This is a genomic window from Pectinatus frisingensis (assembly GCF_015732285.1).
In the GTDB taxonomy this organism is placed as follows: domain Bacteria; phylum Bacillota; class Negativicutes; order Selenomonadales; family Selenomonadaceae; genus Pectinatus; species Pectinatus frisingensis.
Window position 1 is genome coordinate 1 of record NZ_WIQU01000002.1, and the last position, 46,811, is coordinate 46,811.

Here is a 46,811-nt window from a genome sequence, read left to right on the forward strand (position 1 = left end):
ACTTTTTATAGTTGGTCTTTCAATATAAGCTTTACATTTTATCTGTATCATACCGTACTTGTATTTTATTTTTTTAGTGTACTTCTTTAAAAATTGTTTGTCAACGTTTGGTTATTTTACTTATCTTATTTGTTTTTCATAAGTAATAATAAATAATTAAATGTAACCATAAAACATATATTTGAACTTAACGACATAAAAATTTCTACTGATTATAAATAATAACATTGAAAACTGTTGTTCATGAGGAATTTCCCCATTATTACCGTCAATACATATAATGAGATTATTCTTAATATCTCATTGTATTTTTCATTAACAGGTGTTCTTGAAGTTTTATTCGAATTATTTATTGACAAGAGATGTAATATAATATTATGCGAAAATTAATAATTTACGAAAGTATCTTCTTGATAGTACTTATTGCCCTGGCAGCATTTGCCGCCGTCGGATCATACAATACAGCTGACAGGGAAAATCTGTGCCATGAATATGATCTCATTAAGCAGCCATCTCAAGCTCAGCAAATCACCTGCACGATCCTGCGGCAAAATCAAAATTACTGGATAAACAGTGATTATGTATATCCACAAATGAAAAGCAATGATATTATACGCTATTATGACAATTATTTGACGCAAAACGGCTGGCTGCGCATAAAATACAATGTTGGTTATGGTATGCCCTTTTTCGCTTATACTAAAAACAATTTTATTTTGGTCTTAGGAGTTCATCGTAATGAACATTGGACTATTACTCTGCATTACCGGAATCCAGAAAAAATATATGAACCGCAAAACTTTCTTCATCTTATTCAATAAAACAATGGCAGATAAAAATAATTGATATTTTTATCTGCCATTGTTTTATTGGTTCAATTATTTAATTTTTTATTACTCTGCTTCTCCGGTGCGATACATTTTTATTAGTTCCGGATTAGCCGTCATTTCCCAAATACCGCAAGGGCACACGCCAGCACAAATACCACAGCCAATACATTTATCAGGATCAGAGATATATTCTACTATTCCCATGCCATGGTCAATACGATCAATCGCCTTTTCGGGACAAGATTCAAGACAAGTCTTACAGTCACGACAGGTACCGCAGCTGACACAACGATTGACATCGCCAATCGGTTCAGGTAAATCACAGTGATGACACTTGGTAAAGTATTCTCTATCCAATGATTTTTCCGGTACTTTTTGCTTTTCAGGAAAAGCCGGTACTGTTTTATCCATAACATAAGCATCGGCATAGTAGGCTGTCTTATTACCGGAGCCTATAGCATCAACCAAACGTCCTGGTTTTATTACATCACCGGCAATAAATATACCTTCTAAAATGGAATTATCTGCCTGTGGTACAAGCCAGTCTCGGAATTTCTTAATATTTTCGTTCTGCGGTAAATAATCAAGAATAGGGGCTTCACCAATAGAAACAATTACCATATCGCCCTTTACAAAACGTCCCTTATTATCATAAATACCATCATCAGTTATTTTTGTTGTCATGAACGGCCATACAAGTTTGCCGCCTAATTGTTCAATATATTCTATTTCATCTTGGAATGCCGCCGGCTTCTGCACATCAATGCAGGTAACTGTCTCAGCTCCCATATCATAGGCACCGCGAGCCGTATCCATACCGGAATTGCCACAGCCGATAACGATAACATTTTTCCCCACAGCCGGATGTTCTCCACGATTTACCGCTTTCAAGAAATCCAGTCCCATGGTCAATTTTTCAACACCTTCCCAAGGGAAAAACCTTGATTTATGTCCACCTGTAGCTAAAATTACCGCATCATTTGTTTTTCTTAACTCAATGAATTTATCAGCGTCGACTTTACATCTGGGGACAAATTTGACACCAGCCGTTTCGATACGTTTGAGTTCAGCTTGCAGTAACTCATGCGGCAGGCGGGCGCGAGGAATCACTTGTTCCAACTTTCCGCCAATATCAGCATCATCGTAAACAGTTACCGCATGTCCTAATCTAATTAGCTGCCATGCGGCACTGAGTCCTGCCACACCACCGCCGATAACAGCTATCTTTTTCCCGGTTTTTTTCGTTGGCATATCTAATTCAGCATACACTGACTGAAAACCAAGTGGTCCAATCTGAACTGCCTGATCAATTTTTGCACGAGTACATGCATCCATACATGGATTCGGACATACCGATGCACATACAGACCCCGGAAAAGGTGTATATTCAAGCACCAGTTTAACAGCTTCTTCCTGTTTATCTTTACGCAGCATATTATAACGCAATTGTGTAGGAATATTTGCCGGACAAGCAAATTCACATGGTGCCGCATATTTGGCATTATTCCATTGCGGTACCCGCTGACGATATATTCCCTTTTCCACAAGATTCTTAACTGCGAAATCATCCACCGCCACATCACTGAACAACCCGCCCTTTATCCATTCATTCAGGCGGAATGATTTCATATCGGTATGTTTTATATTTGTCTTTTGTTTTTCCTCAAAACTTAATGGACGCAATTTATGCCATTGTTTCCAATCAGTAAGTTCTGTATGAAGATCTTCTTTTTCTATTGCCCGTAAAAATTCGTCCATACCACCTGACAAAAAAGCCTTATCATCATCATTAAGTTCTTCCAGTAATATATCCGCCGGATGATCATGCGAATGGCCGCGAAAATAAACGATACCCCCGACCATTCCGACACAAGGTCGTTCCCCAAGTACAGAATCAAATTCTTCACTATCGATCCCACAAACCACAGCGCGGCCGCCACCCATAAATTCAAAAGAAAAACTGCCAACATTTTTCAATATCCAAAGCTGCGGTTCTTCATAAAGCGGATCATGTTTCATCAAAGAACCTGTGCGAGTTCCGCCTCGCCCGCCGATATAAATTTTACCACCGGCTGAACAATGCCCTGCCGTATCACCGGCATCACCTTTTACCGTTATTTTACCGCCGGCATTAAGCCAGCCTACATCTGCTGAAACAGAACCATCAGCAATTATTTCTGTATTGGCCAAACACATTGAACCCAAACGCTGTCCTGCATTAGCAACATGAAAATACAGCGTCTTCCCTTCAGGATGCCATAAAGGTCCGCCAATATCATGCTGACCGGAAGCCGCTATTTCAAAATTAGTTTCACCATTTGCCACTGCTTCACTGATAGCCAGCAGCAAATCCTGTGTGGACATACGATCATGTCCCTTTATTGTATCTATAGTAAACATAAATCACACTTCCTCCTTTATCAGCATACGTATTGAATACCTAATTGTTCAGCAATCGCCTTGTCTGTTGAAACCAAGGCATCGCTGCGGCCTACAGGAAGTGAGCTGTTACCAATAGGAGCCATCAGCTTACGCAATTCCTTATCAAAAGTAAGCACATAATCAACAATTTTTTGAGCACCGCGATCAATATCAAGCCGTTTTACCAGACGCGGGTCTTGTGTACAAATACCGGTTGGGCATTTACCGGTATTGCAGGCGTTGCAATGACCTTCTTCATTACCTACACATCCTAGCAGCTGAATAAGCATTTTACCAACAAATACACCATTTGCTCCCAGACATATCATTTTAAAAGCATCGGCTGCAGCGTTACCGGTCATGCCCATACCACCGCCGCCATAAAGTGGAATTTGTCCCTGCAGGCCTTGTTTTACTGCGGCCAAATAGCAGTCACGTATTTTAGATACAATTGGATGACCTGTATGATCTAAAGAAATTTCATTAGCAGCACCAGTACCGCCTTGTATCCCATCAATAAAAAATCCACCGCATATCTGATAAGGATCCCGTAACAAATTATTATAAACAGATACTGATGTAGCAGAAGCCGCACATTTTATAGCCACCGGCACTCTGAAACCAAAAGCGGCATTTAACGACAAATGCATTTTTTGCACAGATTCTTCGATTGAATATAGTCCCTGATGATTTGGTGGAGAAGAAAGTGTTGCTTTTGGCACACCCCGTATTGCCTGTACATGTTCAGCGACTTTAGCCGCCTGTAAAAGCCCACCGTCACCGGGTTTTGCCCCTTGCCCAATTTTAATCAATACACCTGCCGGATCAACTTTCATCCGTGGCATTGCCTTTATAATTCTATTCCAGCCAAAATGACCTGATGCTATTTGCAAAATCATATACTTCAGCTGTTCTGATTCCAACAGCTTACTTGGCATACCGCCCTCACCTGAACTCATACGTACCGGCAGTCCACACTTTTCATTCAAATAAGCTACTGCCATTGACACTGCTTCCCATGCCCGTGTAGATAATGCACCGATTGACATATCAGAAAAGATCAACGGATAAATCCACCGTACTGGGGGAGCCTTATGTGCCATAACCAATTTACCATCTTTTAAAACAAACGGTAATTTTTCAGCCGGCAATACCCGTCCAAATGGTGCGCGGATATCAAATGTATGTCTTATTGAATCAAGTGATGGATCTGTCATTTGGCTGATTCGTCCGACGATTATATGATCCAAGGTACGCTGTGCATTCAAGTTTGTCCGCCCGCCGCGCTTTATGGGTCCTGCATCACGTGACAATAAAGTCTGGCGATTATCACGGTTTCTCACAGGATGAATAGCATTATTAGGGCAGACTTTTTCACACATACCGCAGCCGACGCAGGCATTGGCGATAGATTTAACTTGTTTTATAACAGGAATAGTTCTATGTGTACGCAATGGTGTCGGCTGAAAATCTTCTGAATAAGTCTTATCCACACGAACCACACCGGCTTCAATGGCCCCCAGTGTACATGTTGCTATACAGCTGCCACACATTGTACAACGTTCCGGCAAGTATTCTATATTCCATTTTAAATCGGCCTTACCAATATCCTGTGATTTTATTGCTTCCATCTTTGTACCTCCAAGTCATTGTCGATAACCACGACCTCACGTTCATTGGGATAAATATCCTTTGTCATATCCCTCTCAGGCATTATTTCATTAAGGCCGCATACTTCTGAAGCAATAGCAACCGTATCTTCAGTCTGTCCCACTACTACCGGACGCAGTTTTTTGGAATCACAGCAAGTAATCATTCTACCATCAGGTAAACTGGCAATAATCGTATTAGGTCCATTTATTTCCAAATTAGCTAATGATTGGCGAATTGCCTTCAAAACTTCCTTGTCCTCACGCTGTTCAATTTCTCCAAACGGCAGTGGTGTTATCACATGTTTATAATATTTAATCGGCCACTTCAATTCATGCAGAACATAATGCAATGTATAAAGAAAATTTTGCGAATCAGATTCAAAACCTACATATCCTCTATGTAAAGACTTTTGAAATTCTTTATTTTTTGTATAAAAGGTATTTTCACCGTTGGCACAAAGTGTATATCCCTGCAAAAAAAATGGATGAGCCGCATAGCGGACTATATCATAGTTAGTATTTTGCCGGCATTGCACTACTATACTTTTAGCCATGAGACAGCCATTATCGTCCCAAAGTCTGAAATATGTCGCAATATCACGCGGATCGCCTATTTCCTTAAGTGTCAGCACATCCGGCCAAAATGAATAAACGTAACCTTCATCGGCATCTTCCAATATTTTTCGCAATTTAAGACGAATATCCAGTAATAATTCCTCTTTTTCTGCCATTGGTTTATCGCGATAATATTCCGGGTAATCATAATTACGAAATATATAATATGGCATTGCCTTTATATCAAGACCCGGCTGATTATTAGGCACAGGAATCCATTCCGCCAATTGTTCGAAATTATGACTGTCCATAAAATCTTCAACCATCTGTGCCCCACGTTGTGTGCAGGCCAATGATAATAACGGTTTATCCTTATACGGTGTAAAAATACCGTACAGGTCCTGCATGACCATGGCAAATCCCGAATTATCATGCCCCTCCTGCTGCGGCAACATAAGATATAACGCCTTTGACGGGCTAAAAGCTACTTTACTTTTTATTGAACCAATTCTACACATATAGTCTGCCCCCAATAATACACAATATCAGCACAGCAAAAACATTAATTTATAGACTAAAAAATCATATATTGGTTTGCTACCAATATATGATGCTCCAGCAACAATGCTGATTAATCTTACATAAGTGATAGTTCGCAATTCCACCATCACTAAACATCTATGACGATATAATTACATACAATAACTGCAGTCAAGAAATAGATGCATATATAATTATATAAATGTATTCTTATACTGTCAACAAAAATTTCTTTTTTAAATTAGAAAAATATTGTATTCTTTGTAAAGAATAACTAATAATTGATTCTTTACAATAGATTTATCATTGCATAATATTACTTAAGTGTATTTTTATTCATATTAAAAACAGATTATCATTTACTATTTATGTTGTACATTTGTAATCATAATAGCAATTTATAGGGAACACTTATATCATTGTTTTTAAGTATGTATTGAATTGTATTGCAGTATACAAAATACTACTACCTTTACAAGATATACAATTTCGCTGCAAATAAATTTTCTTTTTTTCCGGTTATTATTACTTTTTGAGCTTGAAAATTTTATAAAAAAACAGCCGGTGATTATATTAAACCACTGACTGTTTTTTCAGCCTTATAAATAACCTGCCGGATCCACCGGACGACCGTTGATCCGCACTTCATAATGAACATGTGGCCCTGTACTAAATCCAGTACTGCCCATATACGCTATTACTTGTCCGCGTTTGACATGCTGCCCCACAGCCACTATAACACTTGATGCATGTCCATAGCGAGTCATAATCCCATTACCATGATCAATATCAACCATATTGCCATACCCACCGGAATTCCACCCAGCCGTGGTTACAACACCATCAGCTGTAGCACGAATTGGCGTACCATAGTCAGCCGCAATATCTATCCCCGGATGAAAATCAGTGCCATTCCATCTAAAACCGTACGGTGAACTTATCGACCCTTGTGCCGGCCAGCCCATAGGAGTGGTAATAGATTTTTGCGTAATCATTTCCTGTTGTTTTCTCTGAGATATGAGTGCCTGCCGCAAGACTTCCATGTTTTCCTGATGGATCGCCACTCGTTTTTCCAAATCATCCATTACCTCGGAAAGATTTTGGACATCCGGTGCTATCAAAGGCCCGCCCTGACCCCCAGTTCCGTCTGAAGAATGATTTGCCGAAGAATCATCTGTTGTTTGTACATCTATATTGGACAAAGATTTTAACTCTTTTTCTGTAGCATTCAATTTATCCAAATCACTTTGCAGCTGACTGGCCTTCTGTGCTAATTCCGTCAGTTTTTCTTGCTGAATAGTATTAGCCTTTTGCAAATTTTCAACTGTCTGCTGATCAACCCTATTAGAAAAAAAGCTGTATCCGGCAAAACAAACCCCCACTATCAACAATAACGCCCCACCTATAAGTGAAGCCAGTCCATACTTTACCAGCTTACTTGTTAAGCGAATACTATGTATAGTACCCCCATCACTGGGAATAAGCTTTATCATATATTCACGAGATTGCTTTTTATCGCTTGGCATCAAAAATCCCCCATGCATCAATCCGTCTCATCCACATCAATAATAACGTTCATAAGTATAACATAAAAACACCTATACGACAAATAATACTGTCATTCGAACCTACAACCTTATCAATCATCATAAATTCCTTTTAAAAGTGTCTCTTTACGCAAAGATTCACATTCACAAGTCCGTTCTTCACTCAGTGAACGAATCGTATCTAAAATAATACTGCCAATCATTGGTGCATCATCATAAAATATATCTTCAAGATCCTCGTGCGACCATGATTTTCGAATGCCTTCCCCATAATTAACAACATAGTAAAGACCGGCATAACAAGCCCCAATTTCACGAGCTAAATAAACTTCAGGACAAATACTTTGCCCAACAATATCAGCATGTCCGTTCATCATGGCTATTTCGGCAGGACTTTCAAAATGTCGTCCGTCTGTATTGGCATAAGTGCCGCGTGTAAATATACGTCCGCTAAAATATTTTCTGGTCGATTCAATGAGCACCTTGCGTATTTGCGCGCAAAGCGCATCACGCATTATAAGCAGATACTTTCCTTCCAGACCGACATCTTTTCTGACAGAAAGATCAAGATAATCATCAGGAATCAAAAAATCACGGATATCAAGCAATTTATTTACCGTACCGACACCGCCTTCTGATATGATTCTTTTAACACCTGCTTCACGAAAAGTCCAAAAAAGCTGTCTTGATGCATCGGCACGACTTACACCACTGCGCCAGGAATGCATTTTACAGGTTATTACTTTCTTTCCGGCTACCTCAAACAAGCGTAATTCAGCCGTTTTACCATAAGGTGTATCAAAGACCAGATGATCAGCCAATATTTTTACATCACTATCTGTCACCCTTGTGGGAAAATTGCTCGACAACGTACCTGAACCGCCTATTACGGCAAACTCAGCTTTGGGAATATTTTGTTCAGTCAATCAAATTCCTCCATTCAACATCATACACATAACAACAGCTTCATATTTAATTTAAAAGTAACTATCTAGTCGCAGCAGTTATCAATTACAATACCGCAGAATGTTGTAAGCAGTATCCCGTTGAGCCGGTATTTTATCTGCTTTTTTTATTATATCGGACATAGTATTTACGGACATTTGGTGTGAAGTTCCGGCAGCTCTTACGACATTTTCTTCCAGCATTATACTGCCTAGATCATCGGCACCGAAAGCCAATGTCATTTGTCCGATGTTTTTTCCCTGTGTAACCCATGAGCCTTGGATATGACTGATATTGTCAAGATACAATCGAGAAACAGCCAATGTTTTCAGATAGTCCCATGAAGATAGTTTTTTACCGCCAAGTTTTGTATTACCGGGCTGAAAAGTCCACATAATAAAGGCACGGAATCCACCTGTTTCTTCTTGTAGTGAGCGAATCAGATTCATATGTTCTATGCGTTCCTGAATAGTTTCTCCGAGTCCTAAAACCATGGTAGCTGTTGTTTTCATACCTATATTATGGGCACAGCGCATAATGTTGAGCCAATCCGAGGTCATAATTTTTTTAGGACTCACTATTTTGCGCACTCTGTCAACAAGAATTTCCGCACCACCACCAGGCAATGAAGATAATCCCGCTGCCTGCAGTCTTTTTAAAACTTCAGTTACCGAATAACCGGTGATTTTGCTGAAATGAAGTATTTCAGTTGCAGTGAAGGAATGAATTGTAATATCATATTTTTTCTTTATGGCGGTGAGCATATCAATATAATATTGAAAATCAACGTCTGGGTGCAGTCCTCCCTGCAGCATTATCTGAGTTCCTCCAGCGGCAACCGTTTCATCTACTTTTTTCAAGACGTCATCTATGGATAAAAGGTAAGCACCCTTTTCTGATGAGCGGCGGTAAAAAGCACAAAAATTGCATTCATTTACACATATATTAGTATAATTTATATTTCGATCAATTATAAAAGTTACTATATTACCAGGATGCATTTGCTGCCGTACTTTGTCTGCCTGCTGAGCCATGTCAATAATGTCACCGTCTTTCAGCAAAGAGACAGCCTGGCTGTCTGTCAATCGTTCCATATATTGTACTCCTTGATTTTATATATAAATAACAGCCTATAAATGTTTTTGATTCTGAAAATTATCTACAGAATGATACAATGAATCACGCTCTACAGGTATATAACCAGCTTGTGTTATCATCTCAGACAAACGTGTTCTAGTCATCAGACTGCCCGCTTTAGCACCGGCAGCATGGATTATTTTTTCTTCACCCACTGTACCATCTAAATCATCAGCTCCGAATGCCAATGACAGTTGGGCAATTTCCTCACTAAGCATTATCCAAAATGACTTTAGATGGGCAATATTGTCTAAAATCAACCTGGCTATTGCGATAAATTTTAGATTTTCCCACGCTGTCAGTGGTTTTATTTTATATTTTTGGGCAAGTTTTGTATTATGTGGATAAAATGGAAAGGGAATAAATGCATTAAAACCTCCCGTTTCATCTTGAATATCCCGCAGTGTAAATAAATGCTGCAAACGTTGTTCTATAGTTTCAATATGCCCATACAAAATTGAAGCATTTGTGGGTATTTTCAATAAATGTGCTGTTCTTACCACATCTATCCACTCTGCAGATGTTGCCTTATCAGGACAAATTATCTTACGTACCGCATCATCAAGAATCTCCGCCCCACCACCCGGTAAAGCTGATAAACCGGCTTCTATTAACAGCTGCAGTACTTTTTTTATACTCAGTCCGCTTATTTTAGCAAAATGAACAATTTCTACGGGTGTAAATGCTTGTATATTAACTTGTGGTAATATACTTTTTACCGTTTTCACAACATCAATATAATAAGAAAATTCGACATTGGGGCATAATGAACTAACTATATGTATTTCAGTTATTCCAGGCACTTCCCTAGCTGCTTTTCTCACTATATCAGCGACATTAGCCAAGGATAATATATAACCGTTTTTATCACCCTCTTCCACGGAAAAAGCACACAATGGACAATTAGCTGTACAGGTATTACTCAAATTTATATGACGGTTGATATTATAATATACTTCATTTTTACTATGGCGTTTCTTTGCTGCTCTGGCCCATTCAGCCAAAAACAAAATAGGTGCTTTTTCATACAGCAGCAGCGCTTCATCAAAAGATAGCCTCCGCCCTGCCCGGGCTTTTTGCTGTGCATTCAAAAATTCATTCATAATATTACCTCGCAACATCTTAGAATGTACGAACGACATTAAAATTACAATCACATTCGGCTGGTATGCGTCCTGCTTCTTTTATTGCCGCAATCAGGCTGTTTTTGGTAAGCGATTTTTGTGAACTTACTCCGGCAGCATGCATTATTTTTTCGCCGCCAACTGTTCCATCGATATCATTAGCTCCGAAACCTAAGGCCAGCATTGCAATTGGCAGAGTCAGCATTACCCAGTATGCCTTGATATTATGCACATTGTCCAATATCAAACGGCTAATTGCCATGGTCTTTAAATCATCCCAAACACTTGTCCTGATTATACAGCTTTCCAATTGTGTATTTTTAGGTTCAAAAGGAAAACAAATAAATGTCTGCAAGCCGCCCGTCTCATCCTGAAGATTTCGCAGTGTCAGTAAATGATCAATACGCTGTTCCACTGTCTCAATGTGCCCATAAAGCATACTGGCATTGGTTTTCATTCCTAATTTATGGGCAGTACGTGCCACTTCCAGCCATTCTGCACTGGTGGCCTTATTGGGACAAAGTTTTTTCCTTAAATCATCATCAAGAATCTCCGCCCCGCCCCCCGGCATCGTTTCCAAGCCAGCTTCCATCAATTCACTTAAAACTTCCCGTATCGATTTGCCGCTGATCTTGACAAAATGCATTATTTCCACACCGGTAAATCCTTTTAAATGCATATCCGGGAATGTATGTTTTATCGTTTTTATAATATCAAGATAATATTCATATGGCCAGTCCGGGTGCAGTCCACTGACAATATGCAGATTTTTCATATCCGGGTCTGACGCCGCCTTGGCAATGCGGTCCAAAACACTTTGTTTAGTCAGACTATACGCTCTATCACTAGTTGCCTTGCAACCAAAAGCACAAAATTTACATTGCCCTATACAGACATTAGTAAGATTTATATGCAGATTGACATCATAATAAACATAATCCCCACTAATTCTCCTGCGTACTGTATCAGCAAGATAACCAATTCTCGCTAAATCATTCGAGTCATATAAGGCTATCCCGTCTTCCCTGGTAAGGCGTTGGCCAGAAAGCACCTTTGCTTCTATCATATCTAATGCGTTATTCAAAATTTCTTACTCCTTCGGGAACATATTTACTTTCCATATGTCCTTCGCTTTATCAATCAATTATCACGATTGTGATCCAATCATTACAAATGATATATAAATTATACTACAAAGTACATTAGGAAAAAATATATAAAGTTTATACCATATTAACTTTCATACTTTATAGAAAAACATGTTTATGGAAAATAGCATCTTCATCAACGGCATAACCGTATCATAATATCTTCCAGCATAGCTGGATTATCCCGTCCTGTTTTAAGTTTATAATCCGCCTCAGCAAAATCGACAATTGCCTGGCGCAAGGCCTGCAATTTAAAATGACGGGCTTGCTTTATTAATTTTTCTGCAACAAACGGAACTAAACCAACCGTTTTGGCAATAGTTCGACCGGACTGACCTTGCATCAGATAAAATTTTATCTTCCACAGCTGACGAATATGACGTGTTAATATTGCCAGCATACTGAGCGGATGAACACCGTCTTTTTTTTGTTGCTCCAATAATGACAAAGCCCTTTTTATATCTTTTTCACCCACTGCCTCAGCCATAGCAAAGACCGATATTTCGGGTAAGCCTGACAGTACTGCAATCAAATCAGCTTTATTTATATCACGCCGATCAGTGTATAAGGCTAATTTATCAAGCTCTTTATCAAGAAATCCCAATGACACCTTTTGCATCACATTTATCGTTGACAATAAATAAGCATAGGCTTCAGCATCAGGTGCTTTTCCTATTTCATGGAATTTCCCTTTTAGCCAGCCACCGATGTTATAAGCTCTGACTATATCTGTTTCTACTACCAAACCATACTTATCTATAATCTTATATAATTTACGCCGCTTATCCGGCTTCTCGTCCGTTTCTATGATGAGTACAGTAAAATCCGGCATATCAGCTATTAATTCGGCAAACTGCCGTTCCGCCTGCTGTGCCGTTTTGCCCTTTTTTTCTTTTAGAAAATTATTATTTCGTACATAAACAACATTTTTTTTGCTAAAAAAAGGCAGTGTCGTGCAAGCTTCAATGATGTCATTGAATGAGATCTGCTCATCCATCTTTATTAGGGCTGTATCATCACCATCCGGTAATAGCCTTTTCAATAACAGCCGAATAAATTTTTCCGCTAAATATTTTTCCTCACCGGCAACAAAATACAGTTTTCTTAAATTATTATTATGTAATTCTGCCACAGCTTCACTGTACTGCAAACCGCTGCCTCCTTATTCAATATAGGGTTCAATACGACATTTTTTACCATCTGTATAAAATACTATCGCCCCGTTTTTATCAGTTCTATATACTTTTGTTCCAATAGTCTCAAAACGCTTTAATACATCTTCTGCCGGATGTCCATAGCTGTTATTGGCTCCAACTGATATAACCGCCCAACGCGGTGCACTTTTTCGCAAAAATGCCTCTGTAGATGATGTTTTAGAACCGTGATGGGCAACTTTTAATAATGTACATTTCAATTTATTCGCATCATTTTTTTGTATCATTTCTTGTTCTTCCTGAGCTGGTAAGTCCCCGGTAAACATTGCAGTAAAATCCTGGTAACTGACCTTGATAACTGCCGATGTCTCATTAGCTCCGCTGCCTTTTCCCAAATAAATCACGCTAAACTTAACCCCGTCAAGATCAAAGCTTTCACTTTCGTCTAGTGAGATTACTTTATCCATTATATCGCTTTGCTGTGAAATATGCCACACAGAGGCATATTCGCTGCGTTTTTCCCTGCCGACAAAAATATTATCTACTGGTATCCGTTTTACAATACCACTGACCCCACCGGCATGATCATCGTGAGCATGACTTAAAAAAATATAGTTCAAATGAGTAACACCATAATGGTATAAATAAGGCACGTCAACCTGCCTGCCAATATCATAATCACTATCACGAATTCCGCCAGTATCAATCATCGCCGATTTACCATGCGACGTTATAATGAGCGCAGCATCCCCTTGTCCGACATCAATAAAATGCACTGATAAATCTTGCGTTCTAAACATATTCCAGCCCAAGATCAGTACCGATATGCAAAAAAGCTTACAAAAAAACTGTTGATGCCGCCTGATTTCGGTTAAACAATAAATGCGGCAGCTTTTTTGCAAGATCATCAACCAGATTATATAGTAAAAAATACTGCCGATAAATGAAAAATACGGTACATATACCATACTAGCCGGCAGTAATGCCAGCAAACGTGTTATTTCAGATACACAACCAAGCAGCAAACTGCACAAGACAAAGACCAGTGAAGAAATAAAAGGAAACAATGTATTTGCAAGCACAGCCGTCAAAGCCATCATTATAATAACATCGATAATCGGAACGGCAATAACATTAGTTATAAGTGAACTTAATGATACTGTATGAAAATACCATGCCAAAAACGGCAAACAAAACAACTGGGCCGATATTGTTATTGATAATGGCACCGTTAAAACCTGCGGCAAAAAATACAATATTCTGCGAAAATATGGTGCAGCATATAAAAGTCCGGCTGTAGCTGCAAAGGATAATTGAAAACTTATATTAAAAATCAGTCCCGGTGAAATAATTATCATTATCATACCTACTAACGACAATAAATAACAAGACTGATTTTCTTTATTATAGGCCAGCGCAGCATAGGAAAGCAGTCCCATTGATGCTGAACGAACAACCGGCGGAACCAATCCGGACAAAATTGCATACATTATTATGGTAACATTCAAAATCAAAAATATCAGCCATTGCCGCAGCCGCAGCGCTTTGCCCAAGGCAACAATGCTGCCGGCTAATAATGTTATATGGGAACCAGAAACGGACAGTATATGTACTATCCCCGTAGTCGTAAAGTTATCTAAAAGCTCAGGATCAATATCAGCATATCCACCGAACAGCATGGCAAAAACTGCCCCTGCATCTGTCTTGGGCATTACTTTTTCCATCGCTGTTCTTATAGATGTCCGCAATGCATTAATTCTTTTAGCAAAAAGCTTGTCATTTGGCCGTTCTTCTATCTTTAAACTAGATTTTTCCGCAGATATGTAAGCTGATACCCCCTGCTGCTTTGCCTGGAGCACATTGTCAATACGGCCAGGGTTTTTATATGAATTGATTTTTTTTATTGTACCAACAACAGTTATCCTGTCACCTGTCTGCACTTTCCGATAATTATCCTGCCGAATATTGATATAGTAACCACCTGTAATTTTCTGATTTCTGGATGTCACAGCTTTCATTTCATAACGTATATGAAAAATTCCCTGAGCATCCTCGTGAACAAGCGGTTCATTTTGTAATATTCCTGTCACAGTTCTTTGCTGTCCGATAAAATTGACTATATCATCATCTGCAACTGTATTGACCATTGTATAACGATAAATCCCCAGAACAAAAAGCAGTGCAGCTATAAACAAAAATGCATAGCGGGACTTTTTTATCACTGATCCAACAGAAAATAGCAACAGAAATATCAGCACACAACCGGCATAATTTAAATCGAACACTATTTTATCTGCTACATATATTCCCGCCAAACAGCACAACAAAATACCGTTGATAAAAGTAAGCGGCTGTTGTCCATAACTCATATGGTTATTTTATCCTTTAATTTTATATACTTGGCCTCACCGATACCACGCACTTTTTTTAAATCATCAATGCTTTGAAAATTCCCTTGGTTTTGCCGATACTCAACAATGCGTTTAGCCATAGCCGGTCCTATTCCTGGTAATGTATCAAGTACAGATTCATCAGCTGTGTTAATATTTACCCTGTTATTATCAATTGAACTCGACTTGCCATCCGATAAGCTTACTGTATTGGTATTTTCACTTCTTATCGGTATTTTTATCTGAGCAGCATCAGTTATTTTTTGTGCTAAATTAATATTTTCAGTATCGGCCGATTCATTCATACCGCCGCATTTGTTCACAGCATCAACTATCCGTGAGCCTTCTGGCAGCTCTATTACACCTGGACTATTTACTGCTCCTGTAACATACACTACCAATTTATTCCCGTTTTCTACTGTCATTGGCGATACTGTCATATTTTCATTGGTCGATGCAGCCTCTAATTCAACGCTTTTTCCAGATTCATCCACATAATACGTAATTGCTGCTACAATAGCAATTATCGTTAACAAAACTATCAGCTGTTTTCTATACATAGGCATAGGCAAACTCCTTACATAATTTATATAATATTCTGAATTTTAAATAAAAGTTAAACAGCTGAAAAACTGTCTAACTTTTATTAAAATACAATTTTTGCATTTCATCTACTATAATATTAAGATTATTAGGACGCAACCGTAAATTGTAACCAATGAATAATGGAGATGTCGGAAAACGCGGCATGACTTTTACTGCAATCAATCCATCAATACGATAAAAAAATATATTATAACTCTTGCATCGTTTATTAAAATACTTCATTATATAATCAACGGTAATCTGAATAAAATCGGCTATTGTATCCAGTTCATTGTTATTTTTAGTCAGTATATTAAGCTCGCAAAACCCCAGGCGAGGCATCGTTGACACATTTAACTCAACATTTTTTGTCTGGCTGATTGTCATACCTATAAAATCACTTTTATCATACATCAGTGAACTGTCAACATGTCTTAATCCAACTATCTGCATATGCGGATGAAGGATAGTTCCGCCTGACAAAGGTCCATAATTCTTAAAAAACAGGACTGATTTATATCTGCCAGAGTCGAGAAGACTAAACCAATATTCAACGCCGAAATGGATAAGCTCATGCATATGTGCTTTACTGTAATCGGGTATGTCACTGCCACAGTAGCGAGTTTCAATCAATACTGTCTGAAATGAGTCTTCCAAAACATTATATTTATTTTCCAGTAATGTCATCTCGCCGCGTCTGGCAATAATATTTTCTAAGTGATCATACTCACAAAATGGACAAGCCGCATCTTTGTTAACTATGGTTTCTGGTTTTTTCCTACCTACCGTAATATTGAATCCTATAATATTTTTTCTCATACTAAAACCTTCGATAATTAATTTGTAATATCACAGCATTAAAGCTTGCCCTTAAATTATACTGGCATAGTTTAAAGATAAATGCTATAATTTTTTAAGTCAATATTTAATTGATAATACTGTTCCCCATCAGATATATTATATATAATCCCAGCAAAAAAGAAAATACAAGTTTGTTCAAAATAAAGCAGGTGCTAACTATAACTACTCAAACTATTCCTGAGAAAAAGGCTGATAAAAGTGCTTCCTTTCTAAAAGGTACACTGATATTGACGATAGCCGGTATCGTTGTTAAAGTAATCGGTTCACTTAATTGGATATTTGTATCCCGTATTCTCGGTGGTGAAGGAATCGGCCTTTATCAAATGGCTTTTCCTATATATTTTCTGGCTTTTAATATTTCCACTGCCGGTGTTCCCATTGCCATATCTATTATAACAGCCGAGCATGTAGCCTTAAAAGACATATGGGGTGCCAAACGTGTCTTTCACATATCAATGACATTAATGTTTTTTACTGGTATTTTATGCAGTCTTCTCACTTATTTTGGTGCCCAATGGCTTATCGACTGGCAGTTTATTCGTGATCCGCGAGCCTATTATGCCGTGGTTGCATTAGCTCCGGCTATATTTTTTGTGACCATTTTAGCCAGTTCACGCGGCTATTTACAAGGCTGGCAGCGAATGACTCCAACCGGTGTATCGCAAATTGTTGAACAGATTTTTCGTGTCATAACAATGATTCTTTTTGCCCAGCTGCTGCTACCTTATGGCCTAGAATTTGCTGCAGCCGGGGCAAGTCTTGGCGCTCTGGCTGGTGCTGTAGCAGGGCTGCTTGTACTGGTCTATTTCCACTGGCGTCTCAATAAGGATATTGATGCGACTTATGGCACGCATCTTGAACCGCCGGCTAATGTTCCGCGACAGTCTGTTGCCCACATAATGAAACGAATTTTTAAACTGTCCCTGCCTGTATCGGCCACCAGTATAATGTTACCAATCGTAGCTAATCTTGATCTTATGATAGTTCCGCAGCGACTGGAAGTAGCCGGTTATTCAGTAAACGAAGCCACTAAATTATTCGGCTATTTAACCGGGATGGCTGTTCCCTTGGTAAATTTATCCACTATATTAACTGCAGCACTCGCCGTCAGCATCGTTCCTGCCATATCAGAAGCCCGTATTCTAAAAAACCACGACAGCTACCTGAGACAGACTGCCGGAGCCATACGTATTTCTAACTTTATATGCTTTCCGGCATTTGTCGTTGTCCTCATTTTAGCAGTGCCCATTTCTACTCTTATTTATAATGCCCCTGGTGCCGGCCCGGCAGTGTGGGTATCGGCTTTTTCCATTGTACTATTAGGACTGCATCAGATAACTACGGCTGTTTTACAGGGATTAGGGCATCCCACTGTTCCAATGATAAATATGATTATTGCCGCTATTGCCAAGGTGATTTTAAATTGGATTCTTACGGCTCAGCCATCACTCGGTATTATGGGAGCCGCATGGGCAACTGCTGCCGATATAGGAATAGCTGCTTTTATTAATTTATACTTTCTTTACAGATACATCGGCTATAAAATGGAATTAACACAGGTAATGAAAAATATAATCGCTGCATTGATAATGGCAGCTGCACTTTATCTGTCATACCATCTTATATTAACAAGATTTGGCAGTAATGCTATTGCCACTTTAAGTTCAGTATTGATTGGTGCCATTATTTATATAATTGTTCTCATCGCCGTGAAAGGTTTACTAGAAGATGATTTAGCTGCTGTCCCGGTAATCGGTAAAATTACTATCAGGGGACTGCGCAAATTAGGCGTATTTAAAGAAATTTCTCAGGAGCTATAAAAATGAAAAAATTCGTCCTTGCTTATAATCCTGTATCCGGGAACAATATGTTTAAGAAAAAACTCGATCTTCTAGTGGCAATGTTTCAGGCTAGATACTGCATACTAATTCCTTACCGAACCAGTCCGCAAAATACTGATTTTGTGGAATTTATCCGTACTATCAAACCATGTGGCATAATTATAGCAGGCGGCGATGGAACTTTAAACGAAATAGTAAACATACTGCTAAAAAACAAAATAACCCTTCCCATAGCTATATTACCCAGTGGAACTTCAAATGACTTTGCCTCCTGCCTAACCTTAAACGCCCATACCATTGAATCTTATATCGACTCAATAGTTAATGGTAAAACTGCACCTGTCGATATTGGTTACACCGGCAATAATTATTTCATAAATGTCGCCAGCGCCGGCATGCTGACCTGTGTTGCCCACAATGTTGACCGAAGATTAAAAAGCACCTTTGGTAAGTTAGCCTATTATCTCAGAGGAATTGGTGAACTGCCAAAATTCCGAGCTTTAGATATGACTATAGGGGCTGATGGAAAAACAGAAAGAGTCAGCGCCTTTTTTGTGTTGATTGTTAACAGCAGTGTTGTTGCTGGTTTAAAAAATGTTTCAGTAAATGCCCGGTTAAATGACGGTAAACTCGATTTAATTTTGCTTAAACAATGTAGCATCCCGGAGCTCGTTACTTTCGCCGCTGAAACAGTAGCCGGCAAACCGGCCTGTAACAATAAAAATATTGCCTATATTCAGGCATCATCTTTTGAAATAAATTGCAGTGAAACAGTCCAAAGTGATATTGACGGAGAACCCGGTCCGAAATTACCATTAAAAATAGAAACTATTCCCGCAGCAATTGATGTATATATCCGATGAACAATTTATAATTAACTGCAAAAAAGGCCTGTGATTTTGATATATTTATTCAACCAAATATATCATCAATCATAGGTCTTTTTATTATATCGATATCACCTGTCACATATAATACAATCCTGACAATATTGCCACACGCATATCTTCATCAACCTTTTCCTGTGACCATTCCTGATCATTCTTTTTCTCTTCTTCCTTAATCTGATGCATCGGTATAAATCTTTCATTAGGCTTTGAAGAATCAGCAGCGGTTGGTTTTGTATAATGATATCTGGAGAAATGATCTTTTATGAAACGTGTGTCAATATTACCCGTTCTAAAATATTCATCACGCAATATTTTTTTGTGCAATGGAATAGTTGTCTTAATCCCTTCAATAGTAAACTCTTCAAGAGCCCGCTGCATAATTTTTATTGCCTCACCACGTGTTTTCCCATGTACAATAATCTTGGCAATCATTGAATCATAATATGGTGAAATATTGAGGCCGGCACATACTCCGGTATCAACCCGAACACGCGGTCCACCAGGTTCGATAAAAAATTCTACTTTACCTGGTGAAGGCAGAAAATTATTTTCCGGATCTTCAGCATTTATCCGGCATTCAATCGCATGTCCGCTAAATTTTATATCTTCCTGTTTTATATCAAGCGGTTCATCTGCCGCAATACGAATCTGTGTTTTTACTAAATCAATACCAGTAACAGCTTCTGTTATGCCATGTTCAACCTGTACACGCGGATTTATTTCCATAAAATAAAAATCATTATCATGAAGATTCAATAAAAATTCCACCGTGCCAATATTACTATAGTGCACACTTTTAGCAGCTTTTATTGCCAAATCTCCGACCCGCTTGCGCATATCTGGTGTAAGAGCTATAGATGGAGATTCCTCCAACAATTTTTGATTACGTCTTTGCAGTGAACATTCTCTTTCTCCCAACTGAAGTACAGTCCCATAATTATCCGCAACAATTTGAACTTCAATATGACGTGAATGATCAATATAATGTTCAAAGTAATAGGCAATATTTTTTATGTCAACAATATGCAGTATTTTTTTCAGTTCATCTTCTGATTTGACGACAATCATGCCCTTGCCGCCTCCGCCGGAAACCGGTTTTAAAATAACCGGATACCCTACCTCACCAGCCTTTTTTACGGCATCATCTTCATCGACAAGGGGGTCACTGCCTTTCGCCATAGGAATACCTGATGGTATCATCGCTGCACGGGCAATATCTTTGTCGCCAACCTGACGAATAGTTTCCGGATGAGGTCCAATCCATGTCATCCCGGCTTTAGTAACACGTTCTGCGAAATTTGCATCTTCTGATAAAAAGCCGTAACCAGGATGTACTGCATCAGCTTCTGTATCAAGTGCTGCCTGCATTAATGCATTATAGTTGAGATATGACAATGCTGCATCAGCCGGGCCTATATTGTACGCTAAATCAGCTAATTTAACATGCATTGCTTCTTTATCCTCATCAGAATATACAGCAACCGACTGTATTCCCATTTCTTTACAGGCTCTGATAATACGAACGGCAATTTCACCGCGGTTAGCTATTAAAATACGCTTAAACAAAAATATCACTCCTAATTTGCAACATCTAAAAGTTTGTGAAAAACAAAACTTAATCAAATACACATGTCCTTCATTTACGGACTGCTGTGACCATCTCCTCTGATATTGCCCCGAAATGCCTTTTACATTCTGACACAATGACTAATATTAGCCAGATTTGATACCCATAAGGTTTATTTTCTATTTTGTATTAGTACAATAATAAGTATGAGAATAAAATTTTGTCATACCATAGAATAATTTTCTGTATTGATGGTAAATTAAATCTTTATCGAATAAACCTAATTCTATACCACATAATTTCATAAGTCAAGTTAATAATATCATTAACATTATTAACACCAATATTAGTAAAGATAAACACATCCGTTGATTATTCACCAAGATATTATACCATAATATGTCTCATCAGCAGTAATAATTTGTATCATGATGCATAACAATAATCATTTAGTGCTTTTTTTAGCGGAGATACATGCTTATATAAAATATATTCCCCGCATTATTTAAATTTTATTCCTGCACTATGACGCAGCTGTGTCAGCACGTCCATAACGTTATGCGAATGTTCCAGCAGCTTATAACATGCACTCAGATTATTTTCCCGGTATAATTTTTCAAAAGCAATAAATTCATCCACCATGCGATTTTCATATTGCTCACCAGCATATTTTATTAGTTTATCCTCTTTTTTCAATGTGACACTGCCACAGACATTAGGAGAACCCTGTAGTTGAATATAACCCTTTTCTCCTATAAAAACAGCCCCACTGGTGCTTTCAGAATCTTTGGCCGCGCTGCAAGTTGCCACACTGCCATTATATACTAAAACAGCTGCCCCTGATGTATCAATTCCATTGGCTGCAATATTAGCATAATATTGAACTGCCTGCGGCATACCCAAAAGTCCCATTACCAAATGAATGTTATATACATTCAAATCATACAGGCAGCCACCTGAAAAAGCAGGATCAAACACTGGTAAAACAATTCCTTGCAAAAATTTATCATAACGACTGGAATACTGAAAATAGTTTGCCTGAATCATACGTAAGCGGCCAATATCAGGTAAATGCTGGCGCATAAAAGCAAAATTGGGGGAGTGTAAAAGTGTTATTGCTTCAAAAAAGAATAGCTTAGCTTTTTGGGCAAGAATTTCCAATTCAACAAATTCATCAATATTTGAAGTCACCGGTTTTTCACAAATTACATTTTTACCATGTTCAAGTGCCATTTTAGCATATTCATAATGCATATTATTAACAATGCCAATATAAACGAAATCAATAGTTTGATCATTAAGCAATTGTTCATAATCAGTATAGACCGTTGTAATATTATATTTTCGTGCCAGTGCATGCGCCTTTGTTTCGCTTTTAGGCCGTGCACAAATAGCTGCCGGCGTCACGAAATCAGCCTTCGTCAAAGCATCAAGACATGTTTCCACAATACCGCCTGTTCCAATTATTGCCAATTTCACAAAAATCACCTTCCATTCAATAATATACCTAATATATTCCAGACACTTATAGTAAAACGTTTTACATATAAAAATTATATATAAATTTAAGATTATTTACAATAAGAGCTGATAAAAAGTACAAAAATAATACAACGTTTTATTTCTATGTTGTTATTAATACCTGACATTAATAGATATTCTAAAAATATTCTCTGGGTGATATAATTGATATTAATAAATTAATATTTTGCAGTTTTGTTTTATAGCTTCATTCTACTGCTTATCCCGCTAATATCGATACAGTTATTTAAATTTTACAAAGAGGTACTATTATGTCCTGGTCAAAAGAGCAAGAAACAGCAATTCACACCCATGGAAAAAATATTTTGGTTGCAGCAGCTGCCGGTTCAGGAAAAACAGCCGTACTTGTTGAACGTATAATACAGCTCATCTTGAATAATAATGTTGATATCAGTGAAATATTAGTCGTAACTTTTACTAATGCCGCAGCATCTGAAATGCGCGAACGTATCGGCCGACAATTGGAAGGTCATCTCTCACAAGCAGCTCAGCATAATTACGCAGATATGATGAAAAAACTTGAACGCCAGCTTGTCCTGCTTAATGCTGCGTCAATATCAACACTGCACGCTTTTTGCCAGAATATTCTTCGTCGTCATTTTCACGAAATAGACATTGATCCCAAATTCCGCCTCGCCGGTGAACAGGAAACAACTTTATTAAAACAAGATGTTCTGACTGATTTAATAAAAACTCAATATGAACAGGAAAATAATGATCTTTTTTTACAATTTGCTGATTCTTACGGCAACGAACGCGGTGATGAAGCAGTCTGCCAAACAATTTTAAATATTTACGAATATGCTATGAGTCAACCTTTTCCCTATCAGTGGTTAAACAGTCTGCCTGATTTTTTCACTATCCCACAGGATAAAACCATTGATGATACCAAATGGATAACTATTATTCGCTCAGAAATACAAAGCAGTATTGATGAATGTATCCGACTCAATTTGGAAATGCAAAAAACGGCTGGTCAAACTGACTACGTCATAAAAGCAATTACTGCTGATGAAGTTTTATTAGAGACAATCCGTACTGCTGTAACAGCAAACTGGCATACTTTATATACTGTCATGAATACCTTTAACTTTTCAACAATGCGCCTTCCCGCCGACATGGATGAAACAACAAAAAATCATCTTAAAGAAACACGGCAAACAATAAAAACTATTATAAATACACTTCGTGATGATTTTTTTCTAATGCCACCGGATAAAATGCTGGATGATATACGAAATCAAAAAAATATTATCTCCTTTATTGCTGATTTCACAATAAAATTCATGGCTGCCTACGGTAAAGCTAAGCATGAACACATAATTGTCGATTTCAATGACTTAGAACATTTTACTTTGCAAATATTAGCAGCGGCCGGTTCAACAGAAAAACACCTGATTCCTACCAATACAGCAATTAACATAAGCAAAAAATACAGGGAAGTGATGGTGGATGAATATCAAGATACCAATGGTGTCCAAGAAGCTATAATTAATTTAGTCTCCGGTAAAAATTTCAATAAATTCCTCGTTGGTGATGTAAAACAGAGCATTTATCGTTTCAGGATGGCTGATCCTGGTCTATTCATGGAAAAATATCTTACTTATCCCCAAAAGTCAGATCAGTGTATACGCATTGATTTATCACAAAACTTCCGCAGTCGTTCCAATATATTGCAATCGATAAATTTTATCTTTGCCCAAACCATGACACAGCAGGCTACTGAACTGGACTATGGAAAAAAAGAAGCTTTTTCCCCGGGTATAGAATATCCGGTTGACAAAAATTCATTGGATGAAAAAGTCGAACTACTGTTGATTGATAATGGCAGTTCAGTACCTGATGAAAAAGCCATAACCGATAATGATGTCATCAATAATAAAGAAACTCTTACCGGTTTTGCCGCTGAGGCTGACTGTATTGCCAAGCGGATTAAACAGCTCATGCAACAAAATCATACTATATACGATAAGCAAAGTAATCTTTACCGACCGCTTATTTATCGTGATATTGTTATTCTCCTGCGTTCAATGACCGGCAAAGCTGATGTCATGCTTGAAGCACTGCGTAATAATGATATTCCCTCATATGCATCAGCAAATGGTGGTTATTTTGCCGAAACGGAAATAAAAATAATGCTTGCCTTACTGCAAATACTCGATAATCCACGTCAGGATATCCCTCTTGCAGCCGTATTATACTCACCAATAGTTAATTTCAGCACACAAGAGCTGGCCCAAATAAGACTATGCCAGCCGACCGGCAATCTTTTTGAGGCTTTAATGCTATCCTGCAATCCGCAAAGCGGCCTTGACGAACCGCTCAAAGAAAAAACAATTTCCTTTCTGAGTAAGTTAACACATTGGCGATCCTTATCCAGGCAGCGCAGTGTTCCTGAACTTATCTGGCAGCTATATGATGAAACCGGTTATTATGATTATTGTGGTGGTATGCCCGGTGGCCTTTTAAGACAGGCCAACCTACGAATGTTATATGACCGTGCGGCAGCTTATGAAAAAACAGATTACCGCGGTCTATTCCGTTTTCTGCAATTTATTGGAAAAATGAAAAAAAGCGGTAACGATCTGTCAGTGGCCCGCACACTTGGTGAAAACGAAAATGTTGTCCGCATTATGAGTATTCACAAAAGCAAAGGCCTGGAATTTCCCGTTGTCATTATTGCAGATCTCGGTAAAAAAATGAATCTCACCGACAGCAGGCAAGCTTTATTGATACACAAAAATTATGGATTAGGACCATATATTTATAACCTGCAATACAACTCCCGCTATCCGACTCTTGCCCGACAGGCTATTGCCAGGCAAATAATGAAAGAAAGCAAGGCTGAAGAACTGCGCATTCTTTATGTTGCAATGACCCGTGCCCGGGAAAAACTAATTTTAACTGGTACTGTGAGAAATTTACCCAGACAGGCTGAAAAATGGTGCCATCAAAACAATGACAATAAACCAACATTGTCAAGTTACCAAATTCTTTCTGCCGGCTCTTATCTAGACTGGATCTGTCCTGCATTATCCCGACACAGTGCCGGTACCGCATTATACCGACTCTGGAATGGCCAAATGGTGGATGATATACCACATCTTGACTACGACGATTCTCAATGGAATATAACCATTCATTCCGCCAATGCGGACAGTACAAAAGAAAAACCCGTCGAATTGACCGCCATCTTCAATAAATTGAAAAAGCACGCACCGCTTGCCACTACTGTTAATAAAAGCTGGGTTGATAAACGCCTTGCCTGGCATTATCCACACCTCCCCGACAGCCATATCCCTTCCAAGTTATCTGTTACAGAAATAAAACGTCGTTTTTCCTCTGCGGATGAAAATGCTGTTAATATCTTTGTTAACAATGAATATACTCGCCCGCGTTTCCTACAAAAAAAGTCAACCTTAACAGGTATTGAATACGGAACTTTGATGCACACTGTCATGCAGCATCTTGACCTAACAGACGACTTAAGTAAAAGTGGTATAAAAATACAGCTGAACCAAATGGCACGAACTGAAATAATTGCACCGGAAAATATTCCTCAAGTAAATCAACTTTCTATCTATAATTTTATCTATTCAGAACTGGGTCAAAGAATGCTTATTTCAAATAAAATACGGCGTGAGATGCAGTTTTCCCGTATGCTGGATGCTGTCAGATTTTACAATACCAGTCCAACGGGCAGTAAAATATTTATTCAAGGTGTAGTAGATCTTTTATTCGATGAGCCCGATGGATTAGTATTAATCGATTATAAAACTGACAATTGCAATCCTGCTGAAGCCAAGGACAAGTATAATATACAAATCAACCTTTACAGCGAAGCTGTCCAGTCTATCTTAAATAAACCTGTTAAGGAAAAATATCTATATCTATTTCATAATAGTGAAATCGTGCAAATTAATTGATTTTTGCTCTATATAATAATATAAGCGCACAGCCAAATGGTTGGGCGCTTATATTATTATATATAAATCATTTTTTTAATTTGTGGTATTTTTTTAAAATATTTTTTCCTAATTTAGTATCAGCTTTTATAGTGGTGTATTTAAATAAAGCATCAGCAACACCATTATTCTTAATGCCCGCTTGTAAAATTTGTGCTTCTGTATCTTCCTTATAATCAAAACATAATGCTGCCGCAATTGCAGTTGCATACCCATCGGCAATACAATTATCTTCAGATAATTGTATTGCCGGCGACACCAATCGATCATCTGCAGCCAATTTACGGATAGGAGCCCGCCCAACTCTGATAACATCATCCGAAATATATTTACTCGAAAATCTATTTAAAACAGTCCTGGCGTATGTTTTATATTCTTCTAAATTAAATTTATATTTTCTATTCAAAAGAACACCAGCTTCATTTAATAATGTTTTAACCGTATTTTTAATAATATCATCTTCAAGTGCCTGATTTATACAATTTATTCCTTTTGCATATCCGAGATAGGCAATTGTCGCATGAGCTGCATTTACTGCAAACAATTTCCGTTCAATATAGGCTTGCAAATTCTTCACGTAAGTTATTCCTTTAACAGGCGGTTTAATTCCCACCACTGTCGTTTCATCAACATCCCATTCAAAGAATTCTTCTGTTTGTACCAATAACTTTTCATTATTTTTCTGTAATGGTACGATTCTATCAACTGCCGCATCAGGAAATCCGGCATATTGTGGTAATACTAAACATTCTTTGTCCGATAAATACTTACAAACCAATCCTTTTAAAACCGAACTTCCCTTTTTCATATTTTCACAAGCTATAATATTAATTGGGGGAGTTTGCGCGGCTATTCTTTTCGATAAACCAGCCGCGATAACAGGTGCAATATATTTTAAAATATTGGGACCTAATGCTGTGGTTATTATGTCGGCATGCAAAATTTTATCTATGACAGCAATCTTATCATTACTATTTTGTGCAGATATATTTTTTATGAATAGACGTTTGGGTGCGTCTCCTAATATTTCTATATAATACTGTTTTAATGAATTAATATCATCAATGACATGCTGATTAACATCAATAAAACATATTTCATATCCCGATGCGAACAACATTTGACCTATGAAACCCCGCCCAATGTTTCCAGCTCCGAAATGTACAGCTAACATAAAATTTCCCCCATCTAATTACAGATTTATTTATGCTGATTTTTAATTTTTTTAATAAGTTCATTCAGCTTAGGATCTGCCAAATAATTCTCAATAGCCACTATAGGTTTATCTTGTACAACTAATTTTGCCCGCTCAGCCAAATTTTTGTGCGTGACAATTACATCTGCATCCATGGGAATTTTTTCAATAGCAAAATGTTCCACATGAATATCTATACCAGCTTTCGACAATTTCTTTTTCATCACACTGGCTCCCATGGCGCTGCTGCCCATTCCAGCATCACAAGCAAAAGCCACAAATTTTATTACTTTATTTATACTATTTTCAACTTTACCATTATTATCTTCAGTAATATTAGAAAGAACAGCCTTTCCCTCACTTTTCATAGACTGACTTTGTAATATAGAAACGCTTAATTCATCATCATTACCATTTTTAGACATTTTTAAAATAAAAGCAGTTATAATAAAACTCACCAGTGCGGCTACAAATACTCCGGCAATAACACCAAAGAAATGACCTTTAGGTGTCAATGCCAAATAAGCAAATATTGACCCAGGACTAGGTCCGGCAACAAGGCCTGCATCAAATAACTGAAATGTAAATATACCACATGCGGAGCCCGCAATCATAGCAATAATAGTAATCGGTTTCATCAAAACAAAAGGAAAATACATTTCATGAATTCCACCCAAAAAATGTATAATAATAGCACCTGGCGCAGTACTTTTAGCATTACCTTTACCGAAAATAGAATAAGCCGTTAATAATCCCAATCCTGCACCTGGATTTGATGCCATCATGAAATATATTGATTTACCCGTATTCAATGCATCCTGCATTCCTAGTGGATAATAAACGCCTTGATCTATGACATTATTTAAAAATAATACCTTTGCCGGTTCATTCACTAAAGCCAAAATAGGTAATACTCCTGTATTTACAAGTGCTTTTATAGACATACTTAAAAAACTATTTGCTTCCTGAATTATCGGTCCTATAAGCGCATTTGCAAGCAAACACAATATAAATCCAATAATGCCTAAAGAAAAATTATTCACCAACATTTCAAAACCAGATGGTATATTATTTTCTATTTTCCTGTCAAATTTTTTTATTACAAATGCACTTAACGGCCCCATCACCATAGCACCAAGAAACATTGGAATATTGGCTCCCACAATAAGTCCAATCGTGCCAATTGTACCTGCTATACCACCTCTCGTGCTATAAATTAATTTGCCTCCTGCATATGCTAAAAGCAATGGTAATAATAAACTAACCATTGGACTTACCAACTTTGCAAAAGCTTCATTGGGAAGCCATCCCGTGGGTATAAACAATGCTGTAATAAATCCCCACGCTATAAATGCTCCCATATTTGGAATCACCATTGCTGTTAAAAATCCACCAAATGCCTGTAACCTGGCTCGTGCATCGACTGCCATTTACCTCATCCTTTCAATATTTAGCAATTAAATTAAAATTATGAATATTAGCTATAAAGTTATTAATGCTAACTTTACCTAAATTGTTCTTGTATAATTTCTATCGATGATGACAAACTTATATTTTTAACTTTCTTATCATCAATAAATATATCCGCAAGTTCTGACATAAGTTCTAAATGATTTTTCTCTTCCTTTGCTGCCAAAACCATAATCACACTGACCAATTTTTCTTCTGGAAACATTACCGGCCGATTTAATTTTAAAAGCGATAACCCTGTTTTCAACACTCCTTTATCTTCGCGGGCATGAGCCAATGCAATTTGCGGCACAATTACCATATAAGAACCATTTTTATTTACATTATCAATCATTGCCTGAACATATGATTCTTTAATAATCTTTTTATCCAGCAGCACTTGGCTGGCTAAAACTATACTCTCATCCCACGAGCCCGTTTTGTCTAAAATACTGATATTTCCAGCTAAATATTTTGCTATCATTCATATCACCTTACATCCTTATGTTTCATTCCAAATTGGCATGATAATTCCACAATTTTTTTAACTCTATATGCCTTTCATCCATTATCATGACAGCAACAATATCACATAATAACAACAAACTCTGTTCAAATAAACTTGACATTGGCTGTCTAGATGCTATCTCATCTTTAAGATAAAGTTTTGTCTGCACCGGAATCCGAACCATTAAATCAGTAATAGGTGACAGGTTACTTTGCGGATTAGAGCCAATGTGGATTATTTTACCACCAAATCCCTTTGCTTTTTTGGCAATGGCAACAGGTACTACTGATTCACCACTGCCTGAACCTACTATTAAAATATCCTTATCAGTCATTGCCGGTTCTGTTATATCACCTACCATGCATGCTTTAAATCCTAAATGAACCAGTCTTTTAGCAAAAGCCTCCAATTCAAGCTTTACTCTGCCCACACCAATGAGAAATACTTTGTCAGCCTGTAAAAGCATAGTAATGAATTCGTCAACTTCATGCTCGTTGACCTTTGATAATGCAGTAGTGCATTCTCCTATTACTAAATTCCGCGCCGCCTCATAGTTCATCACAATTTCCTCCAGTAAAATTAAAATGTTCATTAATAAGCTGTTTTATCTCTCTGTAATTTTCAACAAAAGTATTTTCCTTTCGAAAAACACTTTTGCTGCCAGCTACCAACACTTCAGCACCAGCATCTATCAAATCAGGGATAAGCTTCATGGATACTCGTCCATCAACAATTATTTTGGCATTTGAATGTCTTCTTTTAATAAATGACTTACAATCACGAATTTTTTCCAGTGCATAGGGAACCATTTCTTCCCCTTTCCCGTCAGCATAACCTGGATTTATCAGCATCAATAAAATATAATCACAGTCTTTTATCACATAATCCAATATATTTATTGCCGTAGCGGGATTTAAAGCAATACCAGTTTTTATATCGGCCGTTTTTATAATCTGAAGCATTTTTTCTATATGCAAACTTGTTTCACAATGAAATATAATACTATCAGGTTTTATTTTTATCAGCTGTTTGATAAAAAATTCATTCATAGTAGACATAATATGAATATTAAAATCCATATCCGTCTTATTATGCAATTGTTCTACTGTAGACAGACCAATAGGCATACTGGGACTAAAATGCGGATCAATTATATCTACATGCAATGATTGCATGCCGGCATTTTTCAAAAGGGCAACTTCTTTTTCCAAATTGCATAAATCCGCACATATAAGTGATGGTGATATAACAATGTCTTTTTCCAATTTTATTGCTCCCTATCGCAAATTTTAACAATAAAAATATTGTTAATAGTTGTTATCGCAATAATATCATTGTATTAATCGGTTGTCAACAACTTTTTTATTGTAATTAATTGGAATAAGTCATCTTATAAGTGGTTAAAAATATGATTGTCTGGTATAATTTAAACAAAACGTTAAGTTGGGAGTGTAGTGTATGAGTAAATTAATTGCTGCCGAAAGAAGAAATAAAATTGCAGAATTAATTGTTTCAAATGGCAGCATCAAAGTAGGTGAGTTATCCAACAATTTTTCCGTCTCAACAGAAACCATACGCAAGGACTTAATATATCTGGATAAAATTGGGGTCATCAAAAAAAGTCGTGGTGGAGCTTTATCTTCATTAGAAGTTATGGAAAAACCACTTGAAACAAGAAGTGCAGAAAATTTTGATTTAAAAAATGCTATTGCCAATAGGGCTCTTTCGTTCATAAAAAACAATGCTGTCCTATTTATTGATGCAGGAAGTACCGCACTTTGCCTAGCAAAAATGCTTTACTTAAAAAAGGGCCTGACTATTATTACTACTTCAATCAGTGCGGCAAACATATTAGCTAACAGTAAAAATAAAATCTATATGAGCGGTGGAAAACTCAATAATACTACAATGGCTTTAGAAGGATTTGGTGCTACAGATTTTCTTGCTAAAATCAAAGTGGATATTGCTTTTTTAGGTTCCAGTGGATTTAAAGAACATCGTGGACCAGTGTCAATTGATTTTTCAGATGCTGATGTAAAAAAAACAATGATTGCTAATTCTAAGCTTACTATTGTTTTAGCCGACAGTAATAAATCACGCTCGACTGCACTAGTTGAATATGCATTGTGGAGTGATATTGATTATTTAATAACCGATATCGACATCAACCCTAAAACTGCTAATGAATTAAAAAAATTTACTAAACTAGTCATAACGGAAAAGTGAAATAATACTATAATTAACAATTTACAGCAAATCAAATATAATTTTTTATAAAAAATAATGAGACCCCGAATTTCCCAACACATTCAAGAAATTCGGGGTCTCATTATAATATTAACCATCTAAGAAATAATATAAATTATATAATACTGTAATATTATTCTAATTCTTACCGTTTTCTGGCACCGTCTTTACATCAAACGGTTTCAATACCACTTTTATATTATCATTTTCATTAACTAGCGTAGTAAATTCAGCCGGAGCATTATTTCTTAATAATTCAAAGGAAACCTGACTGCCAGGTTTCGGCGGTGTGTAATCAGCAGCCAGCAGCACATCACCAATTATAGCTTGATGCTGTTTTCCCGCAGTGCAAGTTATTTCATCGCCATTATTAAGCAAATAATCTGAAGCAGCCGCATTATCATTAACAGAAATCTGCCCATTGGAAGCCGTATGAACGACACACGGTTTATCATTAAAGAGTACCGTTATATCAGAAGAAACGCTCATATCATGTAAAATATTTTTCAAGGGAACTCGCTGCGGTTCCTTAAAATCTATTTCATCATTTTCCTGAACTTCATCAGATAAATATGCGGTTTGTCCATTTAATTGAATTTGCGGTGCAGATTCATATACTTTACTAATGCCATTAAGCGTATAATTATAAACAGCATTACTTATATCATAACCAGTATTTTCCAATGCATCTGCAATAGTAACATGTTCACAATAAGTTATTTCGTCCTTATCCTTAAGGGACACAGCTGTATCTGTACATAATTGTCCGTTTAATAAATAGCGCGGCTGTACGACTGTTAATTCACCATTTATATACACATTTACCGATTTCCCCGCTTTAATCACATCACACAGATGCATCTGTGGCGGTGCACCATTTTCACCATGCTCTATTACAATATGCGCCTTAGCTTCCACCTTGTCACTCAATGAGGCTGGTTGTCCATTAAGTTTCAGTTTGGCCAATGTTCCCATTGTTCCGCTAATCATTTTTTGTTTACCGTTTATATTGATCCCAATACCCAAACCCGGTTTACCATTATATTTATGTAAATTTATCCCTGCATTCAAAAGCACATCGGCAATGGTAAGTTCCTTAAAATTAAACATATTATATTCTGCATCATTTACATACATTGCAATAAGATTGAGCGTTTGAATACAGGCCGTTTTTAATATTCCCAATGGAGTCACCGCATCCGGTGCTTTTAACGTATCAGGTATGTCCGTTATATCATCTACTTTATCCGGCATTCTGACCGCTACACGTGATACCGGCATGCTAAGCTTTTCAGCTACTTTCTCAGACAAACGCGGTGTCAATGCTCCGCCTCCCACCAGCATTACAGCTTGTGGCGCTGCTGCGTTAAGTTCTAATATTTGATTGGCTATTGCTTGAGCAAGCTCGGTTACATTTTCCATCACACTATCGACTATTTCATCTCCAGACAGTGCATAATCCATTCCTAATATATCCGTAAATTTTACTTTGTTAACACCATCCATCGATAATTGTCTCTTTACTGCTTCCGCCACATTAAAATCCAATAAATATTGCTTTGATATTGCTTCTGTTATCTCATCGCCAGCCATCGGCACCATACCATAAGCGACTACTGAACCATCCCTGGTTATAGCGACATCAGATGTTCCTGCACCTATATCAACAAGTACCAAATTTAAATGGCGCATCGTTGTAGGTATTAAAACACTTATTGCTGCAATTGGTTCTAATGTCAGGGCATGCATTTCTAACCCTGCCGCCTTTAAGGCTGACTGCATAGAATCTACAACCTGTCGCGGTAAAAACGTAGCTATTACATCAGCGACAGCTGTTTTACCACGCTGCCCCACCAAACTTTTTAATTTAACTCCATCAAGAGCATAAGATACTGTACTATATCCTACACAATAATAAAGAGACATGTCTTCTGCCATATTTGACTCTGCCAATTTTTTCTGTGCCGCTTGCACTGCTATAAAATCAAGGTGCTTTTCTTGTTCGTCATCTATAACACCATCAACTTCCAATTTTGCCTGAGCCGTCATCGTATATAATGCACGTCCCGCCGCTGCCACCGAGACTTTTTTCAGTGGCCCGACAGATTCCTCAAGACCTTCCTTTACTGCACAAATCACTTGTGCTACCTGAGGAACATCATGTATCTGCCCATCGAGCATTGAACGAGTCTTATGCTCCTGCCGTTTTGTTGTAATAATTTTAAGATTATCCTCATTTTTTTCTGCCACAATGCCAATTACACTGCGTGTACCTATATCAAGGGCAAAGACAGTATTTTCATCATTTAGTTTTTTATTGTCCACTACATCTGTTTTTCTGTTAGACATATGCCATGCAGCCTTTTTCGTCCTCATATTATAAACCGCATAATCGCGGATTTCACCTCTTTCATAAAATTTCCTATAATCGCGCCAAGCTTATGTATTATTTTTACATATCAATGATATTATAGCATAACCCTATTGGAAAATATAATAGAGCATTTTGTGTTTTCTGATAATATTTTTCAAATAAAAACCACATACATAAAAACAAAGCCATCCACCACAATCTGATGAATGGCCTTAAGCATATTGTTTACACAAACTAATGTCAATATAATGGTCGGAACGGCGGGATTTGAACCCACGACCCCTACCACCCCAAGGTAGTGCTCTACCAAACTGAGCCACGTCCCGAACAGATGTATTATAAGTTTATTTTTCTCTCCTGTCAAGTCATCCCAACGATAAAATCCCATTTTATACACGATTACAGTTTCTCAGCAAGCTCAATTATTGACTTTCCGACCTATTGTCTCTATAATTTTATTCAATCCCATATATATGGATAATAAACTAATGAGGATGATTTTCATGTCAAAAAAATTTAAAGCGCTATCGATTGCCGGTTCTGACACTTCCGGCAGTGCTGGTATGGAAGCTGATTTAAAAACATTCGAAGAAATGGGCGTCTATGGCATGGTTGCTCTCACTGTTATCGTTGCCCAAAATCCTGCCAATTGGGCGCACGACATATTTCCCATTGATCTTCATACTATCGAACGCCAAATTGCCACTGTTGGCAGCGGTATTGGCACCGATGCGATGAAAACCGGTATGCTCGGTTCAGCTGCCTTAGTTGAAATGGTCGCAGCATCAATTCAAAAATATCATTTAAAAAATATTGTCATTGACCCGGTAATGGTCTGCAAGGGCATTGACACTATAATGGTGCCGGAAGCGGCCGCAGCTATAAAAACCAAACTTGTAAAATATGCTGATGTAATAACACCAAATACTTTAGAAGCAGCTTACTTGGCCGATATGGACAAAGTCGAAACGGTTGACGATATAAAGGAAGCCTGCCAGCGTATTCACAAATTGGGCGCCAAAAATATCGTAATAAAATCCGGCAGCCGTTTCACGGGTGGTAATATGGTTGATGTTTTATTTGATGGAACTGCCTTTACCATTGAAGAAAAAACCAAACTTGACAATGTCTACAACAGCGGAGCCGGCTGCAGCTTCTCTGCAGCGATCACAGCCTGTCTTGCTAAGGGACTTGACATTCATACTGCTTTTAAAACCACACAGAAATTTATGCAAAAAGCTGTAGAAAATTCATTTAAACTCAATAAATACACTGGTTCTTTATGCCATTGGGCATCTCGTCAACAATAACTTGCTGTTTATCAAACTTGATCACTGCAAAATGTATCAATAAAAGAGGTTATTTTTTATGAAACAAATCATCTATACTGATAATGCGCCTGCTGCCCTTGGTCCATATTCACAGGCAATAGCTGTTTTTGATAAATTAATTTTTATCTCAGGACAAATCGGTGTCATGCCACAAACCGGCAAACCCGCTCAAGGCATTGAAGCTCAGGCTAATCAAGTCCTAATTAATTTGAAAGCTATTTTAAAAGAAGCTGGATCTTCTATGGATAAAGTGGTTAAAACCACTGTTTTTATCAAGGATATGAATGATTTTTCTAAGGTAAATGAAATTTATGGTCAATATTTTACCAATACTTATCCGGCCCGCTCCTGTATAGAAGTGGCTCGTCTGCCTAAAGACCTGCTAATTGAAATAGAAGCTATAGCCATTAAATAAATAATTCCCAAACATATTACAAGAGCTGTCGCACGAATGACATTGACTTCATATAAATATGCAGCTACCATCCTCTTTTTAAGAGCGGACAAGAGATTTGGCATATTGCATATTTATGAATAGAAATGCTACGTGTGGCAGCTTCTTTTTATATTGTGATTTATCGTTATTTATCTTCGTACATTTTGGCATAATAATCCTTATACGAACCATCGATTATTTTTTGCCACCAGTCACGATGCGCTAGATACCATTTTATTGTTTTTTTCATTCCTTCATTAAACCTAGTTTTTGGCTGCCAGTCCAGTTCATCGTTTATTTTAGCCGGATTAATAGCATAACGTCGGTCGTGTCCCGGTCTGTCAGTGACAAACTTTATAAGTTCATATGGTTTGTGTAAATATTTCAGAATCATTTCCACAACTTGAAGGTTTGTTTTTTCATTATGCCCGCCGACATTATATATTTCTCCTTCTTGCCCTTTTCTTACAATTAAATCTATAGCCTGGCAATGATCTTCCACATAAAGCCAATCCCGTACATTTCTGCCCGTACCATAAATTGGTAATTGTTTATCATTAAGCGCATTTATTATCATTAACGGTATGAGTTTTTCCGGGAAATGATACGGTCCATAATTATTGGAACAACGCGATATACTCACAGGCAATCCGTATGTACGGTGATATGCCTGTACCAATAAATCAGCAGCCGCTTTTGATGCTGAATATGGACTTGATGTACGTAAAGGAGTATCCTCTGTGAAAAACAAATCCGGCCTGTCAAGCGGTAAGTCACCATAAACTTCATCGGTAGATACTTGATGGTAACGCTTTATTCCATATTTCCTGCAGGCATCCAGCAATACACCAGTCCCAATTATATTAGTCTGCAAAAAAATCTCTGGTGTTTCAATAGATCTGTCCACATGGCTTTCAGCCGCAAAATTAACAACAATGTCCGGTTTTTCCCGTTTAAATAAATCATATACAAATACTCTGTCGGTTATGTCACCTTTAATAAATTTAAACTTTTCATTCTGCATCGCTGTACTCAGCGTTGATATATTTCCGGCATAAGTCAACAAATCAAGGCAAATTACTTTATCCTCATGTGCAGCCAATTCATAATAAATAAAATTGCTGCCTATAAACCCGGCACCGCCAGTGACCAATATATTCATGCCTCATCATCCTTTCCCACCAATTTCTTATTCCATAATACTTTCCACAGCATCAAGCAATTTATCATTTTCCTCCCGACGCTTAACGGCTATGCGGACAAAGTCACCGGACAATCCAGGATAATTAGCGCAGTCCCTGACAATAATACCCTTCTCCAACATTATTTGATAAAACCGAGCCGAATCCATTCCCAATTTATGTATATTTAAAAGTATATAATTAACTGATGGTTTATAGACTTTAAGCAGTGGCAGCTGAGAGAGTTCTTCATATAAATAATTTATCTCACTGCGCGTATAACTGCGGCTGCGCCGACGATATATTTTATCATCCAATGCTGCCAAACCTGCCTTTTGTGCCAGACAATTAACATTCCAGGGATCTTTATCCAAATTCATGCGCCGTATTACCTCGGCATCGGAACAAGCAGCAAATCCCAGTCGCAGCCCCGGCAAAGCAAAAAATTTTGTCATTGAATGAATTATCAACAGATTATGACATCCATTTAATAAAGATTTTACAGAAAAATCTCCGCTATTACTGATAAAATCCATGAATGATTCATCAACAACAACAAAACAATTATTGGCTTCCGCATGTTCTACAACAATTGCAATATTTTCAGCAGAATATAATGTTCCAGTGGGATTATTGGGATTACATAAAAACAACATATCTTTATTTTTCAATGAAATAATCAATTTTTGCAGTGGCAGTTCAAACTCATGCTGTTCCGATAAAAAGCAATAATTTATTGTGGCATCGACACTTCTGGCGGCCCTTTCATATTCACTGAAAGTCGGTGCGATCAGCAAAACATTTTTGGGCTGCAGTACATGACACAAAACATATAACAGTTCCACGGCACCATTTCCCATTATTATATTTTGCGGTGCTATATCGTAAACTGTACCAATTTTATTCTTTAACTCAGTCATTGCCGTATCCGGATAATGTATAACATTACCTACATTGTCCATTATTGCCTGCTTGACAATTTTACTCAATCCCAATGGATTGATGTTGGCACTAAAATCGATTAAAGCATTGTCACCTGTTTTTGCAGCTGCCGCATAAACGGCACCGCCGTGTTCAAATTTTTCCGGCATAAAAATACTTCCTTTCCGGTTTTGTTCACGCTATTAATAATATTACATATCTTAATTATACAGTAAAAAAACCACCGGCTATCAGCTCAGCGGTAAATAAATACCTCATATACGGACACATTTCATGAACAGCATGTACACATTCCAGCAACTTGTTTTCACTAACTGTAATGGAAAACAATACACCTATCAAAGTACCGCTGTGAGCTATATTGACTCCGACCGCATTACATTTTTCAGCTATATCTATGATCACTTCCAAATCTTCTTTGCACAAAATATCCTGATTAGCCAATGCACTTATTGTTGCTCCTTTACCTATCGCTGCCGCATTTTTATACTTTACACCATATTCAACCAATTCCAGGGCTTGTTTCACCTGTTCTTCTTTTTTCTCATTAAGATATGGCAGTTCACCACGTTGATTAAACACAATTGTATCGACACTGCCTCCGCAATCAAATACAAGTATTTTCAACGGCGGTGGCGTTCCCAGATATTGCAGCACTTCCCCAGTTATATGATTAAACTTGACTATTCCATCACAAAAAACACCATCAGTGGGTTCAACACGTGCTGCTATTTGAGCAATTTTTTCAGCAGTTATGTCTATTCCGAAGGCAATAGCAGCTGCTTTGCACACAGCTGCTATATCAGCACTGCTCGATGACATGCCTTTACTTTTTATCAATTGTGTCTGCAACTTTACATTCAATAACTCCGCATCCAGACCAAATTCTGTGCAAAATATTTTTAGTGCTTTGGAAGCCTTGCTTTTCAAAACATTTTTAACCCCATTGTCAATAATTATCGCTGTAGAAAACACATTGATCGGACAGGTTATTAAAAACGGTTCACCATCTATTACACCTTGTACCAATTCACCACAGGAACCTGGCACTCTCACTGTCACAGGTACATGGTTTTCTGTTTTTTCACTCAATCGCAGCAATTCCATTTAAATTTCACCATAAACAAACGGCGTGACAAAATCTTTGAAAAGCGGTGCCTGTTTATCCTTCGCCGAAAAAGTATATCGGCCTTGCTGCCACTTATCCCAGGTGATACCAATATCCGGATCATTGTAGATAATGCTTCCTTCCGTCTCCGGTGCGTAATAATTATCTGCCTTATACTGAACTTCAACATCATTGCTTAAAGTCACAAATCCATGTGCAAAACCACGCGGCACATATAATTGACGCTTATTTTTATCTGACAATTCAACAGCCAGCCATCTCTTATAAGTGGGTGAACCCTTTCTTATATCTACTGCAATATCCATCATCGTACCATGCGTGCAGCGAACAAGTTTTGCCTGTGTCATTGGTGGTTTTTGAAAATGCAGCCCCCTCAATGTCCCCCTTGGTGCCGAATAAGATTGATTATCCTGGACAAAATCAGTTTTCACACCATATTTCCTCAAAACGCGGGCAGAATAGGTTTCCATGAACCAACCACGATTATCGCCAAAAACTTTTGGCTCAATAATATATACATCTTTTACTTGTGTCTGTATCACATCCACTTTACCAAATCTCCCTATTCAGGTTATTATCTTTTAACATATTCATGAGATAGCAGCCATATTCATTTTTCACTAATGGTGCCGCTAACTTCACTACATCCTCAGCACTTATGTATCCAAGCCGATAAGCAATTTCCTCTGGACAGGCTATTTTAAGACCTTGCCTATCCTGCACCGTTTCAACAAACGAAGCCGCCTGCAATAACGATTCATGTGTCCCCGTATCAAGCCAGGCATAACCACGTCCCATAATCTCAACATGCAGTGTTTTCTCATTTAAATAAAGACGATTCAGATCAGTAATTTCCAATTCGCCACGTGCCGACGGTTTCAAACTTTTAGCATAATCAACTACATTATTATCATAGCAGTAAAGCCCGGTTACTGCATAATTTGATTTTGGTTCTGACGGCTTTTCTTCTAAACTAACAGCATTACCGGCTGCATCAAACTCAATAATGCCATAGCGCTGCGGCTCCTTAACATAATAAGCGAATACAGTAGCTCCACTTTGTCTTTGCGCAGCATGTTTTACCGTTAATGATAAATCGTGTCCGTAAAAAATATTATCACCGAGAATCAATGAACAACTCTGTCCGTCAATAAAGTCCCTGCCAATTATAAACGCCTGCGCCAATCCATCAGGACTTGGCTGCACTGCATAGTGAAGAGAAATTCCCCATTGACTGCCATCACCCAACAGTGCCTGAAAAAGCTCTGTATCATGTGGTGTAGTGATAATAAGTATTTCTGTTATACCTGCCAGCATAAATGTACTAAGCGGATAATATATCATTGGTTTATCATAGACAGGCATCAGCTGCTTACTTACAACTCTGGTCAGCGGATATAACCGTGTTCCCGCTCCGCCAGCCAGAATAATTCCCTTTTGCATAATCTATTTCTCCTGTTTTACGCCTATCTGTATATATGACAAATCAAATTTTGCCAAAATCTTAGTTTTATACTGGTTCCGCCCATCAAAAACATATTTTCCGCGCATTCTTTTTTTGATTTCCAAAAAATCCGGACTTTGAAACTCCTTCCACTCTGTGACAACTATAAGAGCATCAGCATCATCAAGAGCGTCATATTTATTTTCACTATATGTTATATTATCAACAGTATTGAGATAGAAATCACGTGCCGTTGCTATTGCCTTTGGATCATAAGCCTTTACAGCTGCGCCGCGCCCGACGAGTTCTTTAATAAGGAAAATTGCCGGTGCCTCGCGCATATCATCAGTTTCCGGTTTAAATGCCAGTCCCCATACAGCAAATGTTTTTCCTGATAGATTTTCGCCAAAAATATTTACTACTTTTTTCCCCAATACTTTTTTCTGTTCCATGTTAACTTTTTCTACCGACTGCAATAATTTTGCCTCATAACCATACTCACTGCTGGTTTTTATCAACGCCTGCACATCTTTGGGAAAGCAGCTGCCTCCATAGCCGCAGCCAGGGCTGATGAAGCTATAGCCTATGCGCCTATCGCTGCCTATGCCCCGACGGACCTTATTTACATCGGCACCGGTACGTTCAGCTATATTAGCTATTTCATTAATAAAGGAGATTTTTGTCGCCAACATAGCATTCGCAGCATATTTGGTCAGTTCGGCACTCTTGACATCCATTATTATAAATACTTCCCGTGAACGAATAAACGGTTCGTATAATTCCTTCATCATTTCAATAGACGCAGGTTCTTCCGAACCAATTATTACTCTGTCTGGCGTCATAAAATCGGCGCAGGCATTTCCTTCTTTCAAAAATTCCGGGTTAGAAATTATATCAAATTTAAGATTACTATTCCGTTTTTTCAATTCAATTGCAATGGTTTCTCTTACCTTTGCTCCTGTGCCGACCGGCACAGTAGATTTGTCAACAACATACATATCGTGTATCATATATCTGCCAATATCACGCGCCGCGGCTAAAACATACTGAAGATCGGCACTCCCGTCTTCTCCCATTGGTGTACCAACTGCAATAAAACAAATATTTGCTTTTTGCAATGCTTCCTTTATATTGGTAGTAAATGACAAATTACCCTTTATATAATTATTTTTCACCATGTCAGAAAGGCCTGGTTCATAAATTGGAATATGACCGCTGACTAATTCTTTTATTTTTTTTTCGTTTATATCGACACAAATAACATCATTGCCGGTTTCTGCGAAACATGTACCCGTCACTAAACCCACATAACCCGTACCAATCATCGCTATCTTCAAAATAATCTTCTCCTTGGATTGTCTATTCTTTTGCAAAAATAAATCTTTTAATCTATATTTTCCTATATTTGTAGGAAATTTACAAGGGCTTTAAAAAAATCCTTCATTAGATTATAATGATAATATTGATTGTAAATTATAATATGAGGTGTAAATGAGTATGTATTCATATAAAACAGCAGGAACATGTTCTCAACAAATAAACGTTGAACTAAATGGTAATATAATAAAAAACATCTCTTTTATCGGCGGCTGCAACGGTAATTTACAGGGAATCACCAAGCTGGTCCAAGGCCAGGATGCTCATGATATAATAAATAATTTTAGCGGTATTAAATGCGGTTCACGTCAGACTTCATGTCCTGATCAGCTGGCCAAAGCCCTTCAGGAAGCTTTAAATAAACGATAATTTACTGGCATTAATTTAATATTTTGCCAAAAGGGGTGATTACCATTTTATTCGATTGTCATGCCCATACTGAATTTTCTGCTGATTCTGTAATGAAGCTCACTGATGCTCTTGATATTGCTCAAAAACTCAATATTGGACTTATTACAACTGAACACATCGATTTTGATTTTCCCGGTTCTGACATATATGAATTTGATCCAATCGAGTACTTCGATCACTATCGGAAATATCAATATAATAATTCATTGCTGCTGGGTGTTGAAATAGGCATGCAAAAACAAACTGCCGTCCGCAGTAAAATATTTTCACAACAATCACCTTTTGACATGATCATAATATCACAACATATTATCGATGGTTATGATATTTATTATCCTGAGTATTTTTACGGTAAAGATAAGCTGACTGCTTACCGCATATACTTACAGGCTATTGCCGATATGATTTCATTACATTCTTTCGGTGACGTTTTAGGGCATATAGATTACATTTGCCGCAAAGCACCTTACGATGACAAAGAATTATATTATAATGACTTTGCCCCTTATATTGACAAGATTTGGCAAACAGCCTTAGTCAATAATGTGATTCCCGAAATAAACACACGTCGTTTTTCAAATGACATTTCTATAAAGACTTTAATTCCCGTCTATAGAAGATATCATGAATTAGGTGGTAAATATGCAACAATTGGTTCTGATGCCCATGTACCTGCCTCTTTAGGTTCGGGACTAAAAAAAGCCTGCATTTTTCTAAAAAAATGCGGCTTAGTACCTGTATATTTCAAAAATCACCAACTCATTCCCATGCTTTAAATATATTTAAAATCATTTTGAAAGGGTGACTACAATGAATTTTATCTCTAAAAAGAATGTAAAAATTCTTTCTACTGTTTTATGTATAACACTTACTTTTTCCACTACTTCCATTACATTTGCCGATAGCACCATAACCACAGGCACTACATTGTCAACAGCCAGTGATATTTCTGATAGCAATGCCGTGCAGGACAAATTAGCCTCTGTAGAAAAAGCCGTGTATGGGACCACCCAGACGGGGGCCATAATTGATCGTATTAATAAATTAGAACAAGATTATTATGGGACATCTAAAAACGGTAACTTGGTCGACCGCATCAATAACATATATGCACAAATCTTCACTAATACCTATTCTCCCTCAGCAATAGCCCAAATGAATGGTATTGAATGGTCGTTAATGCATCAGGTCTCAATGCACCCTATAGGACAACGTTTATCCGATCTTGAAACCATGCTTTATGGGAAACCCAAGAGTGGTACATATTATAGCCGTATGTTGTCATTAGGCAACGCTGCTTTTGGCAGTTCACAACAAGCTATTCCACTTTCACATACACTTGTCCCTGCTAATACACTCATAAAGATCAAACTCGTCACTCCACTCAATTCTGAAACGATGAAAGCCGGAGATGAAGTAAAATATCAAGTAGCTGAAGATGTTATTTATAATGGCAGCATGGTTTTTGCCGCTGGTGGACTTGGTGAAGGTACTGTGACCAGCGTGAGCTCTGCTAAAAATTTTGGCCGCGATGGAAAAATCGGTATAGACTTTGCCAAAACGCAGGCTTTTGACGGAACAATAGTAGACACCATTCTGGGTGAGAAAGCAAAAAAAGAAATGAAATCGGAGGCCATGGCCGCCGGTGCCAGTGTTGCCGGTATGGTATTATTAGGCCCTATAGGCATCGTTGGCGGTGTTTTTGTCAAAGGGAAAAATATAAATCTTCCTGCCGGTACTGAATTATTTATCCAAACAAAATCAGATATTACTCTTTATGGCACTCCGGCCAACAGTACCTCTTCCAATAATACACTAAATTCAACAGCTCAGACAGTGACCCAAACTAGTTCCTCAGCGGAATAGCAGGAGCATGTTGATCCTTACGATGATACTCCGGCAGTATTATCAAGTACAGCTGATTTAATTCAATATAATAATACTTCCGACCAAAATCAAAAATGATTGATAATATAAATATCCAATTTTTATTGTACTAATTATTGACAATAAATGAATATAATGATATATTATCAACTAATGACAAGCTCATTAGAAAACTAAAGGCTTGGAAAGGCAGATATTTTCTGCTTTTCCAAGCCTTTTTTGTTTTCAGGCATATCAAGGGGGTACAAAATGAATCAATCATTATCATCACTGGCTGCTGCCAGAAGGAATCATAAAACAAAGCACAATCAGCTTCCTTGGGGAATAGTCGTGTTAGCTGCAATTATCGGTATCGCTTTCTTCTTATTTGCAAATGTTCCCCAAGCTGCAATTATGTGGGCATTTGGCATAATCATCGGATTTACATTGCAAAGATCCCGCTTTTGTTTTACCGCATCCATGCGAGATCCAGTCTTGACCGGCAGCACATCTTTGACCAAAGCAGTGTTATTGGCAATTGGTGTAGCTTCCATTGGCTTTGCTTATATTCAACATTCTGCTGCTGTCAGTGGTTTGCCAATTCCAGGTAATATTTCGCCGGTAGGTCCGAACACAGCTATTGGCGCTGCTATGTTCGGTATTGGCATGGTCATTGCCGGAGGGTGCGCTTCCGGCACATTAATGCGTGTAGGAGAAGGGTTCTTAATTCAGATAATAACTTTAATTTTTTTTATCATCGGTTCACTTTGGGGCGCACATGATTTCGGCTGGTGGACAGCCAATATCATTCCTAAAACCAAAATATTCTTACCGACGCTTATTGGCTGGATTCCTGCTTTAGTAATTCAGTTCGGATTCTTAATAGGATTATATGTTTTAGCAAACAAATATGGTAAAAGATCAGATAAAATTTAAGGAGATAATTGATATGTCAGAATATACACTGGATTGTCTTGGAGAAATATGTCCTGTTCCTTTAATAAAAACACAAAAGAAATTAGCTGCATTAAACAAAAATGATATTCTCATCGTATCCATTGACCATAGTTGTGCTATGAAAAACATTCCTGAATGGGCTAGAAAAGAGGGCCACAATGTGGAAATAGAAGAAATAAACGATGGAGAATGGGAAATATATATAGAAAAATAAGGAGACCCGTATGGACAACACTTCTTTATATGCAAAATTACTCAAAAATCCCTGGAGTTACACGACAGGTGCAATTATTTTAGGTATGGCAAATATTACCATGCTCAGCATTACCGGCAGTGCTTGGGGTGTCACAACGCCATTTTCATACTGGGGTGCATGGTTTTATCAAATTTTAGGTGGACAACCCGATACATGGTTTTATTTCTCGCAAAAAACACATGCCGCAGCTATTACCGCCGGTTTTTGGAATAACGGTCATTCAGTTTCCAATATTGGTATAATTTTTGGTGCTTTTTTAGCGACATTGCTCGCATCACAATTTAAAATAAAAAAAATCAAATCTAAAAAACAAATCTTTGGTGCCATCCTCGGCGGCCTCTTAATGGGATATGGTGCCCGCATAGCTTTTGGCTGTAATATCGGAGCACTTTTCAGCGGAACAGCTTCCATGTCCCTGCATGGCTGGGTATTCATGCTCTTCATTTTCATCGGCGCTATTATTGGCAGCAAATTACTGACAAAATACTTTATCTAAAATACTTAACCATTTTTTATTGTGAGGTTCCTTAATGAAGAAAAAACATGCATACTATGATATCATAATTATCGGTGGCGGACCGGCCGGTTTAACTGCTGCCATTTATACAGGAAGAGCAAAATTAAAAACATTGGTCTTGGAAAAATCATTTATCGGAGGATCAGCTTCATCCAGCAGTGAAATTATCAATTACCCCGGATTCCCATCAGGAATAACCGGACTGGCTCTCACAAAATTATTTCATGAACAAGCCAAATTACTCGGTGCAGAATTTAAACTTACTGCTGCTAAAAAAGTAAATTTCTCCACTCAAAACGACTATACCGTAGATACCTTCCGCACCATTTACCATGCCAAGTCAATAATCATCACCGCGGGAGGAATTCCCTGTCTTACCAATGCAAAAAACGAGGAAAAATTCCTTTTTGATAAGGGCATTTCCTTTTGTGCCACCTGTGATGCCGCAGCCTGTGAAAATAAAACAATTTTGGTCGTCGGCAGTGGTAATGCCGCTT

41 protein-coding genes and 1 tRNA gene are annotated in these 46,811 nt (G+C 37.7%); 14 read left to right on the forward strand and 28 right to left on the reverse strand.

What is annotated here, in order from left to right:
• Nucleotides 1-377: 377 nt before the first annotated feature.
• Nucleotides 378-821 carry a hypothetical protein gene (locus I6751_RS00015; protein WP_182187512.1) on the forward strand — a complete coding sequence of 148 codons (444 nt, stop codon included), beginning with the start codon at nucleotides 378-380 and terminating at the stop codon, nucleotides 819-821.
• Nucleotides 822-893: 72 nt separating this feature from the next.
• Here I6751_RS00015 and I6751_RS00020 read toward each other — a convergent pair whose 3' ends face one another.
• The 12 genes from I6751_RS00020 to I6751_RS00075 form a co-directional block, all read right to left on the reverse strand.
• Nucleotides 894-3,230, reverse strand: a complete 2,337-nt coding sequence (locus I6751_RS00020; RefSeq protein ID WP_196598932.1) for an FAD-dependent oxidoreductase — start codon at nucleotides 3,228-3,230, stop codon at nucleotides 894-896.
• A gap of 20 nt (nucleotides 3,231-3,250) precedes the next feature.
• Complete coding sequence (locus tag I6751_RS00025) at nucleotides 3,251-4,882, reverse strand: glutamate synthase-related protein (RefSeq protein WP_182187510.1); 1,632 nt, start codon at nucleotides 4,880-4,882, stop codon at nucleotides 3,251-3,253.
• Nucleotides 4,870-5,976: a class II glutamine amidotransferase domain-containing protein gene (locus tag I6751_RS00030; RefSeq protein WP_196590990.1), complete on the reverse strand. Its 1,107-nt coding sequence runs from the start codon at nucleotides 5,974-5,976 to the stop codon at nucleotides 4,870-4,872. The genes I6751_RS00025 and I6751_RS00030 overlap by 13 nt, the downstream gene beginning before the upstream one ends.
• A gap of 621 nt (nucleotides 5,977-6,597) precedes the next feature.
• Complete coding sequence (locus I6751_RS00035) at nucleotides 6,598-7,524, reverse strand: M23 family metallopeptidase (protein ID WP_182187508.1); 927 nt, start codon at nucleotides 7,522-7,524, stop codon at nucleotides 6,598-6,600.
• 113 nt (nucleotides 7,525-7,637) lie between these two features.
• Nucleotides 7,638-8,471 carry a phosphorylase family protein gene (locus I6751_RS00040; protein WP_196590989.1) on the reverse strand — a complete coding sequence of 278 codons (834 nt, stop codon included), beginning with the start codon at nucleotides 8,469-8,471 and terminating at the stop codon, nucleotides 7,638-7,640.
• An 81-nt stretch (nucleotides 8,472-8,552) separates the two neighbouring features.
• Nucleotides 8,553-9,584 (reverse strand): cyclic dehypoxanthinyl futalosine synthase, encoded by a 1,032-nt coding sequence (gene mqnC / locus I6751_RS00045; protein WP_182187506.1) that lies wholly within the window; start codon nucleotides 9,582-9,584, stop codon nucleotides 8,553-8,555.
• 36 nt (nucleotides 9,585-9,620) lie between these two features.
• Nucleotides 9,621-10,730: a radical SAM protein gene (locus I6751_RS00050; RefSeq protein ID WP_196590988.1), complete on the reverse strand. Its 1,110-nt coding sequence runs from the start codon at nucleotides 10,728-10,730 to the stop codon at nucleotides 9,621-9,623.
• Between the two features lie 19 nt (nucleotides 10,731-10,749).
• Nucleotides 10,750-11,835: an aminofutalosine synthase MqnE gene (gene mqnE, locus I6751_RS00055; protein WP_196590987.1), complete on the reverse strand. Its 1,086-nt coding sequence runs from the start codon at nucleotides 11,833-11,835 to the stop codon at nucleotides 10,750-10,752.
• A 200-nt stretch (nucleotides 11,836-12,035) separates the two neighbouring features.
• The gene (gene holA / locus I6751_RS00060; RefSeq protein ID WP_196590986.1) at nucleotides 12,036-13,049 is read right to left on the reverse strand and encodes a DNA polymerase III subunit delta; all 1,014 of its coding nucleotides are present in this window, start codon (nucleotides 13,047-13,049) and stop codon (nucleotides 12,036-12,038) included.
• Nucleotides 13,050-13,061: 12 nt separating this feature from the next.
• A complete protein-coding gene (locus I6751_RS00065; RefSeq protein ID WP_196590985.1) occupies nucleotides 13,062-15,422 on the reverse strand; it encodes a DNA internalization-related competence protein ComEC/Rec2 in 2,361 nt (786 codons plus the stop codon).
• The gene (locus I6751_RS00070) at nucleotides 15,419-16,009 is read right to left on the reverse strand and encodes a helix-hairpin-helix domain-containing protein (protein ID WP_196590984.1); all 591 of its coding nucleotides are present in this window, start codon (nucleotides 16,007-16,009) and stop codon (nucleotides 15,419-15,421) included. Before I6751_RS00070 ends, I6751_RS00065 begins: the two co-directional genes overlap by 4 nt.
• Before the next feature lie 70 nt (nucleotides 16,010-16,079).
• Entirely contained in the window at nucleotides 16,080-16,847 is a 768-nt protein-coding gene (locus I6751_RS00075) for a DUF4931 domain-containing protein (protein WP_182187500.1), read from the reverse strand.
• 191 nt (nucleotides 16,848-17,038) lie between these two features.
• Here I6751_RS00075 and I6751_RS00080 point away from each other — a divergent pair, with 191 nt between their 5' ends.
• Together I6751_RS00080 and I6751_RS00085 are read left to right on the forward strand one after the other, a co-directional pair.
• Nucleotides 17,039-18,709, forward strand: a complete 1,671-nt coding sequence (locus tag I6751_RS00080) for a putative polysaccharide biosynthesis protein (protein ID WP_196591011.1) — start codon at nucleotides 17,039-17,041, stop codon at nucleotides 18,707-18,709.
• A 2-nt stretch (nucleotides 18,710-18,711) separates the two neighbouring features.
• A complete protein-coding gene (locus I6751_RS00085; protein ID WP_196590983.1) occupies nucleotides 18,712-19,593 on the forward strand; it encodes a diacylglycerol/lipid kinase family protein in 882 nt (293 codons plus the stop codon).
• Nucleotides 19,594-19,695: 102 nt separating this feature from the next.
• Here I6751_RS00085 and I6751_RS00090 read toward each other — a convergent pair whose 3' ends face one another.
• Both I6751_RS00090 and I6751_RS00095 read right to left on the reverse strand, forming a co-directional pair.
• Nucleotides 19,696-21,186: an acetyl-CoA carboxylase biotin carboxylase subunit gene (locus tag I6751_RS00090; RefSeq protein ID WP_196590982.1), complete on the reverse strand. Its 1,491-nt coding sequence runs from the start codon at nucleotides 21,184-21,186 to the stop codon at nucleotides 19,696-19,698.
• Nucleotides 21,187-21,688: 502 nt separating this feature from the next.
• The gene (locus tag I6751_RS00095) at nucleotides 21,689-22,666 is read right to left on the reverse strand and encodes a Gfo/Idh/MocA family protein (RefSeq protein ID WP_196590981.1); all 978 of its coding nucleotides are present in this window, start codon (nucleotides 22,664-22,666) and stop codon (nucleotides 21,689-21,691) included.
• A gap of 314 nt (nucleotides 22,667-22,980) precedes the next feature.
• Between I6751_RS00095 and addA the strand changes: the two genes are divergently transcribed.
• Complete coding sequence (addA, locus tag I6751_RS00100; RefSeq protein ID WP_196590980.1) at nucleotides 22,981-26,655, forward strand: helicase-exonuclease AddAB subunit AddA; 3,675 nt, start codon at nucleotides 22,981-22,983, stop codon at nucleotides 26,653-26,655.
• A gap of 67 nt (nucleotides 26,656-26,722) precedes the next feature.
• Here the strand turns inward: addA and I6751_RS00105 are convergent, their stop codons facing one another.
• The 5 genes from I6751_RS00105 to I6751_RS00125 form a co-directional block, all read right to left on the reverse strand.
• Nucleotides 26,723-27,868 (reverse strand): mannitol-1-phosphate 5-dehydrogenase, encoded by a 1,146-nt coding sequence (locus tag I6751_RS00105; protein WP_196590979.1) that lies wholly within the window; start codon nucleotides 27,866-27,868, stop codon nucleotides 26,723-26,725.
• A 26-nt stretch (nucleotides 27,869-27,894) separates the two neighbouring features.
• On the reverse strand, nucleotides 27,895-29,319 hold the full coding sequence (locus I6751_RS00110) for a PTS mannitol transporter subunit IICB (RefSeq protein WP_196590978.1): 1,425 nt from the start codon (nucleotides 29,317-29,319) through the stop codon (nucleotides 27,895-27,897).
• A gap of 74 nt (nucleotides 29,320-29,393) precedes the next feature.
• Complete coding sequence (locus I6751_RS00115) at nucleotides 29,394-29,822, reverse strand: PTS sugar transporter subunit IIA (RefSeq protein ID WP_196590977.1); 429 nt, start codon at nucleotides 29,820-29,822, stop codon at nucleotides 29,394-29,396.
• Between the two features lie 25 nt (nucleotides 29,823-29,847).
• On the reverse strand, nucleotides 29,848-30,405 hold the full coding sequence (hxlB, locus tag I6751_RS00120; protein ID WP_196591010.1) for a 6-phospho-3-hexuloisomerase: 558 nt from the start codon (nucleotides 30,403-30,405) through the stop codon (nucleotides 29,848-29,850).
• Nucleotides 30,395-31,111, reverse strand: coding sequence for a ribulose-phosphate 3-epimerase (locus tag I6751_RS00125; RefSeq protein WP_196590976.1), 717 nt, complete (start codon nucleotides 31,109-31,111; stop codon nucleotides 30,395-30,397). Before I6751_RS00125 ends, hxlB begins: the two co-directional genes overlap by 11 nt.
• Before the next feature lie 193 nt (nucleotides 31,112-31,304).
• Here I6751_RS00125 and I6751_RS00130 point away from each other — a divergent pair, with 193 nt between their 5' ends.
• Nucleotides 31,305-32,072, forward strand: a complete 768-nt coding sequence (locus I6751_RS00130) for a DeoR/GlpR family DNA-binding transcription regulator (RefSeq protein WP_196590975.1) — start codon at nucleotides 31,305-31,307, stop codon at nucleotides 32,070-32,072.
• Nucleotides 32,073-32,231: 159 nt separating this feature from the next.
• Here the strand turns inward: I6751_RS00130 and I6751_RS00135 are convergent, their stop codons facing one another.
• From I6751_RS00135 to I6751_RS00140, 3 genes are all read right to left on the reverse strand, one after another.
• Nucleotides 32,232-34,442 (reverse strand): cell division protein FtsA, encoded by a 2,211-nt coding sequence (locus I6751_RS00135; RefSeq protein ID WP_196591009.1) that lies wholly within the window; start codon nucleotides 34,440-34,442, stop codon nucleotides 32,232-32,234.
• A gap of 179 nt (nucleotides 34,443-34,621) precedes the next feature.
• Nucleotides 34,622-34,744: a hypothetical protein gene (locus I6751_RS13960; protein ID WP_268233951.1), complete on the reverse strand. Its 123-nt coding sequence runs from the start codon at nucleotides 34,742-34,744 to the stop codon at nucleotides 34,622-34,624.
• Nucleotides 34,717-34,793 (reverse strand) — tRNA-Pro (locus I6751_RS00140). The genes I6751_RS13960 and I6751_RS00140 overlap by 28 nt, the downstream gene beginning before the upstream one ends.
• A gap of 177 nt (nucleotides 34,794-34,970) precedes the next feature.
• On the opposite strand from I6751_RS00140, the gene thiD reads away from it, so the two are divergent.
• Together thiD and I6751_RS00150 are read left to right on the forward strand one after the other, a co-directional pair.
• A complete protein-coding gene (gene thiD / locus I6751_RS00145; RefSeq protein WP_182187494.1) occupies nucleotides 34,971-35,777 on the forward strand; it encodes a bifunctional hydroxymethylpyrimidine kinase/phosphomethylpyrimidine kinase in 807 nt (268 codons plus the stop codon).
• Nucleotides 35,778-35,835: 58 nt separating this feature from the next.
• Complete coding sequence (locus I6751_RS00150) at nucleotides 35,836-36,213, forward strand: RidA family protein (RefSeq protein ID WP_196590974.1); 378 nt, start codon at nucleotides 35,836-35,838, stop codon at nucleotides 36,211-36,213.
• A gap of 166 nt (nucleotides 36,214-36,379) precedes the next feature.
• Here the strand turns inward: I6751_RS00150 and rfbB are convergent, their stop codons facing one another.
• From rfbB to I6751_RS00180, 6 genes are read right to left on the reverse strand one after another with little or no spacing between them, the layout of a single operon-like run.
• Nucleotides 36,380-37,396, reverse strand: coding sequence for a dTDP-glucose 4,6-dehydratase (rfbB, locus tag I6751_RS00155; protein ID WP_196590973.1), 1,017 nt, complete (start codon nucleotides 37,394-37,396; stop codon nucleotides 36,380-36,382).
• A 27-nt stretch (nucleotides 37,397-37,423) separates the two neighbouring features.
• Nucleotides 37,424-38,506: a threonine-phosphate decarboxylase CobD gene (gene cobD, locus I6751_RS00160; RefSeq protein WP_196590972.1), complete on the reverse strand. Its 1,083-nt coding sequence runs from the start codon at nucleotides 38,504-38,506 to the stop codon at nucleotides 37,424-37,426.
• A 55-nt stretch (nucleotides 38,507-38,561) separates the two neighbouring features.
• Nucleotides 38,562-39,464, reverse strand: coding sequence for a GHMP family kinase ATP-binding protein (locus I6751_RS00165; protein WP_196590971.1), 903 nt, complete (start codon nucleotides 39,462-39,464; stop codon nucleotides 38,562-38,564).
• A complete protein-coding gene (gene rfbC, locus I6751_RS00170) occupies nucleotides 39,465-40,034 on the reverse strand; it encodes a dTDP-4-dehydrorhamnose 3,5-epimerase (RefSeq protein WP_196590970.1) in 570 nt (189 codons plus the stop codon). It lies immediately after the preceding gene.
• Between the two features lies 1 nt (nucleotide 40,035).
• Nucleotides 40,036-40,932 carry a glucose-1-phosphate thymidylyltransferase RfbA gene (rfbA, locus tag I6751_RS00175; protein WP_182188566.1) on the reverse strand — a complete coding sequence of 299 codons (897 nt, stop codon included), beginning with the start codon at nucleotides 40,930-40,932 and terminating at the stop codon, nucleotides 40,036-40,038.
• Nucleotides 40,933-42,267: a UDP-glucose dehydrogenase family protein gene (locus tag I6751_RS00180; RefSeq protein ID WP_196590969.1), complete on the reverse strand. Its 1,335-nt coding sequence runs from the start codon at nucleotides 42,265-42,267 to the stop codon at nucleotides 40,933-40,935.
• 160 nt (nucleotides 42,268-42,427) lie between these two features.
• On the opposite strand from I6751_RS00180, the gene I6751_RS00185 reads away from it, so the two are divergent.
• The 7 genes from I6751_RS00185 to I6751_RS00215 all read left to right on the forward strand — a co-directional run.
• Nucleotides 42,428-42,676, forward strand: a complete 249-nt coding sequence (locus I6751_RS00185; protein ID WP_330998621.1) for a TIGR03905 family TSCPD domain-containing protein — start codon at nucleotides 42,428-42,430, stop codon at nucleotides 42,674-42,676.
• Nucleotides 42,677-42,711: 35 nt separating this feature from the next.
• Nucleotides 42,712-43,494, forward strand: coding sequence for a PHP domain-containing protein (locus I6751_RS00190; protein ID WP_330998620.1), 783 nt, complete (start codon nucleotides 42,712-42,714; stop codon nucleotides 43,492-43,494).
• Nucleotides 43,495-43,528: 34 nt separating this feature from the next.
• Nucleotides 43,529-44,584 (forward strand): hypothetical protein, encoded by a 1,056-nt coding sequence (locus I6751_RS00195; RefSeq protein WP_196590967.1) that lies wholly within the window; start codon nucleotides 43,529-43,531, stop codon nucleotides 44,582-44,584.
• A gap of 270 nt (nucleotides 44,585-44,854) precedes the next feature.
• Complete coding sequence (locus tag I6751_RS00200; RefSeq protein WP_196590966.1) at nucleotides 44,855-45,520, forward strand: YeeE/YedE thiosulfate transporter family protein; 666 nt, start codon at nucleotides 44,855-44,857, stop codon at nucleotides 45,518-45,520.
• A gap of 13 nt (nucleotides 45,521-45,533) precedes the next feature.
• Nucleotides 45,534-45,755, forward strand: a complete 222-nt coding sequence (locus tag I6751_RS00205; RefSeq protein ID WP_182187485.1) for a sulfurtransferase TusA family protein — start codon at nucleotides 45,534-45,536, stop codon at nucleotides 45,753-45,755.
• Between the two features lie 10 nt (nucleotides 45,756-45,765).
• Nucleotides 45,766-46,293: a YeeE/YedE thiosulfate transporter family protein gene (locus tag I6751_RS00210; RefSeq protein ID WP_182187484.1), complete on the forward strand. Its 528-nt coding sequence runs from the start codon at nucleotides 45,766-45,768 to the stop codon at nucleotides 46,291-46,293.
• Between the two features lie 34 nt (nucleotides 46,294-46,327).
• Nucleotides 46,328-46,811 (forward strand): NAD(P)/FAD-dependent oxidoreductase (locus tag I6751_RS00215; protein WP_196598933.1); only part of this gene is annotated, 484 nt, incomplete at its 3' end.

What these genes read in the sequence shown, in the direction of transcription:
- I6751_RS00015 (WP_182187512.1), top strand. Translation starts at nt 378, where the DNA reads ATGCGAAAATTAATAATTTACGAAAGTATCTTCTTGATAGTACTTATT.
- I6751_RS00020 (WP_196598932.1), bottom strand. Translation starts at nt 3,230, where the DNA reads ATGTTTACTATAGATACAATAAAGGGACATGATCGTATGTCCACACAG.
- I6751_RS00025 (WP_182187510.1), bottom strand. Translation starts at nt 4,882, where the DNA reads ATGGAAGCAATAAAATCACAGGATATTGGTAAGGCCGATTTAAAATGG.
- I6751_RS00030 (WP_196590990.1), bottom strand. Translation starts at nt 5,976, where the DNA reads ATGTGTAGAATTGGTTCAATAAAAAGTAAAGTAGCTTTTAGCCCGTCA.
- I6751_RS00035 (WP_182187508.1), bottom strand. Translation starts at nt 7,524, where the DNA reads ATGCCAAGCGATAAAAAGCAATCTCGTGAATATATGATAAAGCTTATT.
- mqnC (WP_182187506.1), bottom strand. Translation starts at nt 9,584, where the DNA reads ATGGAACGATTGACAGACAGCCAGGCTGTCTCTTTGCTGAAAGACGGT.
- I6751_RS00050 (WP_196590988.1), bottom strand. Translation starts at nt 10,730, where the DNA reads ATGAATGAATTTTTGAATGCACAGCAAAAAGCCCGGGCAGGGCGGAGG.
- I6751_RS00065 (WP_196590985.1), bottom strand. Translation starts at nt 15,422, where the DNA reads ATGAGTTATGGACAACAGCCGCTTACTTTTATCAACGGTATTTTGTTG.
- I6751_RS00070 (WP_196590984.1), bottom strand. Translation starts at nt 16,009, where the DNA reads ATGCCTATGTATAGAAAACAGCTGATAGTTTTGTTAACGATAATTGCT.
- I6751_RS00075 (WP_182187500.1), bottom strand. Translation starts at nt 16,847, where the DNA reads ATGAGAAAAAATATTATAGGATTCAATATTACGGTAGGTAGGAAAAAA.
- I6751_RS00085 (WP_196590983.1), top strand. Translation starts at nt 18,712, where the DNA reads ATGAAAAAATTCGTCCTTGCTTATAATCCTGTATCCGGGAACAATATG.
- addA (WP_196590980.1), top strand. Translation starts at nt 22,981, where the DNA reads ATGTCCTGGTCAAAAGAGCAAGAAACAGCAATTCACACCCATGGAAAA.
- I6751_RS00105 (WP_196590979.1), bottom strand. Translation starts at nt 27,868, where the DNA reads ATGTTAGCTGTACATTTCGGAGCTGGAAACATTGGGCGGGGTTTCATA.
- I6751_RS00110 (WP_196590978.1), bottom strand. Translation starts at nt 29,319, where the DNA reads ATGGCAGTCGATGCACGAGCCAGGTTACAGGCATTTGGTGGATTTTTA.
- I6751_RS00115 (WP_196590977.1), bottom strand. Translation starts at nt 29,822, where the DNA reads ATGATAGCAAAATATTTAGCTGGAAATATCAGTATTTTAGACAAAACG.
- hxlB (WP_196591010.1), bottom strand. Translation starts at nt 30,405, where the DNA reads ATGAACTATGAGGCGGCGCGGAATTTAGTAATAGGAGAATGCACTACT.
- I6751_RS00130 (WP_196590975.1), top strand. Translation starts at nt 31,305, where the DNA reads ATGAGTAAATTAATTGCTGCCGAAAGAAGAAATAAAATTGCAGAATTA.
- I6751_RS00135 (WP_196591009.1), bottom strand. Translation starts at nt 34,442, where the DNA reads ATGTCTAACAGAAAAACAGATGTAGTGGACAATAAAAAACTAAATGAT.
- thiD (WP_182187494.1), top strand. Translation starts at nt 34,971, where the DNA reads ATGTCAAAAAAATTTAAAGCGCTATCGATTGCCGGTTCTGACACTTCC.
- I6751_RS00150 (WP_196590974.1), top strand. Translation starts at nt 35,836, where the DNA reads ATGAAACAAATCATCTATACTGATAATGCGCCTGCTGCCCTTGGTCCA.
- rfbB (WP_196590973.1), bottom strand. Translation starts at nt 37,396, where the DNA reads ATGAATATATTGGTCACTGGCGGTGCCGGGTTTATAGGCAGCAATTTT.
- cobD (WP_196590972.1), bottom strand. Translation starts at nt 38,506, where the DNA reads ATGCCGGAAAAATTTGAACACGGCGGTGCCGTTTATGCGGCAGCTGCA.
- I6751_RS00165 (WP_196590971.1), bottom strand. Translation starts at nt 39,464, where the DNA reads ATGGAATTGCTGCGATTGAGTGAAAAAACAGAAAACCATGTACCTGTG.
- I6751_RS00185 (WP_330998621.1), top strand. Translation starts at nt 42,428, where the DNA reads ATGTATTCATATAAAACAGCAGGAACATGTTCTCAACAAATAAACGTT.
- I6751_RS00195 (WP_196590967.1), top strand. Translation starts at nt 43,529, where the DNA reads ATGAATTTTATCTCTAAAAAGAATGTAAAAATTCTTTCTACTGTTTTA.
- I6751_RS00200 (WP_196590966.1), top strand. Translation starts at nt 44,855, where the DNA reads ATGAATCAATCATTATCATCACTGGCTGCTGCCAGAAGGAATCATAAA.
- I6751_RS00205 (WP_182187485.1), top strand. Translation starts at nt 45,534, where the DNA reads ATGTCAGAATATACACTGGATTGTCTTGGAGAAATATGTCCTGTTCCT.
- I6751_RS00210 (WP_182187484.1), top strand. Translation starts at nt 45,766, where the DNA reads ATGGACAACACTTCTTTATATGCAAAATTACTCAAAAATCCCTGGAGT.